Raw genomic sequence first — 57,671 nt, 5'->3', positions numbered from 1 at the left:
CATCAGATACTGACCGGCGCGGAATGAGAACGGAGAATCGGGAAGTAACCGTACCCGATAAACCGTATCAGTAATAGCCTCTACAGAGGTTACTTTGCAGCTCAGTGTTGTCATGCGTTCCCTCTTATGGTCCTAAAATATCTAATTCATCCCAGATTTTGTCGACGCGGGTACGCACTTCTTCACTCATCACAATAGGACGTCCCCATTCCCTCTGCGTCTCTCCCGGCCACTTATTCGTTGCATCCATTCCCATTTTCGAACCTAATCCTGAAACTGGCGATGCAAAATCGAGATAATCTATCGGAGTATTCTCCATTAATACTGTATCTCTTGCCGGGTCCATTCGCGTAGTGATTGCCCAAATGACATCGTTCCAGTCTCTGGCATTGATATCATCATCACAAACAATAACAAACTTTGTATACATAAATTGCCGTAGATATGACCAAACCCCCATCATGACTCGCTTGGCATGACCCGGATATTGTTTCTTCATAGTCAAGACGGCAAGACGATAGGAACAACCTTCAGGAGGCAGATAAAAATCGACAATTTCAGGAAACTGTTTTTGTAAAATCGGTACCAGCACCTCATTCAATGCAACCCCCAACACAGCAGGTTCATCTGGCGGGCGGCCAGTATAAGTCGAATGATAAATAGCATCATGACGCTGAGTAATATGTGTCACAGTGAACACCGGGAACATATCGACTTCATTATAATAGCCCGTATGATCACCATATGGCCCTTCTGGAGCTAACTCCCCAGGCTCAATATACCCCTCCAATACAATCTCAGCACTTGCTGGCACCTCCAAGTTACTTGAAAGACATTTCACAACTTCTGTTTTATATCCTCTTAATAATCCGGCAAATGCATATTCCGATAATGTGTCAGGAACCGGCGTCACAGCCCCCAATATTGTCGCAGGATCAGCCCCCAAGGCAACAGCCACCGGGAAACGCTCTCCTGGATGTGCCTGACACCACTCCTGAAAATCAAGCGCACCACCACGATGAGATAACCAGCGCATAATGAGTTTATTTTTACCTAATACTTGCTGGCGATAGATACCAAGATTCTGCCGCTCTTTATTCGGGCCACGAGTGACTGTCAGCCCCCAAGTAATCAATGGCGCAGCATCCTCTGGCCAACAGTGCATGATAGGAATACGAGTTAAATCTACATCGTCACCAACCGAAACATGTTCCTGACAAGGCGCAGTATTAAGCCGTTTAGTTGGCATATTAAGGACTTGCTTAAATTTCGGTAGCTTATCCAGTAAATCACGAAAACCTTTCGGAGGATCGGGTTCTTTCAAAAAAGCTAATAGCTTACCTACATCATGCAAAGCTTTAACATCTTTCTGCCCCATCCCCATAGCAACACGCTCAGCAGTACCGAACAAATTACACAATACAGGCATCGAATAACCTTTGGGATTTTCAAACAACAAGGCAGGCCCACCAGCGCGAAGGGTACGATCTGCAATCTCAGTCATCTCCAAATAAGGATCAACTGCAAAACTGATGCGTTTCAACTCACCTTTATGCTCCAATAAGGCTAGAAAATCTCTTAAATCACGGTATTTCATACTATTCATTTATGCCGGTTTTTAAGGGGGAAAACATTATAAGCCATCCCACTCAGCTTTTTTGTGTTTTTTTCAGAAGACTACAAAGTAAACCAATAAGTTACTAAAAAGCAACGGGGTTAATTCAACCTTGCGACCTTAAAGTCAAATACAAAGCAATGGAGCCTAATGAGTTAATATTTGAGCATCAAATTACTCAGTAAGATGCTTAGTTGGAACATCTTGCTCTGGTACATCTTGATACCTTCACTCTTACCACAGAAATAATGCTATAACTATCTCCTCTGGGTTCACAGCACAAAATATAGCCAGTCGTTCATCACAGATTTTCCATATGACGACTCAATGACTATCAAATTTTGCAATTACTCAACAGAAATACTGATATTTTTCTTTTATTAATATCTATTGAACAAATAACAATCGATTTTATATTAATTACTTTATCTGTCACTTATCAAAATATTACTTATCGCTTTTTTACTGAAAAACATAAGATCTACTCATAACAATAAATATGCATCATTAAACAATTATCACTAAGATAATGCCTGTAACGCCCTTTTCTATTTTGCTATGCTTAATAGTCATTGGATCAAGGTTAAATAAAGATGGAAAACTGGTACCTCATTTACTGTAAGCGTGGGCAAATTTCACGAGCAATAGAAAATCTGGAACGACAGGATGTTGCTTGCCTGACTCCTACCGCGAGAATTGAAAAAATAACCCGTGGTAAACGTACTGTGAATATAGAACCACTTTTTCCTAATTATCTGTTCGTTCAGTTTGACCCTGAAGTTATTCATACTACAACTATCAATTCAACACGCGGTGTTAGCCATTTTGTCCGTTTTGGCGTACACCCGGCTATCGTACCGGAAACGTTGATTAAAGAGATCGTATCAGCAACTGAACAAGAATATGTATCACCAGACACACCTGTGACGGGCGATACCGTATTAATCACCGAAGGAATTTTTGAAGGATTGCAAGCTATCTACAATGAGCCAGATGGGGAAACCCGTTCTATTCTGTTACTTAATATTCTGAATAAACAATTACCTAAGGCACTTGATAATAAGCAGTTTGTGAAAATTTAACCAAATAAAAAACGGGCGGAATTTACATTCGCCCGTTTTTTATCAAATATTAACGTTTCTGTTCATTTAACTGTTGAGCAACCTGTTTCGCAAAATAGGTTAGTACACCATCTGCTCCTGCGCGTTTGAAACATAGCAGAGACTCCACAATTACCTGTTCCTGTAACCAACCATTCTGAATAGCAGCCATGTGCATGGCATATTCGCCAGATACTTGATAAGCAAAGGTTGGTACACCGAATGTATCTTTTACCCTGCGAATAACATCCAGGTAGGGCATACCTGGTTTTACCATTACAGTGTCAGCGCCTTCCTGCAAATCCTGTGCAATCTCCTGCAATGCTTCATCACTATTCGCAGGGTCCATCTGATAGGTTTTTTTGTTACCCCCTTTCAGATTACGATTTGAACCGATTGCATCACGGAATGGACCGTAATAACCAGAAGCATACTTAGCGGAGTAAGCCATAATTTGAGTATTTACATATCCTTCCGCTTCAAACAATTCACGGATTGCACCAATACGCCCATCCATCATGTCGCTCGGCGCTACAATCTCAGCACCAGCTTCTGCATGTGACAATGCCTGTTTGACCAAGATCTCTTTGGTGACATCATTCATTACATAGCCATCCTGGTCGATGATCCCATCCTGACCATGTGTCGTGAATGGATCTAATGCCACATCAGTTAGCAACCCTAGTTCAGGAACAGCATCTTTCAACGCACGAACCGTACGTTGAATCAACCCATCAGGGCTATAAGCTTCTTCCGCACCCAGAGATTTTTTATCTGCTTCAATCACGGGGAACAGAGACAATACAGGAATCCCCAATCGGGCAATCTCTTCAGCTTCTTTCAGCAAAAGATCCATCGTCAGACGATACACCCCTGGCATAGAAGGCACTTCTTGACGACGATTAGTGCCTTCCATCACAAATACAGGATAGATTAAGTCATTAACAGTTAATTGGTTTTCAGCAACCAGACGGCGGGAAAAATCATGACAGCGCAACCGGCGCATACGTCGACCAGGGAAAGTTCCTGGAAATGCATAGCTCATATAGCTCTCCTAACTCAAACCCAGCGCACTCGCGCTGGGTTAATTAATATGCTATCGCTTCGTGTTAATTATCTTAGCACTACAAAACAACATGTTAAGATTACTATTATCACTTTTCCGTATTCACTTCTGGCGTTTCCTGTTCATCTTCCTCTGAACGATCTCCCAATTTCCGCTGTCCAGTATAAAAACGGGAGAGCAAAATCCCCAGTTCAAACAGCAGATACATAGGAATAGCCAACAAGGTTTGCGAGAAAACATCCGGCGGCGTTAACAACATGCCAACAACAAAAGCACCGACCAAAATATACGGACGCTTTTTCTTCAAGGACTCAGGAGTAACTACCCCACTCCAGCATAATAAAATAATGGCAACAGGTACTTCAAAAGAGACACCAAAGGCCATAAACAGTGCCATAACAAAGCTTAAGTAGTTGCTGATATCCGTTGCAATCAGCACCCCTTCTGGTGCCGTTTTAGCAAAGAATCCAAAAGCAATCGGAAATACAACAAAATAAGCAAATGCCATCCCTAAATAAAACAACAAGCTACTGGAAACAAGCAGAGGGATCATCAAGCGGCGTTCATGTTTATATAACGCAGGTGCAATAAATGCCCATACTTGATAGAGAACCATAGGCGCAGATACAAATATCGACACCATAATGGTCAGTTTTATTGGCGTAAAAAAGGGAGAAGCGACATCTGTCGCTATCATACTGGCACCTTGAGGCAATTGCTTAATCAAAGGCGCAGAAATCATTTGATAGATGTCGTTAGAAAAATAAACCAATGCTAAAAAAACCACTAATACAGTCAATAAACTGTTTAGAATTCGCTTACGCAGTTCAATAAGGTGACTGATAAGTGGTTGGGTATCATCAACAGCCATGTTTTAGTGTTCACCATTAACTTAATCAGAAGTTTTTTTCTTCGTTGCAGAAGCCGTTTGATCATCAACTGGAGCTGAAGGCTTAGATGAAACCGCAACCTGAGATGCTGCCGGCTTTTGTGCTGCCTCATTTATTCCTGATGCTTTCATATTCTCTGCGTCAGGTTCATTTTGGTATGCTTTTTTCAAAGACTCAGCAGCTTCTTTTAGCTCATCCATCGAAGCTTTTAGTTCCGGAGATAAATTCTGTAACCCCGCTTCTTCTTGAACTTTTTTCAGGCTTTCCTGGAGCTCCTGCAACTTCAACTCTTGTGCCAGCTCATTTTGGACGTTAGTAGCTAAAGAGCGCAGTGCCCTGATCCAACCAGCAACTGTTTTTACCGCCACCGGTAGCCGTTCTGGCCCCAAAACCACCAAGCCAATGACCATAACTAGCAGCAGCTCGCTAAAACCAATGTCAAACACGGTTTATACCTGCTCTTTGTTTTTGCTCTCAGATGTTTCAGACTGAGCTACAGATTGTTTTTCAGTAATGTTTTTCGTCTCAAAATCGGCATCATTACTGGTTTTTTGAGCCTGTTGAGGCTGATTATCATCCCCTATCGCCTTTTTAAAACCTTTAATAGATGCTCCAAGATCAGAACCCAAAGTACGGAGTTTATTCGTGCCGAACAACAGCACCACAATGACCGCAATAATGAGTAATTGCCAAATGCTTATACCGCCCATTCTGATTTACCTCTATTTAACAGGAATTATTTTAATAGCTCATTATACCCGTTATCTTTCAAGTTGCCTCTTTGTTGGCTGCACTCGCTCACCCCGGTCACATAGTTCGCTATGCTCCCGGGGATTCACTCCCTTGCCGTCGCGATGCATCTTGAAATCTTTAGGGTATATATACACGACGAACTATAACCGACCTTCAAAAAAATCTGTCATAAGACAAATTTTACTCAATTTTACTCAGACGACACCAGCCAAACAACCATGAAACGGTACCCGCGCCTATAAACAACCAAGGAATATTTGCCAAGCCAGACAACAAAAACAAGCTGCCACAGAGAAACAATGTCGCACCAACACCAAGCAAATACTGAGACTGTCGCTGTTTTATCTGTTGCCCTTTCAAATGACCTGATAACTTCTCAATGCTCACTTGCAAATGTTTATGCTGCTGAAGACTGTCATACACTAATTCAGGTAGTTCTGGCAACTTTTCTGCCCAATAAGGCGCCTTTTCTTTCAACGCCCGGATAACAGCAGGCAATCCAACCTGGCTATGTAACCACTCCTCCAGAAAGGGTTTTGCTGTTTTCCACAAATCAAGCTGTGGATAAAGCTGCCGTCCTAAACCTTCTACATACAAAAGCGTCTTTTGTAGCAGAACTAACTGCGGCTGCACTGCCATATTAAAACGACGCGCAGTATTAAATAGATTCAGAAGTACATGACCAAATGAAATTTCAGCCAGTGGCTTCTCAAATATTGGTTCACAAACTGTACGGATTGCAAATTCAAAATCTTCAACATTGGTATCACTAGGAACCCAACCTGAATCCACATGAAGTTCAGCAACTTTCCGGTAATCACGATTAAAGAAAGCAATAAAATTCTCAGCCAGATAACGTTTATCATCTTTATTAAGAGAACCAACAATACCGTAATCAATACCAATATAAAACGGATCCTCAGGACGTTCATAGCTGACAAAAATATTTCCCGGATGCATATCCGCATGGAAGAAACTATCGCGAAAAACCTGCGTAAAAAAGACCTGTACTCCCCGTTCGGCCAGCAATTTCATATTGGTATTCTGCGCTTCTAATGCTTCAATATCAGAGACAGGGATACCATAAACTCGCTCCATCACCAGAACATTTTCACGGCAATAATCAGAATAAATTTCCGGTACATACAGCGTTGAGCTATTTTCGAAATTACGGCGGAGTTGAATTGCATTAGCCGCTTCACGCAGCAAATTCAGTTCATCAATTAACGTCTTCTCGTATTCCCGCACAACTTCACGAGGACGTAAACGGCGTCCATCGGGCAATAACATTGGTACCCAATTAGCCAGACGGTACATTAACCGGATATCCGCTTTGATAATCGGCAGAATATCAGGACGAATGACTTTGATAACAATTTCCTGTCCATTCTCTTTTAACCGAGCTGTATGGACCTGAGCAATTGAAGCAGAGGCCAGAGCAATAGGTTCAAAATCATCAAACCAGGTTTCCAGTGGTCCCCCTAAAGCAGTTTCAATATATTGACGCGCCAGAGCACCATCAAAAGAGGCAACTCGGTCTTGCAACAATGCCAGTTGATCCGCTATCGCGGGAGGAAACAGATCACGCCGTGTTGAAAGCATCTGTCCAAATTTAATCCAAACAGGCCCTAATTCCTGTAAGGCAAGTCGCAGTCTCTCTCCAAGTGCTTTATCTTTATGTCTATTCGGTATCCAGAACAATAAATAACGACCAAAACGAAGAGGCCAGGTTAAGCGAATCCGAGGAATGAGTTCATCCAATCCGTAAGAAAGAAAAACCCGAATGATCAAATAAAGGCGCCTTAATTCACCTGGAGTCATATTTTTCCTCTAACACTACCAATCGTTGTTCTATTTTCTCGATATCTTTGGCCAACATGCTAACTTCTTCACTGAAATAAGCCACTTCAAGCTGATTTGGGGCCAGTTTCCATTCTTCTGTTAACGCTTCCGCCAGATAATTTTTCTGGCATTCCATTGAACCGGAAACAAACTGAAATCCTTTTTTAAGGACTTGATTAATACTTTCGGCAGCGATATCCCCGAAATAAGGAGAAAGATAATGGGCCAAATCCCATTCAACCATATCTAATAAAGCAGACCATTGCTGAACAACCTGCATATCCCCTTCAATAACCATTTCACCGCTATTGAGCAACTTGGAAATTTGTTGGCGATCCCGTAGCTTAAGCAAAGCAGAAAAGTGAGTTTTAACCGTACAATCGGCAGATTCGCCCCATTGGCTTAATACATCTACCTGTTTCTCACTAAACACCAATGTAAGTGGTGTATTCATTTCTTTTAATTCAATCGACAAAACTTTGTCTACCAGCCGCATACGGGCTGGCCTTAACACCGGTTCACGGTACAACAGGTAATTCAATGATGTTTCCATCACTGCGGTTAAAACCGGCGTAAGTGTGGAATTAATAGCTGTACTCAGTGATGGTCTTTCCATCTCAGAATTTAAAACCTCTGTGTAGTGCAACAATGCCGCCAGTCATATTGGTATAAGTCACCTGCTCAAAACCAGCCTCTTCCATCATCGTTTTAAGCGTTTCCTGATCAGGATGCATACGGATGGATTCCGCCAGATAACGATAACTATCAGCATCCTGCACAAAAACCTGACCAATTTTTGGCAGCACATGGAAAGAATAAGCATCATACGCTTTGCTCAACGGTGTGAACAAAGGTTTAGAAAACTCAAGTACCAATAAACGTCCACCCGGCTTCAACACCCGAAACATAGAACGCAGGGCTTTTTCTTTTTCGGTAACATTGCGCAGACCAAAAGAGATAGTGATGCAATTAAAATAGTTATCAGGGAAAGGCAACGCTTCCGCATTGGCTTGCACATAGCTGACATTACCAACAATACCAGCATCACGTAATTTCTCACGCCCAACCTTCAACATAGATTCATTGATATCAGCAAGAACAACTTCACCTTTCTCACCAACTATACGAGAAAATTTGGCGGTCAGATCTCCGGTACCACCAGCTAAATCAAGTATCCGCTGACCTCGACGCACACCACTGGCATCAATAGCCACACGCTTCCAAATACGATGGATGCCAAACGACATTAAATCATTCATTAAATCGTATTTTGTCGCAACAGAATGAAACACATCAGCCACCATGCCTGCTTTTTCATCCTTTGCTACAGTACGGAAACCAAAATGTGTGGTTTGTTTCGTTTGGTCTACCATGTTATTTGCCCATTTTTTATTCAAAGCGTTATAAAAGTGTATCAGCCTTTCAGGTAAAACCCTATCCTGGTATTAATCATTAGCACAGAATGGTTGGCTGGCCTTATCAACCAGTTCGGGATCAATCGGCCGTTTCACCTCAACACCTAAATTACGAAAACCCTCTGCCTGACTTATCAGGTTGCCACGCCCCTCAGTCAGTTTTTTCATTGCCTGTCGGTAATTAAGTTGAGCCTTATCCAAGCTTTGCCCCAAACCTTGCATATCCTCGACAAACAAACGCATTTTATCGTACATACGGGCGGCCTTATCGGCGATTAAACGCGCATTCTGGCTTTGATACTCATAGCGCCACAAGTTATTAATAGTACGTACAGCAACCAACAATGTTGATGGACTAACTAGCATAATATTGTGTTTAAGTGCTTCATCAAGCAGCTCAGGCGCCTTGTTAAGCGCAACCAGATAAGCGGGTTCAACCGGAATAAACATCAATACATAGTCCAACGATTTCAGCCCAGGCAATTGTTGGTAATCTTTGCGGCTCAAACCACGAATATGGCCTTTAATTGAGTCGATATGTTCTTGAAGGGCTAACTCCTGCTGATGCCGATCGCCACTGTTAAAATAACGCTCATAAGCAACCAGCGACATTTTGGCATCAATGACCACATCTTTCCCTTGCGGTAAATGAACAATTACATCAGGTTGGAAACGGCGGTTATCCTCTACCTTGATACTTACCTGAGTACAAAACTCATGCCCTTCTCGTAAACCAGAGGCTTCCAAAATACGGGATAACACAACTTCGCCCCAATCTCCCTGAATTTTATTATTACCTTTAAGGGCATTCGTCAGATTGATAGCTTCCTGCGCCATCTGGACATTCAGTTGCTGTAAATTTCGGATTTCATGTGCAAGCGTATGACGTTCACGGGCTTCCTGACCAAAACTCTCCTGTACCTGCCGATGAAGGCCATCAAGCTGTTCGCGAAATGGCGCTAAAAGCGTATTGAGACTCTGCCGATTTTGTTCATCAGTACGGCGACCCGTTTGTTCAAAAATACGGTTAGCCAAATTCTCAAATTGCGTATTCAAACGTAGTTCACTGTTGATCAGCAACCGCTGTTTCTCTTCAGCCGCAAAGCGACTCTCTTCCAGACGGGTCGTCACTTCCCGCAGTTCAGATTCTTGCACGCTATTGACTTCTCTCTGAGCCCGTAATTCCTGGTTCAATTGTTCGCATTCAACCCGCCAATAAGCGGATTGTTCAAGTTTCTCATTGGCAACGGCAAGCTGGCTGTCCAATTTCCGTAATTCCAACTCTTGCTGTTGAATACGTTGATGAACGGAGAACCAAACGAGAATACCACCGCCCAACAGGCCGCCAAGTGTACCTATCAACGTATATAACAACTGGATACCCACCGGTACTTCCTCTATCTAATGCTTAGACCAGATAAACTAAATTGTCACTGTATAGATGTCCAGAATGATTTATACAGATGGTTCAGTCTGCGAAGCCGCTCCCAATTAACTCACCCATTTCACTAACCATTGCAAACCAAACGCGCCTGGCGCTAATACGCCAAAAGACCAGATAAGTGCGGAACAGATATTCGCTATCTGGAAATAACGCAATGGCATGGCACAAATACCCGCGACTAATGGCACAATTGCACGGAAAGGCCCAAAGAATCGACCAAAGAAAATGCTCCAGATACCCCAACGTTCAAAGAAATGGTGTACTCGTGTCAGTAATTGCGGTTTACGGGAAATCGGCCAAATTTTACCAACATCACCTTTAAAATGGGCGCCTACAATATAAGATACCCAATCGCCCAAAAAAGCCCCCGCGGCGGCTGCCAACCAAATTGGCCAGAAATCAAGGCCGCTTTCACCTATTAATGCCCCCAATCCAAGCAATATTATCGTTGCAGGCAATAACAAAGAGAAAAAAGCCAGAGACTCACCAAAAGCGAGCAAGAAAACAATCGGCATGATCCAAGTATCATGAGCTTTAACAAAAGCGATTACCAGATCAACTATTTCATGAAGACTCAAATTCATATTCCTATATTGATTAATATACCCTATGGATTTCAAGATGCATCGCAACGGCAAGGGAGTGAATCCCCGGGAGCATGGCGAACTATGTGACTGGAGTAAGCGAGCGCAGCCAACAAAGAGGCAACTTGAAAGATAACGGGTAATACCACATTCAATTTAACCACCACTGCATTAACCAGAATTAAACCAACTTTTTATTCAAGGAAATAACCTTGTAATTTCTTACGAGCAGCAAAATCAAGGCCAAGATCTTTCTCCAGCCATATATCTACACTGCCATAATGCTGATTAATACTGTTTAATGCCGTCATTAAAAACTCTTCTCTCACGGAATAAACATAAGCGAATTTATCCACCAGATCATCACTCATGGTTTTCGCATGCTCATTTAACAAATATTCACGGTAAGGAGCCAAAGTAGAGTGAGTCACTAAATAATCTTCCATTACCGTATCCAAATCAGCCCCCAATGCAAATAATACCAGAGCAGAGCCTACACCGGTTCTGTCTTTACCTACCGCACAATGCTGGACGATTCCCCCTTTTTCCGGTTGTTGCAGTAACTTAACCAATGTCTTATAGGCTGAGTTTTTTAGAGGCAATAATTCATAAAGACGGAACATAAATGCCTGAGGATTAAATTGTTCCAACATCTCGGACGCTAATTTTTCCAAATTCGCATTCACTTCATCAGATAAGGGGTTGGCCGGGGCGTGATAATAATTAGCGCCATTCCATATCAAATCAGGCTTATCCTCTACTTCACTGATATCACGATAATCTATGATTTGAAAGAGATTTTTATTTGCCAGAAAAGATTGATCTTTTTCTGTTAAGCGATCCAGAGAACCAGAACGGAAAAGTAAACCTGATTTGATTTTTCCACCATTCGCGACTTTTTTACCGCCTAAATCACGAAAATTAATCCCTCCATTGAGTGGAAGCACTGATGGATGCAATAAAGATGTTGTGATCATGATGACTCTTAATTAATTGTTAGGTGTTAAGACATTAACAGATTTCTCTTTAAAATAAGAGTGAGCCGGAATACTCCGGCCCAAAAAGTATGATTTACAACAAACGGCGAGCAGCCTCTACTACAATTCCTAATGCGTTACTTTCTGTTTCCTCAAGTAATTCAACATTAGGAATCTCCTGCTGAGTACGGTTAACAATAACACCGGCAACCATCCCCGCACGCAGTCCTTGGCTTGCACACATTGTTAATAAAGTTGCCGATTCCATTTCATAATTCATGACCCCCATCGCCTGCCATTCAGCCATTGAACCTTTGAAACGGCTCACAACACGGCCAGAATAGGTATCGTAACGTTCCTGACCAGGATAAAAAGTATCGGAAGAGGCCGTTACCCCCACATGTACCGTTGCACCTAAATCTTTTGCTGCTTCGTACAAAGCAGTCGTACATTCAAAATCGGCAACCGCCGGGAATTCCATCGGAGCAAAATGCAGACTAGCGCCATCCAAACGAACAGCAGCGGTAGTCACCAACACATCACCAACATTGATATTTTCCTGAATTGCACCTGTTGTGCCGATACGCAAAAAAGTACGCACACCCAATTGCGCTAATTCTTCAACAGCGATAGAAGTTGATGGGCCACCGATACCCGTAGAGCACACAATGACAGCTTTACCATCAATTTCTGCCCGCCATGACGTAAATTCACGTAAAGAAGCAAGATGAACTGGGTTATCCATCAATCTTGCGATTTTTTCCACACGTTTCGGATCACCCGGAACAATAGCTAAAGTTGCGCCTTGTAGGTCGTTTTTGGTCAGACCTAAGTGAAATACATCAGACATATCAGACTCCTCAGCAAGAAGAATTTATAATGAAATTAGTTGGGATCTACTGTATTGAGCATTTAGACATCTTTTAGTGATAAATGTCACTTCAAAGTAATATAAAAAAGAAAAACATACATTATTTTGAGATATAAATCACAAAACAGACATAAAACGGGTAAAAAACAGGGTGTTTTCTTCCGTCCACAAACTAACTGGAATTAAGTTTGTATTATGGAAAAAGCAATCCATTGTTTAGTTATATTTATACTTCAAACATACCGAAAAAAATATATCTCAGATTATCTCATTGAAATATTTTCTCCCTAAGAGTTAATAGAGGCTAATATCCCTCCCCTCAAAAAGAAAAAATTATCGTTTCACACCCCTGTCATAAAAAAATACTTACAATAAACTATCAACTTAACCAAATATAAGTCACTGTCGTTATTGAAATATTCTCCTAAAATTTATAAATCAACAACGCAATAAGCTAGACTATTTTAAAAATAACTTTTTCTTATGATGAACATATTAAAAAATTAATTGTATTTTACTTCCATGACTAATAAACAATTTTCTTGCTTATTTACCAATATATTACAATTATATTTTCAACAAAAATAAAACAATTACCAAATATAAATATCACAGTTATCTTTTTATAGAATGCATATTGTTTATACCCTATGGATTTCAAGATGGATCGCGACGGCAAGGGAGCGAATCCCCGGGAGCATAGAGAACTATGTGACCGGGGTGAGTGAGTGCAGCCAACAAAGAAGCAGCTTGAAAGATGACGGGTATAGATATATTAGACTCTTTCTATCATAATTAAGGGCACTATCGATGACGACACAAAAAACAGTTTTAATTACAGGTTTCGAGCCTTTCGACAAAGAAACGATTAATCCATCCTGGGAAGCAGCCAAACAATTACAGGGGCGAGAATTATGTGGAGCCCGCGTTGAAGCGCGTCAGCTTCCATGTGTGTTCGACGTCTCCCTAGCTTGTCTGTATGCTGCTATTGATGATGTACAACCTGATCTGGTCATTGCCGTAGGACAGGCAGGCGGTAGACCAAATATTACCGTGGAACGCGTGGCAATTAATATCAATGACGCTAGTATTCCTGATAATCAAGGCAATCAACCTATCAATACCCCCATAGTCACAACAGGCCCTGCCGCCTACTTCGCCACGTTACCGATCAATGCAATAGTCAAGGGTTTGCGTGAAGCAGGAATCCCTGCCTCTATTTCACAAACCGCAGGCACTTTTGTTTGTAATCACGTCATGTATGGCTTGTTACATCATCTGGCGTGCTCCAATCCTGAAATACGCGGTGGATTTATCCATATTCCTTATCTGCCTGAACAAGCAGTTCGGTATTCAGGTGCTCCGAGCATGGCCCTAGAAACAGTTATAACCGCACTGGAAATTGCTATCGATGAAGCATTAAAAAACCGTGAAGATATCACCGTTAATGGAGGCGCAACTCATTAATTTGACATTTTGCTTGCGAGACTGAAAGTTTCCCTTTCAGAAAATGACAGGCACAGACAGTATGCTCTACTGATAATATCAATCAAACAGTAAAGATAATCCCTCTGTGCCTGCACAATATCCATATGTAAATATCAAGTACCTAATACTTTATTAAATTATTAATCAGCACACCATTTACATAGGTTACTTTATAATTTCAGCTGTTATTACATTGAAATTTAGTTTATTCAATAAAACCGGTCATACCGTATGGGAATATAAATCATCTTTAGTTATAAAATTAGACACATTGTCCAAGTCTATTGATAGAATTATTTCACCTAGTATCCCACGGTTAATATCAGATTCGTCTATCTTTGTTACTTTTATTTCTGAGAGATGACCATTCATATTTTTAAAATATGTATCCTCATTATTTTTAGTTCTGATTACCCTCCGTCTTGAATACAGTTCATATTTATAAACCTCTGAATTGATCTCTTCTGGAAAATACATTTGCCCCACGAAAGCAAAATGCTCTTTGTCAGTTATATTTGTGCTCAATTTTCTGATTGCAATATGAATATGAGTCGCTCTACCAGCATAAAAGCCGGGATAAATAGTCGTAAAATTAACTACCCCATTTTTATCCGATGGTTGAGCTCCTCTTAGAAAACTTTTATCATCAGTTCTATTGGAAGAAGCTATTCCCTCAACGTTAGGTACTACATCGGGACTGATATAAGTCCAACCGGAATATTTCCCCCGACTATTACAATGCCAGATATCAACAAATAAATTATCAACGGGTTTACATGTTTTTTCATCCATGACAGTAATTTTCAATAAAAAAGGTATTCCTAATTCTGAATCAGTAATATCCCTTCTTACAATTTTGTCATTTCGGAAATACGGCCCTGATATCTGCTCTGGCGCAAGCGTACATATGCCTATTCCATGTTGTGATGATAATTTTGCTTCCGCACGAGCTAAACTCATCGGAGCAAGCGCAGCAGTCGCCGTAATAGCAGCGCTACTTTTCAAAAAATTTCTTCGAGAGCTACTTTTCTTACCTTGCAAATTATTAACATCCATATAATCCTCTCTTTAATTATTAAGTTTCTATTACAATGCTTCCATCTTGTTAATACCCGAGTTATTTTGTTAATAAAATGTACTTTTACAAATACCAATATGGCATATATAAGTTACTAAAAGTTTGGTAATAGAAAAGATCCCGGCTAAGCTCGCATCACTATGCACTACTGCAAAAAGAAAGATTATTTTATGAAAAATGCCTGTCACCAATTAAAGGTGACAGGCAAATTGTTGGATGAGTTATTTCACTGATTCACGAAGACGTTTCGCCGCTTGTACCATGTTTGCCAGTGACTGGCGAGTTTCAGTCCAACCTCGGGTTTTCAAACCACAATCCGGGTTAACCCACAAGCGTTCGACTGGAATACGATCAGCCGCTTTACGTAGCAGTGCTTCAATCCATTCAACACTAGGTACGTTAGGTGAATGAATGTCATAAACACCCGGCCCGATCTCATTCGGATAAGAGAAGTTTTCGAATGAATCCAACAACTCCATATCTGAACGGGAAGTTTCAATGGTAATCACGTCCGCATCTAATGCTGCGATGGAAGGCATGATGTCATTGAACTCGCAATAACACATATGAGTGTGAATCTGTGTACCATCTTTAGCAATTGCAGCATTCAATTTAAATGCCTCTACTGCCCAATCAAGATAAGCCTGCCACTCTTCCCGGCGCAGTGGTAAACCTTCCCGCAATGCTGGCTCATCAATCTGGATGATACCAATACCCGCTTCTTGCAAATCGTCCACTTCATCACGCAGTGCCAATGCAATCTGCTTAGCAATCGTCTCACGGCTGACATCTTCCCTTGGGAATGACCAACAGAGAATCGTCACCGGACCGGTTAACATCCCTTTGACAGGTTTCTCCGTTAGTGATTGAGCATATTTAGCCCATTCTACCGTGATAGCTTCAGGACGGCTGACATCACCAATAATCACCGGTGGTTTAACGCAGCGGGAGCCATAGCTCTGAACCCAACCATTCTGCGTAAAGACAAAACCGTCGAGGTGTTCACCGAAGTACTCCACCATGTCGTTACGTTCAGCTTCGCCATGAACCAATACATCTAATCCTAAACGTTCCTGTTCGTTAATTGCCTGCTTAATATGTTCACAGATATTGGTGCGATAACTTGCGCCATCTACCCGGCCTTTTTTGAAATCCAAACGCAAACCACGAATTTCCGTCGTTTGTGGAAACGATCCAATGGTTGTTGTCGGCCACAATGGCAAGTTATAGCGCTGACGCTGTATTTCCGCACGCTGTGGGTATGGCTGATTACGCTCGCTGTCCTGTGGATTAATTGCCGCAAGGCGTTCAGTAACAGCCTGATTATTTACCCGTTTAGATTCACGACGGGCGCGGATTGGCGCACTGTAAGCATCCAATTCCGCTTGTTTACCGCCTTCTGGCTGATTCAATGCCGCAGCCAGCAGGGCTAACTCTTCACATTTCTGCAATGCGAATGCAAACCAGCTTTTCACCTCGGCATCAAGCGCAGTCTCATCATTCAGATCAATAGGACTGTGCAGAAGAGAACAGGAAGAACCGATCCACAATGTACGGCTATCTACTAATGGCTTAATCAACTGATGTTTTGCGGTTAAATCAGCACGCCATACATTACGACCATTAATCACACCAAGGGAAAGCACCCACTCTTTTGGCAATGACTCATTCAGTTGCGCGATATCATCTTGACCAGCAACCAGATCCACATGCAGCCCTTGTACCGGCAAGGATTTGATCGTTTCTAGATTGTGACCAACGCTATCGAAATAGGTAGTCAGCAATAATTTAACCTGTCCCTGAAGCGCCTGATAAGCAACCGGATAAGCGGCTAACCACTCTGCTGGCAGTTCCAGTACCAACGCAGGTTCATCGATCTGAACCCACTCGATACCCCGTCTAGCTAACTCAGCTAATACTTGCTGATAAACAGGAAGAATATCTTCCAATAAAGAGAGACGATCAAATACCTGACCTTTCACTTTACCCAGCCACAGATAAGTTACCGGCCCCAGTAAAACTGGTTTCACTTGATGACCCAGAGCCAACGCTTCATCTACTTCTTCCAGTAACTGAGTCCAACTCAGTTTAAATTCCTGCCCTTGCTGAAATTCCGGCACGATATAGTGGTAGTTAGTATTAAACCATTTAGTCATTTCTGCGGCGGCGGCAGGTTCACCCGTCGGTGCACGACCGCGAGCAATACGGAACAGTGTATCTAGATCAATCGTGCCATCTGGATTCTGGTGACGCGGCGGCACATTACCGAGCAGTAAACTAGTGGTTAGAACATGATCATACCAAGCGAAATCACCAACCGGCACTAAATCAACACCAGCCTGCTTCTGTTGTTCCCAGTGACGGGCACGTAACTCACGGCCAGTTTCCAATAATTCTTGCTGAGAAATTTTCCCTGCCCAATAGTTCTCCTGAGCCTTTTTGAGTTCTCTTTTCAAACCGATACGTGGAAAGCCAAGTGTGTGATTAATAATCGTCATTTCATTATCCCGTCATTTTTAGCCGTCTAGATGTTTACACATCCATAATCAACAGGTAAGGTATAAACCACAAGCGCAATTTATTCATTATCATCCTGAAGGTTTCTCATGATCGAAATAAAACATCTAAAAACACTACAATCATTGAGTCATTACGGTTCATTAGCGGCAGCAGCCAATCATCTGCATCAAACACAATCCGCTTTGTCTCATCAGTTCAGCGATCTTGAACATCGCCTTGGCTTCCGGTTGTTCATCCGTAAAAGTCAACCGCTTCGCTTCACGCCACAGGGTGAAATTTTATTACGACTAGCAGAACAAGTGCTTCCTCTGGTTCAAAACGCGCTCCGCGAATGTAAAGAGCCGGGCCAAGCAAATCTACGTATCGCCATTGAATGCCATAGTTGTATTCAATGGCTGACACCGGCACTCAAGCATTTCCGAGAAACCTGGCCCCAAGTCAATGTGGATTTCAAATCCGGCGTCACTTTTGATCCACAGCCAGCATTACTGCAACGAGAATTGGATGTCGTTTTAACATCAGATATTCTCCCGGAGAGTCATTTGCACTACACACCGCTATTTGATTATGAGGTCAAACTGGTTGTCGCTCCGGATCACCCTCTGGCAAATAAATTGCACATTCAGCCAAAAGATTTAATTGATGAAACCTTGATGATCTACCCCGTTCAGCGTCAGCGATTCGATATCTGGCGGCGTTTCTTACAGCCTGCGGGGGTTGCCCCTACGTTGAAAAATGTGGATAACACCCTGTTACTGATCCAAATGGTCGCTGCCCGCATGGGAATCGCAGCCCTGCCACATTGGGTTGTTGAGACATTTGAAAGGCAAGGGTTAGTGGTAACTAAGACACTGGGAGAAGGTTTATGGAGCAGACTGTACGCTGCCGTTCGTGAAGGCGAGCAGTATCAGCCTGAAACTGACGCATTTATCCATTCCGCTCGTCAACACGCGATGGATAATCTGCCATTCGTAAAAGGAATTGCAAAATTAAACGTCGATGACCCCAGAACAACGCAGCAACCAAACTCCCTCCAATGGTAAATTTTACCAACCATTCCACCGGAACCAACGTATTATTCATTATTGCCAGGGGGTTCCGGTATCCATGATGGAAAAACTCATGCCACCAGCCAGACACGAGAAACACTACAAATCAGCTATCAACCTGACAGGCGAGATACTCACCGATCAGGTTGAATAAAGCGACTCTCAAGATTGTCATGACAACCAAATATCAGTGCTCTTTCTGTACCAGTAGAGCTTCCAGTAAATCCAAATCATGCAGTAAGGTTTGCAATGTCTCATTACTGATTTTTCTGGTTGCACGCAGATGATACAACTCACCACGCTCTGCCCTCAATGCGGTCAGACGAAAACGACGTTCCAAATCTTCCACTAGCAAGTTATGTTCTATCTCATCCTGCCCCACAGTACGGCGACGCAAATAACCAATTACCCTGGAAGCAACTTCAGTAATAACCTCAGCATCCAATTGCTCTTCGGGACTAGCAGAAAGACGCTCTTCCATCTTATTCATACTAACAATCGCCACTTCCGCCATCGCTGCCCGCGCCATTCGTACCTCACTGACATCTGCCTCTTTATCAGAAGCTTGAATACCCCGTAACAGGAATGGCAAAGAGAGAACGCCAATTAACAACGAGAACAGAATGACTCCCGCGGCAATAAAGATAAGCTGATAACGGGCCGGGAATGGCGTACCATCCGCCAGAAACAGAGGTACAGACAGAGCACCGGCAAGAGTGATTGCTCCACGAACTCCGGCAAAAGATGCCAGCCATAATTCACGAGTGGTATAAGTCGCAAAATTCAGTGGATTTTTTTTCATAAAAACTTTGCTGATATTCTTCATCAGCCATAACCAGCAGAAACGCAGCAGTAGAAGGGCTCCATAAATCACTGCGACCGCGGCGAACAGCATCCAGGTTTCAACAGTTGGATCAATTTCTGCCTGTATAACGGAAGTTTGCCAGATCCCCGGCAGTTGCAGGCCCAACATGATAAATACCAAGCCGTTAAACACGAACGCCAGCATTGACCAGACACTATCAGCGCGTAAACGCATCGCTAATGGCGCATTACGGATGACCCCAGATTTACTGATCGTCATACCCGCGGCAACCGAAGCAAGGATACCGGAAACGCCAATATGTTCTGCAATCAGATAAGAAGCAAACGGCAACAGCAACATGAAAACAATTTGGGTTGCTGGATCGCCACCGCTCCAACGATTCATTAAGCGCAGGGATTTACTGTACAACCAAGTTACTGCAATACCGGATAACAAACCGCCAATAGCAACCTTGACGAATTCTATGGTCATGCCAGTAACAGAAAATGCCATCGTTCCCATTGCTATCGCTACAGCGAACTTTAAGGCTACCAGGCCGGAAGCATCGTTCATTAACGCTTCCCCTTCCATCACATTCATCATGCGCTTAGGCATGCGCCTTTTTCCGACAATGGATGATAAAGCCACCGCATCCGTTGGCGATAGCACAGCAGCAAGAGCAAAAGCAGCAATTAACGGAATGCCTGGCATCAGCCAATAAATCAGATAACCAATACCGACAACAGTAACCAGCACTAATACCAGCATCAGTATAAAAATTTCCCGTCCGTACTGGAAAAACTCTCTGGTTGGCATTTTCCAGCCATCAACGAATAACAAAGGAGGAATTAGCAGAACGAGGAATAGCTCAGGATTAAAAGTAACATGTAAGCCAAAGTGTGGCCAAGCCAGCAATGCTCCCATTGCAATCTGCATTAACGGCAGAGGTATGCGGAACGGAATCACTTTAGTCAGAACACCAGAAACTGAAACCACCAAAATCAAGATCAGAATAGTAAAGAATATTTCCATGTTGCCCTTACAATTTACCTAAGAACCGTTGGTATACAGATTGAAACTCTCTTTCTTCCCGTTAACACAAAAACAGTGAGAATAAATCTTAAGACTAAAATAACTGAATCAATCGAAAAAGGTAGATACATACGGAGCCGTATCCGAAAGAATTGCAGGAATATTGTAAACTAATCAGATAAATAGCGGGGGAAATAATTGAGAATTTAAAAGTAATCGCAAGAAATGGCAAAGTGCGCAGGGGTGAACACCGCTTACGCACTTTTTAATCAATCAAATAGCCCAATCACCAGCATAAAATGCTACTAAAGCGATCGTAATTACCACTGTACCGATATTCAATTTGCGCCATTCACCGGAACAGATACGACCAACAACTAGCGAACTGAAACCCAACATAATACCGGTTACAATATTGCAGGTCAGGACAATAAAGACCGCACAAAGCATACCGGACATTGCCCCAACAAAATCATCGAAATCCAGCTTTCTGACATTACTCAGCATCAGCAAACCAACATACATCAACGCCGGCGCCGTGGCATACGCCGGTACAAGATAGGAAAGTGGAGAAAAGAACAAAATTAACAGAAACAGGATACCGACAACTGTTGCAGTTAAACCTGTTTTACCGCCGGCTGCGGTACCCGCGGCTGATTCAATATATACCGCAGCCGGAGAAGCGCCGATAGCACCGGCAAAAATACTACTAACCGAATCGGCAGTTAGCGCTTTACTGCCATTAATAATCTGCCCGCCTTTATCCAACAGATTCCCTTGCCCTGCTACTGCACGGATGGTACCGGTGGCATCAAACACCGCAGTCATTACCAACGCCAACACACTAGGTAACACAATTGGCTGCAAAGCCCCGATAATATCCATACTAAAAATCAAGGACAGACCGTCATCTCCCAGACTTGGTACCTTAAAAAACCCTTGATATTTCACTGCCGGATCAAAAATCAGCCCAATAACAGAAATCACCACGATCACTAACAACACACCACCGGGAACTTTCAATTTTTCCAGGCCAAAAATAACAGCCAGCCCAAGCAGAGTCATCACAACCGGAAAAGAGGTGAACGATCCCAGAGCAACAGGCAGACCTTCCAGTGGATTCTTAATGACCAGACCAACACCATTTGACGCAATCAGTAACAAAAACAGCCCAATACCAATCCCTGCACCATGCGCAATACCCATTGGTATATTGCGTAAAATCCAAGAACGAACACCGGTAACAGAAATCACCGTAAACAAGCACCCCATCAGAAATACCGCACCGAGTGCAACCGGGATAGTGATTTGCTGCCCTAAAACCAAGCTAAAGGCAGTAAATGCAGTCAACGAAATTGCACAACCAATTGCCATTGGCAAGTTAACCCACAACCCCATTAACAAAGAACCAAAACCGGCAACCAGACAAGTCGCAATAAAGACAGCAGTATGGGGAAACCCTGCCTGCCCTAACATTCCCGGTACAACGATGACTGAATAAACCATCGCCAAGAAAGTTGTGATCCCTGCCAGAATTTCACCGCGTACCGTTGTGCCACGTTCGGTCAATTTAAAATACTTATCCAGTTTGCATTTAACTGGTGCCTGAATGCCTGACATGTCATTCCCCTGCATTATGTTCATAGTACTTCTTCTGCTTCCTAATCAAACGAAAACGATTACCTTGCTTAATAACGCAACACTTAATGAATATTGCACCAATCGGTTCAACAAAACATAAAAGCAATCGTTTGGCTTTCAGAATAGAAAACAGAGAGAGAATTTAAGGCGAAAGATTATCCAGTGATCATAGTGTCGAAATCAATAGCTAACAGTATTATTTCACCAAACATTAGAAGAACGACTTCTGGAGATTAAACTTTTTACGATAGTTAATTACAATGTTTCAGCCTTAGACGACAAGGAAGATCCAACAGTTTCACCATGAAATGAATTTCATTTGCAGTTATTGTGAGCCGGACGAAATGAAATGCGAGCCGTTACAAGTAACGAATGGTAACGCTGAACAAGCCGAAAAAACCGACATTCAGAACTACAATTCGTGTCCATATACGTGTAAACTACACGCACACTCAATACCGGAGATAAATCATGACAGCAAGACAACGCAACACACAGAGCGTCACAATGACTGTAGAACGAGGCTTACTGAACCGGGCACGTGAAGCAGGTATTAACTTTAGTGCCACACTGACCGCCGCCTTGGATGCCGAATTACGCCATCGCGAGGCGCTGAAATGGCAGGAAGATAATAGGGAAGCTCTGGAGGTATTAAACCGTTTCCATGACGAACATGGTTGTTTCAGTGATGAATACAGGACATTTTAGCGATGCAATTCACCGTTTATCGTAATACTGGGAAAACTGTTGTTTATCCCCTGTTGCTGGACGTCACGAGTGACATTATCGGGCAGTTAAACCGCCGAATTGTGATCCCACTGCTGCCAATTGAAAAATATCCTGACAGCAGTCGCCCTGTTCGAATGATCCCCCTTATCAGGCTGATAGACGATAAAGAATATGCTGTCATGACTCACGAACTAGCCAGTATATCTGTTCATGCTTTGGGTGCTGAATTTTGCGATGCATCGCAATACCGTAATCAGGTAAAAGCGGCACTCGATTTCCTCTTTGACGGTATTTAAGTTGGATTAGTGCTGACTGCCATTCACAGCCAGCTTTTACACCAGTACAGCTATCGACTGAACACTTCGCTTTTATTACTTTTATCACTTTGTGGATTAAACCGATCCATTGTTGAAATCAGAAAGAGCGTTGCAATGATGACAAGTAGAATAGGTAAACCTGATGGCGTCACTGAACTCGCTATACCGGCAAGCAGCGGCCCAAACAAACTGCCAATCCCCCACAACATAGCCGCTGCGGCATTAGCCACTATCAGATCATTTCCTGAGAAATACTGACCAATTTGGACCAATGCAATGGTGTAGATAGCCCCCGCAGTTGCCCCTAAAACAATCAACAGAGGCCAGATAAGATACTGATACATCATAACAAAAGGTAATAACACACTCGCTCCGAGTGTGACTACGCCACAAATCTGGTACAAACGCATACGATTCATATGATCCGCCAGCCAACCAAATGGGAACTGCATCAATGCATCGCCAGCAAGAACAACACTTATCATTAGTGCAGCTACCGCTTCGACATACCCACAACTCATTCCGTAAATGGGTAACATAGAAAGAATGGTCCCGTCGAAAAAGGAAAAAAACAGCACACCACCACAGATCGCCGGTGCAACCCTCACAAATTGAACAATAGAGAAATTGGATTGCTTACTGTGTTGCGGCAATTTATCGCCTTTCTTCTGATCTATCATGACAAAAAGCATCAGAGAGAAGATATGAATCAGAGTACAAATCAATATCGGCGTTTTATCTGCAATACCATAAAAAGCAATGATAGAAGGGCCAAGCAACTGGCTGATAGTAAAAACCGTCGTATAAACAGCCAATACCCGGCCTCGTTTACTCTCTTCAGAGAGTTCATTAATCCAAGTTTCACCTAGACAGATCATTAACCCGTTAGCAGCACCAGTAATGAGCCGCAGAGGAAAAAGCACCTCCATCGGCAACGAACCCAAAAGTGGGAGCAAACTGCCAGCAGAAACCCCTGTTGCAATCATCATGGCGTGTTTCTTACCTACCAGAGCTACAATTTTCTGGACTACCGGAGCACTCAAAAGAACCCCCAACGCCGGAGCCGCAGAAATTAAACCAATGTACAACTCATCGATACCTTGGCTATTCAAGCGTAACGCTATCATTGGGATCGTCAAACCAATGACAATGCCAATAACCGCGACACTCGTAGTAATAGTAAAAATGGCAAAAAAATTATTATTTCTATAGTCACGACTGTTCATTTTATTTATATCTATCCAGCAAAAATAAAAAGAATAAATATGAAATGAACTGAAAACAACAAATTAATAATATTATATTGAATATATTAATTCCGATTAGTTATTATTTTAAAGAGTAAATATATAACGATATATCAGCATTAAGCCCGAAGCCAGCACAATAATATTGATAAACTTCAAGAATGTTTCTCTGGAGATTTTCAATGTCACCTGGCGGCCAAAATAGATCCCCAACAACATGGCTGGAATAAATACCAGTATCAATAACAAAAATGAGGTGTCCAGATAGATACCCATGAAAACAAAAATAATCACTCTCGTCAGGGTACTGAAACCAATTAAAGTCGTCTGAGTAACCCTGAAAACCTCCTTATCAGATATCCGCCCAGTCAGATAAATTGCATAAAGGAACCCCCCACTACCAAATAGCGCACTGAAAATACCGCCACTCAGCCCAAATGGAATGGCGGCTTTAGCGGGGAATTGACGGTAGGTTTTACTGAAAAATAGCGAATAAATTGAATAGAAAACAACAAATAACCCTAACACCAGAACTAAAACATTAGGCCGGGCCATCAATAAGATAACAGCGCCAATCAAGCTACCGACAACCATTAATGGAATGATTAACTTGATCTCACTAAACTCTGATTTTTTACCCTCTCTGGTAATATTAATCACTGCGGCAGTCAAATCCACTAACGCAAGCATAGGAACAATTTTCGCTACAGGAATATAAAATGCCAGAATTGGGCTAGCAATAAGCGCAGAGCCAAACCCGGCCATACCAAAAACCAGATAAGCAAAGAAAACGACAAAAATGCAAATAAGCAGATCAGGCCATGCAATTACGTGTAACATTTCTATTTCCCTGAAAACGGTTTTCAAACTAAAGTGATCATTTTCCCAATACTAATAGTTTTTCCTGTCATTTGTCAGGCCAATCTACAAAAAATGGGACACGCCAGTTAAGAAGTACTAATGTACGCATGATGCTGGTATGATTCTAATGGAAAAATAAATAACTGAAATTATAAGTAATTGCGAATATTTACTAAGCAATAAATGATCTACCGTATGTCGGCAACATATAAGGATATCACCAGCAAACCAGAGGGCGATCTTAAAAAGAATGGTATTTCACTGGATTGGATTAATATTGTTATTAATACATTTCGCTTTATTTTCATGAGATGAACGTAATTTCTCCATAACATTACATTTATCCGCATGGAAAACATTAATAATTTCTTTATTATTAATTTTTTTTCTTTATATGTATTTCTCTAATTAACCTGTAGAGAAGAGTAGAACTTCATTTACAGTAATCGGCTGACTCTTCTTCAATGCTTCAATGCAATAAGTTAAAACAGAATATACCGGCAAGACGTGCATACTGCGACACTCTGGTTGAAAGAAACGCGGAATACATTTAGGTCAGTTCAAATACTCAAAGCCAAAAAATAATCACTTAAAAGAATTATTTCATCACCTTTTCCGGTACAATAGCCTCTAAATGAACCAATCTGCAATGAAAAATGGCTAAAGCACCAACTAAAAAAACCAAAGCAAAGAAAGGCTTTGAAGAAACATTATGGGACACCGCCAACCAACTACGGGGTAGTGTCGAATCTTCTGAGTACAAGCATGTAGTGCTTAGCCTCGTCTTCCTAAAATTTATCAGCGACAAGTTCGAACAACGTCGTCAGAAAATGCTCGACGAAGGGCAACAGACCTTTGTCGATATGGAGGAATTCTACCAACAAGACAACATCTTTTATCTGCCAGAAGAAGCGAGATGGTCATTTATCAAACAACACGCCAAACAAGATAATATAGCAATATATATTGATACTGCGCTGTCGACCGTAGAAAAGCGTAACCCTTCCTTAAAAGGTGCGCTACCGGATAACTACTTCAGCCGCCAGAATCTGGAAACCAAAAAACTGGCGTCGCTGATAGACACCATCGATAACATCGAAACCCTCGCCCATGACACCGACGTACAGGATCTCTCCAAAGAAGATCTGGTTGGGCGGGTATACGAATACTTCTTAGGAAAATTTGCTGCGACCGAAGGTAAAGGTGGTGGCGAGTTCTACACCCCAAAATGCGTGGTAACACTACTGACAGAAATGCTGGAACCGTTCCAAGGTAAAATTTATGACCCGTGCTGCGGTTCTGGCGGGATGTTTGTGCAGTCAGTGAAGTTTGTCGAAAGCCACAAAGGTAAAAGCCGTGACATAGCCATTTACGGGCAGGAACTGACCACCACCACCTACAAGCTGGCAAAAATGAACCTTGCCATTCGCGGCCTTTCCGGCAACTTGGGAGAACGCCCGGCAGACACTTTCTTTAATGATCAACATCCAGATCTGAAAGCCGATTATATTCTAGCCAATCCACCGTTTAACCTGAAAGAGTGGCGCAATGACGCCGAACTGACTGACGATCCGCGTTTCGCCGGTTACCGCACGCCGCCGACTGGCAACGCCAACTACGGCTGGATTTTGCATATGCTTTCCAAGCTGAGCGCCAGCGGCACCGCCGGTTTTGTGCTGGCGAACGGCTCTATGAGCTCCAACACCAGCGGCGAAGGCGAGATCCGCGCTCAGATGATCGAAAATGATCTGACGGAATGTATGATTGCCCTGCCCGGCCAACTGTTTTACACCACTCAGATACCGGTATGTCTGTGGTTTCTCACTAAAAACAAAGAAGTGGATGCAGCGAAAGGCTACCGCAACCGCCAGGGGGAAATGCTATTTATCGACTCCCGTAACCTCGGCACCATGATTAACCGCACCACTAAAGAGCTAACGGCAGACGATATCTCCACTATCGCGGATACTTATCACGCTTGGCGCAGTACTCCAGAAGAGCTAGCGGAACGTATCAAACGCGGCGACGGTAAGCTGGAGAAATACGAAGATATCGCCGGTTTCTGTAAAGTCGCAACCATTGCAGAAATTAAAGCTAATGACTATGTATTAACCCCAGGCCGCTATGTCGGTGCAGTAGAGCAGGAAGATGACGGCATCGCTTTTGAAACCAAAATGCGTGATCTATCGCAGACCCTGTTCCAGCAGATGAAGCAGGCAGAAGAGCTGGATAAAGCAATTCGCCAGAATCTGGAGGCATTGGGTTATGGGGAGTAAGTGGCCTTTAGTTCGCCTTGGAGACTTTTGTCTAAAAATTGGCAGTGGCGCTACCCCAAAGGGTGGAAGTAATGTATACGATACCACTGGTAGTACATATCTGATACGAAGCCAAAATATATACAACGATGGCTTTAATACTAATGGTCTTGTTTATATCAGTGATGAAGCAGCAACTAAGCTTAAAAATGTTATAGTACAGAAAAATGATGTTTTACTTAACATTACTGGAGATTCTGTTGCTCGCGTTTGTCTCGCACAAGAATGTTTTCTACCCGCGCGAGTGAACCAACATGTTTCAATTATTCGTCCAAACCCCAGGGACTTTGATCCCCGTTTTCTTCGGTATTACTTAGCTAGTCCATACCAACAACAAACTTTACTAAATCTCGCCAGTGCTGGAGCGACGAGAAATGCCCTTACAAAGGGGATGATAGAAAACCTTGAGGTACCAAAACCTCCATTAAATATACAATATGTTATTGCAAATAACTTAGAGTGTTTTGATAGTAAAATATCGAACAATATCCAAATCAATCAAACCCTAGAACAAATGGCACAAGCCCTGTTTAAATCCTGGTTTGTTGATTTCGATCCGGTGATTGATAATGCACTGGATGCGGGAAACCCAATCCCAAAAGCCCTTCAGGAACGAGCAGAATTGCGTCAAAAAGTACGTAAAAGCTCAGATTTCAAGCCGTTGCCAACTGAAATTCGTACATTATTTCCAGCCGAATTTGAAGAAACGGAATTGGGTTGGGTGCCAAAGGGGTGGGAATATGAACCAGTCTCTAAAGCTATAGAAATAAACCCTAGTGTGAAGCTATCTAAAGGCCAGAATGCAAAATATATTGATATGAAAGCACTACCGATAAGTGGATATTCTATTAGTGATGTAATAATGAAACCATTTTCTGGTGGTGTAAAATTTCAAAAAAACGATATCTTACTTGCAAGAATTACTCCTTGTTTAGAAAATGGAAAAACTGGATTCGTTGACTTTCTAAATGATAACGAAGTCGGTTTTGGCTCTACAGAGTTCATTGTTATGAAAGCCACATACAAGGTGCATTTTGGTTATGTTGCATGTCTGTCCAGAAACGAAAGATTCCGTTCTCATGCAATTCAAAGTATGGTCGGATCATCAGGTAGACAGCGGGTACAAAGTAGTTGTTTTGATAATTATTACGTTACAGTTCCCAATGCAACGGTAATGAACAATTTTGCAGAAAAAATAGAAAATCTGTTTTCAAAAATGAGCCTCAACAATGCGGAAATATCTTCACTAACCCAACTCCGCGACACCCTACTTCCTAAACTTATCTCCGGCGAACTATCACTGGACGATCTACCGGAAGCAATAAACGAAGCAAAAGCAGCATAACCATTTTAGCCCCTTGATAAAGGGGTTTTGCCTTAAGGCTTTTAGCAATTAAAAAGCCCTAAGGCAAATCAAGGAACCGAACAGCGCGACAAGCAAACGCCACACCTAGAACGGAGAATAATGAGTTTGAAATTTAGTGAAGCCAAATTAGAACACGCCATTATTGAACTGTTAGGAGAACAGGGTTATCCCCACACGCTGGGTGAAAAACTCGTCAGAACCAGCAAAGATCAGGTAATTATCGACGACGATCTACGTTACTATCTGGCAACTCGCTATCAACCGGAAGGTCTAACTGACAACGAAATCAATCGGATTATTCGCCAACTCTCCACTCTTTCCGCCACCGATCTATACGACAGCAACAAAACCTTCTGTTCCTGGCTTGCTAATGGCTTTCTTTTTAAACGTGACGATCGTAGTGAGAAAGATCTTTATATCGAACTGATCAACACCCGCCATCTACCCGCCGCGCTGAATGAATTATTCAACACTGACGAGATGCCCTTACAACAAGCGGCGGAGCCTCCTACTTCTTATAATGTCTCCCGCTCGGTCAATCGCTTTAAGATCGTTAATCAACTGGAGATTGCCGGTAAAGAGGAACAGATCCGTATCCCGGACGCCATTCTCTACATCAACGGCTTGCCGCTGGTAGTATTTGAATTTAAAAGCGCAATCCGCGAACAAGAAGCCAGTCTGGGCGATGCCTGGAAGCAATTATGCATTCGCTACCGCCGGGATATTCCCCAGCTATTTATCTACAACGCACTGTGCATTATCAGCGACGGTGTTAACAACCGCATGGGCAACCTGTTTGCACCGTATGAATATTTTTATTCATGGCGCAAAGTCACCGGGGATGAAAGCCGTGAGCAGAACGGTATCGCTTCCCTACACACTATGATTAACGGCCTTTTCCACCCGGTACGCCTGCTGGATGTGATTAAAAACTTTATTCATTTCCCAGATAAAGCGAAAGAAGAGATTAAAATCTGCTGCCGCTACCCTCAGTATTACGCTGCGCGCAAACTCTATTACAGCATCAAACGGGCACGTAAACCACAAGGAAACGGTAAAGGTGGTACCTACTTTGGCGCCACGGGTTGTGGCAAAAGCTACACCATGCAATTTTTGACTCGCTTGCTAATGAAGAGCGTAGATTTCTCCAGCCCGACGATCGTGTTGATCACCGATCGTACCGATCTAGATGACCAGTTATCCCGCCAGTTCTGCGATGCCACAGAGTATATTGGCGACGCCACCATTGTACCTGTCAAAAGCCGGGCAGATTTGCGCGCGCAACTGGCCGGGCGCAACAGCGGCGGCATATTCCTGACCACTATTCATAAGTTCACCGAAGATACAGAGTTGCTCTCGCGGCGCAACAACATTATCTGTATTTCCGACGAAGCGCACCGCAGCCAGGTAAACCTCGACCAGAAACTGATAATTGATGAAAAAAGCGGTACAGTTCGCAAAACGTACGGTTTCGCCAAATACCTGCATGACTCGCTGCCGGAAGCGACCTATGCCGGCTTTACTGGCACACCGATTGACGCCACGCTGGATGTATTCGGTGAAGTGGTCGACAGCTACACTATGACTGAATCAGTAAAAGATAGCATCACGGTACGTATTGTCTATGAAGGCCGGGCGGCGAAAGTTATTCTCGATAACGGCAAACTCGAAGAGATCGAAAAATATTATGAAGAGTGTGCGGCAGCCGGTGCCAGTGAATATCAAATCGATGAAAGTAAGAAAGCCTCAGCCAATATGAATGCTATTTTAGGTGATCCCGACCGCCTGAAGGCGCTGGCCGACGATTTCGCGAAACATTACGAAAAACGTGTCTCGGAGGGTTCAACGGTAAAAGGTAAAGCGATGTTTGTCTGCGCCAGCCGCGAGATTGCTTGGGAGTTTTACAAACAACTCAAAGAAATACGCCCTACCTGGTTTAAGGCCAAACAGGCTCCTGATGGCGTCGAACTTACCGAAGCCGAGCAAAAAGAGTTGCCTCCGTCTGAAATGGTAAAGATGGTGATGACACGCGGTAAAGATGACGAGGCAACACTCTACAATCTGCTTGGCAGTAAGGACTACCGTAAAGAATTAGATAAGCAGTTCAAAAATCCAAAATCAAATTTCAAAATTGCCATTGTGGTGGACATGTGGCTGACTGGGTTTGATGTTCCCGAACTGGATACGATCTATATCGATAAACCGCTGCAAAAACATAACCTAATTCAGACTATCTCCCGCGTAAACCGCAACCTTGAGGGTAAAAGCAAAGGACTGGTAGTCGACTATATTGGCATCAAGCGACAAATGAACCAAGCGCTGGCGATGTATTCCAAAACCGACTCCACCAATTTTGAAGATATTTATCAATCCGTTATTGAAGTGAAAAACCACCTCGATTTACTGGCACAGATATTCCATCACTTTGACCCTAGCGATTATTTTAGCGGTGAAGCGCGGGCGCAACTCGCGTGCCTGAATCGCGCCGCTGAGTTCGTACTGCAAACCAAAAAAGTCGAAAACCGTTTTATGGCGCTGGTTAAACGCCTGAAAGCAGCTTATGACGTGTGTTGTGGCAGCGAACAGTTAACCCAGGATGAACGTGATCGCATTCACTTCTTCCTCGCCATCCGTTCCATCGTATTCAAACTTACCAAAGGCGACGCTCCTGATGTGACACAGATGAACACCCAAGTTCGTGACATGATCGCCGCAGCACTGAAAGCCGATGGAGTTGAGGAACTTTACACGCTAGGTGAAGACAAGGCTGAATCCATTGACATCTTTGATGACGACTACCTGGATCGCATCAATAAAATCAAACTGCCCAACACTAAAATCCAGCTATTACAAAAACTACTGGAAAAGGCGATTGGCGAATTTAAGAAGGTAAACCAGCTACAGAGCATTAACTTTTCCCGTCGTTTTCAAGCGCTGATGGATCGCTACAACGAGCGCCGGGAAGATGATGTCTTAAACGGCGAAGAGTTTGAGACCTTCAGCCAAGAGATGGCCGATATCATCTACGATATTAAAACCGAAATGGGCACCTATGCCGAGATGGGCATCGATATTGAGGAAAAAGCGTTTTTTGACATCTTAGTTCATATGCGCGAAAAGTATCAATTCACCTATGACGATGACAAAATGCTAGCTCTAGCCAAAGAGATGAAACAGATTGTTGATAACACCGCCCAATACCCGGACTGGAGCAAGCGTGACGATATCAAGGCAAAACTCAAAGTGGATTTGATTCTACTGCTGCATAAACATCGCTTCCCGCCAGTAGCTAATGATGATGTGTATCAGGGCGTACTGGCACAAGCGGAAAACTTTAAGATGAACCGGATAAACCAAGTTTAATCTGGCATGTTGTAGATCTTTTTGCAGATATATTTAGCTGGCATTTCGTGAATAATGGCGTGTTTTTCAGTATGACAAAGGAACGGAACTCCCGTATTTTGATAAATCTATCATCGAGCGTGAAACCTTGCCTGCTGAACAAAATACAAATCCAAGCATTTTATTGCTCCCGGCTCACGAAATGTCTTTTCGTATAACTGAGCGCAAAAAATAGGTTTTAAAAACAACAACATGAAATTATTTTAGCATGTTAAAAGCATAAAAAGAGGAATGATTTAAATCAAATCATAGCAAAGAAATACTATTCACAACGGATTAAAGCAGGGTAAAGCAAGTCTAAACTGACGCATTTACAGGGTCCCAATTTGTATTCTGTTAAATCATTTATCTGGGGATTTTGTTATGCCTATTTTTCATCATCGATTATTTAATTGGTTTATGAAAAATTTTATTCTCCGATTGAAAACGTTATTAAAACGCTTCATCTTTAAAAATAGATTAACGGATTCATATTTTCATTTATCCTTTTCCACCGATAGTTTTATAACTCGCAGGTTTTAAACTATTATTAAAAGTCATTTTTTCAATCAATTACTTTAATTAGCATAAAGATTTAACTGTTATTCTTACCACTTTTGACACCTACTTTTTATCTTTATTGGCACTATCTTATCGGGAATTTTAAGCAATTTTTATAGGTCATTACTCTTTATATTCTACATAAATTAGCCAATAAATAGTTTGATAATATAAAAATCCTCCTTTGTGTTTTTTCGGATAATCACTTTTTTTCAAAGTTTAAATTCTGCCAAATTAACTATTTTCCCTGGTTTTTTCTCTCTCAATGTCAGTATAGCATTGGATTTTTTCCGCTTTAAAAACCTTAATCACTTCCTTTTTACTTTGATAATCAGAGTCTTTACCTATTTACTCATGATACGCTCACCCTTTTTCCAGATTTTAAAACCACGCTGATTGATAAAAACAGCTTTTCTTAATACCTATTTTATCACATCCAAATAAGACATATCTAATCTTATTTAAATGAGTAAAAATCTCTATAACCTCTCTTACTTCCAGATGGTACAAAAAATGACAATTCACATGATTTAACCGGAGCAGGTAGGGAGCTGTATAGTAAATAAAAAGCATTAAACAAGAAGGTTAAAGGCAGTAAAAACAGCGTTAAAGTCGTCTTGGTTCGTTGATAAATTTGATTCAATATAGGTAGAAGAGATCATTTAAATAATCTCTTCCCCAAGAATTATGAAAAGCACATCAAACTATATGTTCTTAACTTTCAATTCTAATCTCACTTTTTCGGCTTGGGAAAAGAAAAATTTGATAAGATAAAAAGTTACATACGTAGCAACGAAAAACAAAATAATAGACTTCATACTACCACTGCCATTAACAAAAGCGGCAAAGAATACAATCAATAAAATTGTAAAAAGTGCACTACAACAGTAAAAAGTAAACATGAATAAATAATCGAACACCCTTTTAACCCTTGGGTATTTAATGGGCAGACTAGCCTGTTCCATCAAGTATAAATTCACTTTATTAATCCACTTGCAGAGATAACGCACTCCCTGAAAAATCTGTATCATTAACTCTTTACTACTCCCTTGCATTAGCATCTTCGCTACAAAACTAAACAGAGCAACAACAATCAAACCTTGTACAACAAAAATACGAACGAATTCAGGTAAATAACTCAGTAAATTAATCATCCCATTAAATTCATCCATCACTGAAAATCCTCAAATCATTTTTTCGTTCAAAATCTCATATAAATAACCATATAAATCAATAAATAACAACATACAACAACTGTAAATAAGAATGAATTAATGTAACTGGAATCAGTGATCAAATTGGGCGGAATACGCATATCGAAATCTGGTAAGACAACGATTACACTCCAACATCTTCTTAAAGAAACAGAGATAAGTCTCCCGGCTATACCGACTTAAGTCACATTAACATGAAATAAAAAACCTTCGTAACGATTGTAATGATAACTATTCTCACATTAAGATGATACCGTGATTATTGACTTTTGATGTTATAGGGTATGTCTGACCGCATTGTTGTTTCTGCTGAGCTAACGTTTGAATCGCTTTACGGCGAGCATCATGGCTGGCTGAAAAACTGGCTCACGCGCAAACTGCAATCGTCCTTCGACGCCGATGACGTAGCGCAGGATACCTTCCTGCGTGTGATGACCGGCGACTCGCTACAAGCCATTCGCGACCAAAAATCCTTCCTCTGTACGATCGCCAAAAGGATAATGATCGATCTATTTCGCCGCAACGCGCTGGAAAAAGCCTATCTGGAACTACTGGCGCAGCGGCCCGAGGCGCTTATGCCCTCGCCGGAAATCCGTCAGTGTCAACTTGAAACACTCCAGCAAATCGACCAGATGATCGATGGTCTGAGCAACAAAACACGCCAAGCGTTTTTATTGTCTCAGCTTGAAAATTTGACCTACAGCGACATTGCTTCACGCCTCAATGTCTCCGTCAGTTCCGTGAAAAAATATATGGCCAAAGCCACCGAGCACTGCCTGCTGTTTCGCCTGGAGCATGGACTCTGATATGGATACCATGTTAACCCATTCTCGCCGCCAGGCATTAAAATCAGCATCACACTGGTATGCGATACTGAGTAGCGATCAGGTAAGTCCGCTGCAAACTGAAAAATGGCAACGCTGGTACGAACAGCATCCAGATCATCAATGGGCGTGGCAGCAAGTGGAAAATCTGCGCAACCAGATGCTTGTTGTGCCAGGTAATGTGGCAAGCCACACACTTCAGGAAACTTACCTGTCACGACGCAGGGTGATGAAAGGCATACTGTTACTACTAGGGGCTGGCGGTGGCTGGCAACTGTGGTGTTCGGAAGTGGGAGAAGGTCTGCGGGCCGATTACCATACTGCTAAAGGAGATATTCAGCATCATCGACTGAGCGATGGCACACTGCTTACACTCAATACCGACAGTGCCGCAGATGTCCATTTTACTCCTCAACAACGTCTGGTACATCTCCGGTACGGCGAAATTTCCATCACTACCGGGCATGATACCGAAGCAAAGCTGTTTCGTGTACAAACCCGTCATGCACAACTGACTGCGCTAGGTACCAAATTTACGGTTCGCCAGGAAGCCAACGCCACACTACTTAGCGTTCAGCAACATGCCGTAGAGGTAATACTAACCAGTGCCGACCATAAATGTATTGTGCGTCAGGGCGAAAGCCTAAGATTCAGCGCCACCGATTTCGGTGAACTAACCGCGGCAACCGCCGAAGACAACGCATGGACTCAGGGTGTACTAAGTTTCAGCGATAAGCCACTGAATGAAGTAATAGCAACCCTCTCCCGTTATCGAAGCGGCATATTACGCTGCGACCCGGCCGTCGCCTCGCTACGGTTAAGCGGCACTTTCCCGATAAAAAATACCGATACGATATTGAGCGTCATAGAGAAAACACTTCCCGTTAAGATTCAATACATTACCCGTTATTGGGTGAATGTTCTACCCGTAGAAAAATCGTTAACGTAAAAAATAATCATTTTCAATTGTCCTTTTTGTTTCCTCGTTCGACTTCATAAGTGAATACAGCAACAAAATGATTATGGAGACGTTATGATGCCTTTACGTGCACAGCCACTGCGCGCGCTTCACAAAGCAACACCGCTGGTAATGGCGATTCGTTTGAGCCTGTTACCGGTGGCTTGCCTAACCTCAGGGATAACGTATGCTGCGGTAGAGCCAGCTAGCGTACACTATGACATTAATGCGGGCGAACTGGATAAAGTTCTTAATCAGTACTCCACCCACGCCGGTATTACCCTTTCAGTAGATGCCAGCTTAACCCGCAGCAAACAGAGTAGCGGTCTACACGGCAATTACTCCATCACCGATGGACTGAACACCTTGCTGGTCGGCACTGATTTACAGGTGAAAACACTGGGTGATAACACGTTCACACTCGAACCCGCCCCTGCTGCGCAGAAAGACGTGCTGACCGTGGTAGGCGACTGGCTAGGTAGCGCCCGTGAAGCTGACGTGTTTGAACATGCAGGCGCACGTGATGTCATCCGCCGGGAAGATTTTGCTAAAACAGGCGCAACCACAATGCGTGAAGTGTTGAACCGCATTCCCGGCGTCAATGCACCGGAAAACAACGGTACCGGCAGCCACGATCTGGCGATGAACTTTGGCATTCGTGGCCTGAACCCACGTCTCGCTAGCCGCTCTACGGTTCTGATGGACGGCGTTCCGGTACCCTTCGCGCCTTACGGCCAGCCACAACTATCGTTAGCGCCCGTATCTCTCGGCAACATGGACGCAATAGATGTGGTACGCGGCGGCGGTGCCGTGCGTTACGGGCCGCAAAGCGTCGGTGGTGTGGTGAATTTCGTGACCCGCGCTATCCCGCAGGATTTTGGTATTGACGCAAGCGTAGAAGGCCAGCTTAGCCCCACATCCTCACAAAATAATCCCAAAGAAACCCATAATCTGATGATTGGCGGTACGGCAGATAACGGTTTCGGCACAGCGCTTCTCTACTCCGGCACACGCGGCAGCGACTGGCGCGAACACAGCGCCACGCACATTGACGATGTGATGCTCAAAAGCCGCTATGCACCCAATGAAGTGCACACTTTCAACAGCCTACTGCAATATTATGATGGCCGCGCGGATATGCCCGGGGGCCTTTCACGCGCCGATTACGATGCCAATCGCTGGCAATCCACTCGCCCATATGACCGCTTCTGGGGCCGCCGTCAGCTTGCAAGTCTCAGCTATCAGTATCAACCTGACCAACAGCATAAATTCAATATTCAGGGCTTATATACTCATACCTTGCGCAGCGGCTATCTTGAACAGGGCAAGCGCATTACCCTTTCCCCACGCGAATACTGGGTGCGCAGCATCGAACCACGTTATAGTCAGCTCTTCAATTTAGGTCCTTCGGCCCACGAAGTAGGGATTGGCTACCGTTATGTGAATGAATCCAGTCACGAAATGCGTTACTACACCGCCACCAGCAGCGGCGAATTACCTAGCACGTCAAGCCCTTATGACCGTAATACCCGCTCCGGCACTGAGGCACACGCTTGGTACATTGACGACCGCATTGACATCGGCAACTGGACCATCACGCCGGGGATACGATTCGAACATATCAAATCCTTCCAAAACAACAATGTGAAAGGCACCCGTCAAGAAGTCAGTTACGATGCGCCGTTGCCAGCACTCAATGTTCTTTATCATATTACTGATAGTTGGAATCTTTACGCCAATACGGAAGGTTCATTCGGCACCGTACAGTACAGCCAAATTGGCAAGGCGGTGAAAAGCGGTAATGTAGAACCGGAAAAGGCGCGAACTTGGGAAGTCGGAACTCGCTACGACGACGGCGCATTGGCTGCGGAAATGGGGCTGTTCCTGATTAACTTCAACAATCAGTACGACTCCAACCAGACTAACGATACTGTCACGGCACGTGGAAAAACCCGACACACCGGGCTGGAAACTCAGGCACGTTACGATCTTTCCGAACTTACGCCCAAATTGGAGAACGTTTCGGTTTACGCCAGCTACACATATGTGAGCGCGGAAATTCGTGAAGAGGGCAACACCTACGGGAATCAAGTGCCGTTCTCACCGAAACACAAAGGTGCATTTGGCATAGATTACAAACCGGGTAACTGGACCTTCAACCTCAACAGTACATCCCAATCCAGCCAATTTGCTGATAACGCTAATACCGTGCAGGAAAGCGCCAATGGCAGCACCGGTCGCATTCCGGGCTTTATGCTGTGGGATACGCGCGTGGCGTATGACTTCGGTCCACAAATGGCTAATCTGAGTCTGGCCTTTGGGGTGAAAAACATTTTCGACCACGAGTATTACACCCGTTCCTATGATGATAATAACAAAGGCATCTACGCCGGGCAGCCACGTACGTTCTATATGCAGGGTTCTGTAAAATTCTAACGTTACATTAATCCATTCGCCGGGCTACTGCCCGGCTTTGCTATTTCTGGAGCTAAGTTATGCTTACACCGATTCACGTTATGTTTATCGTTTTGCTCTTCTTCACCAGTCTGCCCCACGCCATTGCGGTCACGGTACAGGATGAGCAGGGCAGTTTTACCATCAATACCGTTCCCCAACGCGTGGTCGTGCTGGAATTGTCGTTTGCTGATGCGTTGGCCACCATCAATATCAGTCCGGTAGGTATTGCCGATGATAATGATCCGCAGCGCATCCTCACCGATGTTCGCCAGCGTATTAAACCCTGGCAATCAACGGGCACTCGCGCTCAACCAAGCCTTGAAGCCATCAGCGCGCTAAAACCAGATCTCATCATTGCAGACAGTCAACGCCACGCGGGGATTTATCGGTCACTCAAGGGCATCGCTCCCGTTCTGCTACTCAAGTCCCGTAACGAAACTTACGAAGAAAACCTGCAATCTGCCGCGATCATCGGCAAAGTCATGGGGAAAGATAGTGAGATGCAGAAACGGCTGGCAGAGCACCGTGAACGCATGAAAGGCTATGCCAGTCAGTTGCCACAAGGCGTCAGTGTGGTTTTTGGCACCTCGCGCGAACAGCAATTTAACCTGCACTCCAGCGATACCTATACCGGCAGCGTCTTAACGGCATTAGGGCTAAAAGTTCCCACGCCAGTTAATCATGCGGCAATGGCTTCTCTCAGCCTGGAACAGTTACTGGCACTCAATCCTGACTGGCTTATCGTGGCCCACTATCGCCAGGAGAGCATTGTGAAGCGCTGGCAGCAAGATACTCTGTGGCAGATGATGACAGCACAGCACAAACATCAGATAGCGGCAGTAGACAGCAACACTTGGGCTCGTATGCGCGGGATATTTGCCGCAGAACGCATTGGCAGTGATGCAGTAAAAATCTTCCATCATCAGCCAGTTAATGAAACACCATGAGGTGCCGCCATCATCCAGTCTGGCTTTGGGGATTGCCGCTGGTAGCACTGTTTAGTGCATTCTGGCTCAGCCTGTTTTGTTATTCTGCGATTCCCATTCCCGCCATCAGCGCACTCAAGGCACTGGTGCCAGGCCATACACCGACGCTACCTGAAGCGCTGGTTATCAATCTGCGGCTACCACGCAGTCTGGTTGCTATTCTGCTCGGCGCAGCTCTGGCATTGTCCGGCGCACTACTCCAGACGCTCACTCATAATCCGCTGGCCTCCCCCTCCTTACTGGGCATTAACAGTGGCGCCGCACTGGCTATGGCACTGGTCAGCGCTTTCAGCCCGGCACCGCTGGCCGGATATTCCATTTCCTTGGTGGCGGCCTGCGGCGGTGGAATTAGCTGGATGATGGTGATGGCCGCAAGTGGTAGCTGGCAGCAAAAATACGATCGCAACCAGCTAATTCTGGCAGGCATTGCCTTATCTGCCTTATGTATGGCACTAACACGTATTACGCTACTGCTTGCCGAAGAGCATGCTTACGGCATTTTTTACTGGCTAGCGGGTGGAGTCTCCCATGTCCGCTGGCCTGAATTCTGGCAACTATTCCCTTTCGTGGTGGTTACTGTACCTGCGGTTTTGTTATGGGCGAAATCGCTTAATCTGCTCAACGCTGGCGATGTCAGTGCCCATACACTTGGCGTGAATCTAACTCGCCTGCGTATCTTCGTCAGTTTGGCGGTACTGACTCTGGTGGGGGCTTGCGTCAGTGTGGCGGGGCCGATCGTGTTTATTGGCCTGCTCATGCCGCATCTGGCACGTTTCTGGGTCGGCTATGATCTGCGCCGCACACTGCCAATGTGCATGTTGCTGGGAGCGGTGTTTATGCTACTTGCGGATTTACTGGCCCGTGCGCTGGCCTGGCCAGGAGAACTCCCGGCAGGCGCAGTTCTGGCGCTGATTGGCGCACCCTGCTTTGTCTGGCTGGCAAGGAAGCGAACATGAATCGTCAGGTTATCTCGCTGTTAGTAATATTGCTGGCAGTTACGCTGGTGCTAGCACTACACATGGGCGCACAACCACTTCCCTGGAGCGCATTAATAAGCGGCTGGCAACCCAGTGACAAACACCACTTTGTGCTAACACAGTACCGCTTGCCGCGTATTTTACTCGCCATCACTATAGGCGCTGCACTGGCGCTTTCCGGCGTTCTGGTTCAGGGCATTGTTCGTAATCCACTGGCCTCCCCCGATGTACTTGGGGTAAACCATGCAGCAAGCCTGGCGTCGGTAAGTGCACTGATCCTTTTCCCTTCTCTGCCGGTGCAGTGGCTTCCGCTACTCGCTTTTTGCGGTGGAATGGCCGCGCTAATCCTACTGCGGGCGATTGCCGGCCCCTCTTCGCCACTGCGCCTTGCACTGGTTGGCGTCGCACTTTCAGCTACCTGGACAAGTATCACCGACTACCTAATGCTCTCACGCCCACAAGATATCAATAACGCGCTTTTGTGGCTGACCGGCAGTCTGTGGGGACGCGACTGGCAGTTTGTGGCTATAGCCTTGCCAGTATTGATGATACTGATACCGCTCAGCCTGCGTTTTTGTCGCGATTTAGATTTGCTGGCACTTGGTGATGACAGCGCCAGCACACTGGGTGTCTCGCTCCTACAGGTACAATCCTGGGGATTAATGCTGGCAGTAGCGCTCGCCTCAACAGGCGTTGCCGTTTGCGGGCCGATTGGTTTTATCAGCCTCGTGGTCCCCCATCTCGTTCGCAGACTTGTGGGAGGACGGCATCGCTGGCTTATACCAACATCCATGCTTATGGGTGCGCTGGTTTTACTACTAGCCGATTTGCTGGCAAGGACCATAGCCCCACCAATGGAATTGCCTGCTGGCGTGCTGACCGCCATCATTGGCGCTCCTTATTTCTTCTGGCTTTTAGTGAGGACACGTTAAATGCAACTGGCTACGGAAAAGTTATCTGCGGGCTACGGGGAGAAACGTATTCTAAATGACCTGTCGCTCACCCTCCCGACCGGGAAAATCACGGCGTTACTCGGCCCCAATGGCTGTGGTAAATCGACATTACTGAAATGCTTTTCACGGCTATTAACGCCATTATCTGGAAAGATAACAATAGATAGTGAACCTTTAGCGCACTTTTCCTCACGCAAGCTCGCCAGACATCTGGCGCTTTTACCGCAACATCCTCTCACACCAGAAGGGATCGCCGTCCATGAACTGGTTGCATACGGACGCAGCCCTTGGCTGACGTTCTGGGGGCGTTTAGCATCTCATGATCGTCACCTTGTAAAACAAGCAATGGAAAAAACGCAGATTAGCCATCTTGCCGATAAACATATTGCCGACCTTTCGGGCGGGCAACGGCAGCGCGCTTTTCTGGCGATGGTTCTGGCCCAAGATACGCCGGTGGTGCTGCTCGACGAACCCACGACATACCTGGACATCAACCATCAGGTGGAATTGATGAAGCTGCTGCGTGAACTGAACAATGAAGGAAAAACGGTCGTGACCGTACTTCATGACCTCAATCAGGCTAGCCGGTACTGTGACCACCTGGTACTGCTTTCGCAGGGGCAGGTTGTCGCCCAAGGCTCCCCCGAGGAGGTTATGACCCCGAAATTATTACAGCGGGTATTCGGCATTAAAGCGGAAATTCACCCCGAACCCGTTTCAGGTAAACCAATGTGTGTGGTGTGTTAAGCAGGAATCTAATGTAACGTGTTGGTTCTCTTTTCCAGTATGGCTACTTCACCGGTCTCCAACCATAGGCCAAGTGTGTCTACGAACGTAGGCAATCCAAGTATAGCCGAACTGTGAATACATCGGCTACGAGATGTACAATCTGCTTTTCTGTCAAAAGGACACACCCACTCACAAAAACTTTTCTGAATGTGCTGATACGGGGCAAACCATCTAACGCACCCGTTGCTTTATCGGGTTAAAGAATATATCCCAGAGATGTTCTGTCATACCTTCGTTCGTCAGGAGTGTCCCTCATGAAGCGGAAATGAGTGGCGTTCCCCCTACAGGGGTCGGCCTGACGACGGAGCAACATGAAATACAGTTACTCAGGGTACAGGTAAAACGTCTAGAAATGACAAAAGAAAACTAAAGCAAACTTCCGTGTTGATGAACGATATTCCAGTCAGCTTTGTGCATTAACAACACGACTTAAAGAATGATGGACTGTGGTGGAACTGTATCGTCTTCTAAAGATATCCCACTTTATTACGCCGTACTCCGGATGCAAAGCGTCTGCATCTTCGCGGTCAGACGGGAAAACACCGTTACCGGAAAGAAGCACCCACTTCCCCGAATCTGATGAAACTCTGGTTCTGTCGGAGTTGCCAAAGCGGGTTGGTATAGATATATCAATTATATCCATATTCATGGTGGCTGGTGTTGTCTCACTCCGGTAGTTGACCTTTTTTCGCGTCAGGTTATGGCTCAGTCACGCCGCTTTCACTAGATTCAGGGCTAGTCACTACTGGAACATGATGATGAAAGTAGTGTGTTTACGACTCCCGAGCAATGCCTATTATGTTGAAAACAAAAAATCCTCAAATTATTAAAATATTGGATGTCTTTATATAAATTTACATTAAACATGAATGGAACAATAACTGGTTCGTTGCTTCGGTACGATTCCTTGGAACTATGAGTGTAATAGCGAAAACTGAGAACTATCTTCATGTTTAGGCTAGAAAAAATGATTTTTATAATCTTATTTGATATAACACTATGAATATATCTAACGTACAGGGAAAAAAGATCAATGCGTTTTATCCCTGAGACTGATGTTTAGTACTAACTTGAGGTGCTTTTTCATGGACAAAGTCACCAACTCATTGCCGCCCACTTCCAGCCCGTTAAGCCGGATATTGTTCCAAATCAGCAGTCGACAGCCTACTCTACATTTGACAACGAATGAGTTTAGCTATTTGGCTGCTATGACAACGTGGGATCTGGTGACAGATGAGCAAGATAGTGAATATCATTTTATACAGTCTGGTTTTGATGAGACGACATGCCATAGCATTATTCGTTATGTTGACGAACGTATAAATGAAGATCTTGCGACGACTGATGTACGAGTTAATAATTTCTTGAAACGTGCCCTTGAGCAGGGTTTACTTTCCCTTGCTGGAACATCTGTTGCCGATGTAGGGGGGACATACAGATTAACACAACTTGCACACGACTTGCTTAAGCCCTTTCATCAACCAGACGAGTCAGCAGATACAGAAACATTAAGTCAACGCTACCTACGCATAGACCATGAACTGTCTAACTTAAATGCTCTCAGTGATACGGAAAATATCACTACTGAAGAATGGTTGGAGAAGGTACAGTGCTTTTTACCTAGTCTAAAAGATCTACTTGAAGGTGTTTTCAGAAATCAAGAGCTATTGATTTCCAGGTTCCATTCCATGCGTTCAGCTCTGCAAAATGGTATGGATACCTCTCTGGAAACAGAAATGCAGCAGTTATTGGAAGCCGTACAGACGTTAGCTGAACAAATTAATGATTTAAGAATGTTAGTTATGAATCGGGCTGATGCGGTCTTGATGCAGCTAGAACTTTTACAAAGTTCAGTAGTACAGAAAGCAGGTTCTCGTCCATTACAAAACGCACTTTCTGCTTTGTTTGATTCACTAATGGAGGTTCGGGAATTTGCTAATCATTCGTTGAAAGATTTAACCTGGTTCTTTGACACAGTTCTGGATCGTGTGCGTATACGTATCGCATTAGATCCTAATGCTAATTTGGGCTATTTAATCGATCGAACGATCAGGTTATTTGATGGATCTTCATGGTCGCTGGCATTGCCTTCTTCCATAAGGCTGATGCAATTACGCGAATGGGATGCTCCTCCCCCTCCATCAGATAATACATTATTTCTGGATGATGAGGATGAAGAACAAATTCGAGAAACACCTACTTTCCAGCTAGAAATATTGGCCAAAGATATTGTTAGTAAGATGCTGAACAAGAATAAACCAGTAAGTAACGTTCTCGTTGTCAGGAATGTGTTGAATAATTCATCATTGAATAAGACCGATCGCCATCGTTTAATGCACTGCACGATTAAAGAGTTGATGAGACAGGGAATCAATTACCAAGAACAGAATCTTCCTGAATGGGTTTCTATAGATGAGTCAGATCTCTTTGAAATAGAAGAACAATGGGTTATTTCACAGGATCGATTCTATGAATGAAAATGAAATTTTAAATAGCAAACTGTTTAAGACATTTCTTGATGTTTTACAATCGCCAGTATTTCCACTCGTGGATTATAAATTACGTAAGGGTATAAATGTCCTGCCTGTTGATTATACTTTACATTCATTTATTTCTCAGGCTTTTGTCCCTCTGAGAGAATATTATTCATGCCTGTATTTATCTTTATGCCTCTCAAATGAGTCAGTTTATTATTTACTTCCTCAGCGTCGTGGACAAATTTCGGTAGAGCGTTTTAATGAATTGCAGATGGTAACTGGTTTGACAATTGTTGCAATGGACCTGGAAAAGCAAATTGGCCAGGACAATTGGTTCATGATCAGCCAATTGCTTGAGCGTATGAGCCATCAATTATCGGAAAGTAGACTTATGGAGTTATTCCGTCGTCGTCCGGGACAACAAACGCAATATGATTTAACTAAGATTCAGGATGAAATCAGGAAAGCGTTGGTGATATTTGATCGCTATGCATTTATCCAGCTCGCCAAAGATAAACTATCATTTCAGGTGACACCTGCTATCTATCGCTTTATTGAACCACTTAGAGGTTTACAGCAAGAGTCTGAAATCCCTCAACGCTTGGCAGAACTGATTCAGGAGGGGTATCTGGTTAATATTGATGACTCTTCACAAGATGAGTCAGAGGGGGAGTCTATTATAAATAATATCTTTTCTGCGGTTGCTGAAATCGATACCACGGGAGACTTGTTCACTCATGAGATAAATGAAAAAGGGGTGTCATGAGTCATTATCCATTAATACGTAGCCTTAGTATTGTCAATATCAATGGCATCATGGCGCGAACATTAAGTCTGGTAAATCCTCACTCATTGCGCCCATCTCGCCAGTATGGTGGTACCGTTTCGCTGTTAGGTAATAATGGTGCAGGAAAAACATCTCTACTTGGCGCATTTATGTTTAGCCAGATACCTGATATTCGTTATATTAGTTTAGGAACTAGAGATGATTTTAAAGTTTCTCAGTCAATAAAAGACAGTGAAATGTTCCCTCGTTTAGGGCAACCCTGTCTGGTTGCTCTGGAAGTTGAAGCGCGCGGTACAGGTCATCGGCATTTGTATATCGTACGCGCTGAAAAAACGACTGGAACGACATTAAGCACCCAGCTCTATTGCCTGAAACTTCCCGATAATATTAAGCCACTGGATTGTTTACTTGATCGTGATGGACTTCGTGGTCAACCTGTAACGCCTGATAGTTTACGCGATAAAGCTGCGATGCTGGGTTGTGATATACGAGCATTTAAAGACTCAAACGCCTATATGCTGGCGTTATTTCAGGACGGTATTTTGCCACGTTCCTGTCAAACACCGGATGATAAATACAAACTGGCTCAGATCCTTCATTCTGCTATGGCCGGACGGCTGGATAAATCGATTGAAAGACATTTAAGCGCTTATTTAATGGCCCATACTCGTGGAAATGTCTCCTCTGTCGTAAATATGGTCCATGAATCAATGATGAAGGTCAGACATACGCAAAGGGATTTAGAAAATTATAAAAAAGATTATCAATTTTTTAATTCATTGTTAGAACTTAGCCTTCAGTTTTCGGCCAACGCATGGGTTATAATCGAATTGCAATTGGCTATGGTGGATGAAGAACGCGTTGCGGTTTACAAAAATAAAAATTGTATTGAGAGCGAAATTGATAAAATTAAGGAGAGACTAAAATCTCTTAAACAAAAACTACGTAAAATCAAGGATGAACAAGCAGAAACCCAGCAACAGATTGAGAACATCAAGCCACAGCGTTTATCTGCCCAAGAGGGCAAGATTCATTATGATAATAAACAAAAGGCGATTAAAGACCTTAGTACACTTGAACCACTGCTTGCTATTGCTAAGGAAGCTTATATTCAGCAACAGGATAAAGTTAAGGAACTTGAAAGAAAAAGGAACGATAATGAAAATAGCCAACGCATTATCACGCAACAGCTGGCGCATGCCGGGACACGTTATTTACACTCCCAGAAAATGGCGGCGCAGTATGAACATGCCAGTCAACTCTATCAGGATATCAGTCATTGGCACCCTGACTTAGATCTTTCCAAACTGGATGCTTTAATTGAACAATTAAAGCAGCAGGAGCTGGAATATGGTGAAGCACTCAGCCGCTCCAAACATCAGCTACAGCATCATGAAAACATTGTCACTGCTTATATAACTGCCTCGGAAAAGGCACAAAAAATTGGAGAAAATATTTCCCCACTGGATGCACGTTCCTGGTTTATAGAAAAACAAGCCATGCTGAAAGTCTGGAATACAGAAGCCGGTAAACTGGACTTTTTGCAACAGAATAAACAACGTTTGCAACGCGATCGGCAAAAGCAGCGACACCTGCAACAATATCTGAATGACGCAGGCATCTTCCCATTACCAGAAAACCTCGATAATTTCGAACAGTTGCTGACTGTACAACAAGAGAATGAATATAATTTTAATGAACAGAAGGAGCAATTAGAGCAACGTCGGTGTGAAGTACAAGCACAAATTAATAATCTCGACATTGTTATTGAACGTTATGTGCAACAAAGTCAGCAGTGGCATCGCCTACAACCTTCAGTGGATTACTTACGTAATATACTTCCTGATACGGATTTCACAACGCAATATTGCAATAAACTTACCTTGGAGTATTCTTCACAAATTAACCTAATTCGCCAGACCATTATTACCCATGAAGCGAAAATAACGCAGAACCGGGAGCAGCGTAATAAACTAAGTGAAATAGAGACAGGAAGCCTTGATTATTTACGCACTCTCGCTGCCGAGGTGTCAGGAATTCCGGTAGTTGAACTTTATGCGGATGTTAGCGTACAAGATGCTGAATACTTTGAGGCGGCTCTTGGACCTTTAATGCACGCTATTCTAATCAATGGCGCCATTGATGACGCAGTCAGGTTATTACTTTCACGCTATGGTGAACAATGGCCTCTCCCCGATGTCTTATTAATTAGTATTACACAACCTATTGAGTCTTTACGGACCGGGCAGTTCGAATCGAGCTTGTTGTTTAAAGACATTACTGATGAATATATAACAATAGAAGACAACGCTGCGCCTTGGTGTGTTATTGATGAGCAACCGCATCGACGTATTAGCCAGCTGCGTGCCAATCCGGTTCTAGGCGAAAAAGCGCGCGAGGCGCTTATTGTCCAGTTAGGTCAACAAATTCAGCAGGTGGAAGCACATATTGAAGAGCTAGAGATTGAAGTCAATAAATTGGAAAGGAATAATCAGCACCTTCGACTTGTTATCGAAGCGCCTGCGTTCATCTGGGGAGAGGAGCCCCCATTAGAAGATACTCGCTTGCAACGTATTACCTGCCAGAATGCGTTAAATGAACTTGACCATGAATATCAACGTATAAGCAGGCAATGGGAAAAAAGTCAGATTATTTTACATGCGCTTCAATATTGTGAGTCGGATAGTGAAATATTATTTCAAAATTTCACTCATGAATTGAACAAAATTAACTATCAGATAGAGCAATCTGAACAAGCCAAGCGCTCTGTGCAACGGCATCAGCCGTTGCTTCAGCAGATAGAGAAAAATTTACCATTACTGCGGGAAAATTATCCTGAAGATATAGCCAAATTACAGTTGCAAGTTGAGTGTAATGAAAAGGAGCATCATAACTGTTTTATACGCGGCAGACAGGTGAAAAATTTAGACCAGGTACGCGCTCATTTAAACCCTGAATATGCCAGTGCAAAGGAGTTATTGGAGAATGAAGAAAAGGAACAGACAATTTTATTAACCCATCAGAAGCGACTGGAACAGGAAAGAGAGGTAATTAAGAGTGAGTTTGAGTCTGCTAATAATTTACTAGGAGAGAAACAAAAACATTTTTCTGAGATTTCATCCAATATTTACCATTATCAGCGGAATCGCGATGACGCCAATAACAAGCTGGATACGCTGAAATATACTTATTTTCCCGGGTTGGAAACTCAGCTTGCCAACCAACTGACCCATTTTGAACAGCAAGCCAAAGCGCAGGGGCAAGCCGCAGATGAATGCAATGACAAAATTAATGATGCTCATCGTCAGCGTTCAGAGGCAGACGTTCAATGGAAAGCGTTAAATGAACAACTTAACAAGCTAATAAGCCGTTGTAAAAAGTTGAGCGAACAACGCAACCGTATTATTCATGCTGTGAAGATCGATGGCTCATATGGTGAACTGGAGCCAACTATGCAGGAGCAGTTGCTACTTCGGAAAGCGCAATATTCGGGGCAACATTCAATTATTGAACAATCTGTTCTGGCAAGCCTGACGCAGCTCACGGTTGAATACCCCGTTTCTCAGGCTGAACCTTTTATGCTGCATTTAACATCTTGTCATCAGGAAACGGCTGATATTGCTGTATCTTGCACGACGTTATATCACCAGGCCGTGACATTTTTCCGCCGCCGAGCCCGTCAGGATATTCAGCGTGCGACCCAACCCCGGGAAATGCTGCAAGAACTGTCAAGAGCGGCGGAGAAAGCCCAGGCGATGCTAGCAGATACAGAAGCCTCGTTCCAGATGCGTCGGGAAGAGCTTGCAGATGCATTACTCAGGAGGATCAACGATGAAAAACGGGCGATCAATAAATTAAGCGCTGAGCTCACGGGGATTGGCTTTGGGCAGGTAAGCTGCGTACGTTTAGAGGTAAGAGCGGTTAAACATTTTCAGGAAACCCTAAGCGCATTGAAATCTGGCAGCTACGGGATGGACGATCTATTCTCCTCAGCAGGATCTGTTACAGATGCGCTGGCGGGACTATATAGAAAAATCACCCAACATGAAATTGATGGTGAGCGTTTGCTGGATCACCGCAATTATCTGGATGTGAAAACACTGATCCGCCGCCACGGCGCAGAGCAGTTTGAAATGCTGGACGGCTCCAATCTTTCAACAGGGGAACGAATAGGCTCAGGACTGGCCGTATTGATTGCTGTGTTGAAACACTGGGGACGTAGTTCACATGGAGGAAAAGAACCCTTCGCTATACCTCTGGTCATGGACGAAGTTTCCCGCCTTGATGCCGCATCACAGGCAACTGTTCATGAACTGGCTGTCAGAACCGGATGCCAGATGTTAGTAGCTGCACCAGAATCGCTAGGACAAATAACAGGTATAGGATATCAACTGGTGCGTACAATAATTAGTGACAATACAAAGGGGGATGGCCGGAGCGTTCCACGTCATCAGGTAAAAATTACCGGGATCCGCGATGCCCAACAATTGCCTTTCAATGTTGATGACTATCTGGCGACGGAAGAACAATCATGAGAATAGTGAATAATAGAAGAAAAACGGTGCCTGATGGGCTATTTCAGTCAGGACTTCCTGCACGCCAGCTTGGATATATTCTTCAACGACTAAAAAAGCAGCGAGTGATGCCTGAACGTAATAAAGAAACCTTACTAAGAAATTACCTTAGTGAACTTGGAGTTATTCTTCCATCAGGTAATCATCAGTGGCAGTTGGTTGATGCTTCACGACTTGAATTATTGCTCAACATTGTACAACAACAGCTACAGCAACAGGTGACAGGGAGTAAAAATCCTGCCATCTTGCGGCGTTTGGAACATGTTCACCATAAATCAGCATCGGCATGGCGTGGAAATAGTAAATCAGGTCAGGAGCAACCGTTATCAAAGGGACAGATAATAACCCATGATGAAGTATTGCGTATCCGTAGCCAAGGAACAGGTATGGAGCTGATATTTATCCAGAACGGTCGAGAGAATTACCTGTATCCTGATGAAGATAGCATACTGAGATCGGAATGCTGCCTACCAGAACGCTTATTGCTTAATGTAAAATCGGTGAATTTATCTTCCGTGCGATTAATTATGACAGTAGAGAATTTAGGTGCCTATGTTGATATGCCACTCGTTGATGGCCTGATTCTGGTTTTTTCCCCCGGTCAGAATTTTTCACAAGCCTGTAAGTGGATTAGGCGATTTGGCCAGAATATTACATGGATTCACTTCCCGGATCTTGACCCTAATGGATTGAAAATAGCCCAACAAATTGCACAAGCTTTATCTCGTCCCTGCCACATTTGGTTGCCGCAGTTCTGGCCTACTGCACATCAGGTCAATGACCTTGTTGGAGCAAGTAAACTGGAGTGGATTCAGGCACCTGATTGCCCTCAGTTAGCTGCATTAGTTCAGGAGCAACGCTGGATTGAACAGGAAACGCTGGTACTGGATTATCGTTTTTGTGCTGCGATACAACGGCTGGTTGAATATCCTGAGCTTGAAACTACAAAGTTATAATTTGCTCAATGATTGCCTGACTGCTCCTGCAACCACTAATGAACGTGTTCAACATCAAAGGCGCGTAAACCGTAATCTTGCGTAAGCAACCTATCTGACAAATATTGGTAATCCTCCCTAAAAGCCGGAGTGTTCAGCTCGATTCACTATCACTGCTCAAGGGTGTTTTGGACGAGTAGCCGTTATGAGTATTAGTATCGGTTTCGCGGCGTTTTTTTCATATCTGAGATGGTCGGCCAGTTCCACATTGGGGCGGCTTACGCGGCAAGCTTAGTCAGCATATGGGAAAACTAGTTGAGGTCGGTTTCAGTTTTGAGGCCCGTAGCCAATTCAGCAAGTACCTTAAGTTTTTTCGTCCATAATTTTACTGTCTCCATCGTTGGAGTAAACATATCGAAAACAGGCAATTACACATTTCAAATTACAAGTCCAAAAAATGTAATTTTGTACATATCAATCAATCGGTTGGAAACATTTATTACAAAGCAGAAAACTTCCAACTTTCTTTTGCTTGCTTATATTCCCGCATCGGATGCACCGGATCGCATCACCAAATGATTTGCTTTTCACATGAGTAGACGTAGCCCCAATAGTTCTGTGTCTCTTATCGCGGTAACCAGATGAACTACTAGCAGAATGTTTATAGCGCTTTTCAAAATGTCCTTGTTCTTCTTGCTTTCTTATTACTCTCTCTGCTGCTTCTCTTTGTTCTCGTTCCGTTTTGGTTCGCTCCAACCTTTGCTTCTCATTGACTATTTCTTCTAAAACCTGTTGTTTCAAATCAGTGGTGTCTGCACAGTAGACTTTCTTGTTCACTTTATCGAATAATATATCGTTAAAATCTACAAGCACAGAAGTCCATTTATAGTCTACTGTTAGGTTTTCAGTCATGTATGGTTTGCGGTAATGGCACTTCAAAATAAGTTTTTCAGCTTGTTCAGATTCACTTTGTGCTTCACGATCAAAAACGAATATGTTTGCATGATTAGCATAAGCGATATCAAGAGTGGTGAATTTTTCACAATCAAAGCTCAAGAACACCCACACAATGTAAGTATCGTTTTCTTGATAAAATTTTTCTCGGTTTATTATTACGTCAAGGAATGTGGTTGATACTTGCAGTTCAAAGACAATTTCGTAATTACCATCACTGAAAACTGCGCTGATATCAGGTCTACGCCAGCGTTTTGCTATACCTACGTTATTCTTTTCTCGAAAGGTTGGTTGAACCTGAACCTTATCAGAGAAAAGTTTATCTAATGTGAGAAGTTCCGCGATTTTCAGTTTATTATCTCTGTGTGCCCTACCTTCCTTTTGACCGTTATACTTCATGGCAAGAATTTCTTCCGGCGTCAAATACGTTGTGGTCTTTATAGGGCAATCTTCAGAGTTTTTTGTATGAGCAAAAAACTTGGTTCTGTGGGTGTTACCTCTCAGAACGACTGGCTGGAAACAAACACTGCACAAAGCGATAGGATTAGTTTTACGAGCTTCTTCTAACTTCCTGCGATAAGTAAAAAATCGTTCATCATCGCAATTGTCCAGAAATTCATTTGCGTCAATATTTCTATCTTCCTCGGTTAGAAAAACCGATGCCATGTTTCGGGTAACTAAACTCAAAATACCTCCAATACATGTTTAAGTAAATGGAATGGTAACTCAGATTTACTGATAGTGATGGATATTCAAATGCCAGCCCATGGTCTTGTCATACATCTCCTTTGATTTCGAAAAGCAGAGAGTTTTCCGTGCTAGCCGTTTAATGTGGGTGCACAAATTCAGGTTATGTTTCTCAATACGTTGCGTGTATTTCTTGCTAATAACATGACTACTTGCTTTCAGCTGCATTCTGTATACCGGCCAAGCATCGGTCAAAATGAGTTAAGGCTAGCTATAACATAAGAGATAGTCCACATCGATGTTTCAAAGTCAATTTCTGACCAATGGGCAAAGCGCAGTTCTCTGGAGCGAATGAAAATCAGTAACGTAAATTCTACCGCTAGCCAAGTTAATGGTCTGCCGTTATAACCATCAATTCAATAAAGCAGTTCTGAAATACGCTTCAACTCCAATGCAGAGCAATGTTGTCTGTTGCTGGAAGCAACATGGATGATGCCACGCTCAAATACCTCCATTTTGCTTTGATGTAACTGTTCAAAGGTACTGAGAAGCACCGTAACGTGGCGTCATCTTGAACTAACGACCACCTTATCAATCAACAAATCCGTGATAGCTACCGACTGCTACAACCGCATCTACAAATCTCTTTGCTGTTGTTCGATCCATGATCACAGTCTTACCATCTACTATCAGATAGATGCTGTCCTCGGTGTAATAAGAAGACCGACCAATTTCAATCTCCATCGAAGTTTTGTCACCTTGATCACGAATAGTCTCGTCGAAGTACATTGTTGTTGCCATTGCTAATCTCCATTATGCATGCAGGTATGTAGGTAATAAACTTTCTTCGGTGTTACTCGTGCCGTAGGAAAATTGAGAGTCTAATCATATTTTACACATCTATTTCTCTCAACTATAACCATGTGGTAGCTGAGTGACCACCATAAAACTTACTATTTATTTAACTAGAAGGATATGCAAGATGGACAACAACGACATAGGTAATGAAGTAATAGATTTAGTCAAACGAGTTATTAGACCTACAGCCATCATGGAGTTCATGGGGTTCATGGGGTTCATTGCGTTGTTTGTTATTTGGTTTTATCTTAACCGGTTAGGCCGATTAGATATATTTATTAGCTCCGTAACATTTAAAGATCTTTTCATCGTCATTGCATCAACTTTTTTATTCAGCATAGTACTTACTTTGATTTTTATGTTTATACCATCAATTTTACTCATCTCTATTATTAAGAAAGAAAGTAATCAATTTCATAACTATAAAAAAATAAGAGGAAATTTCGTTACAATTGCATTTATCATATCTTTACTTGCGGTTGGTATTTTCCTTTTCTCAGCATGGCTGGCCGATAAATTTGAATACATAGAAACAACTATTATTATAATTTCAGTATTCTTTGTTTTGAGTTCCAGCATGCTAGTTTCTTATTTAATTAATAGAAACCTAATTTCAGACGTACTGCAATATAAAAACAAACGCACAAGAATTAAACTTTCATGTTTATTTCACATTATTATACCTGCTTCCATTTTTCTTATGACCCTCTTCTACTCATATCCATTATCTCTTATTATAAATAAAATACCTAATAAAGGAGAAGTAAGCGATAATGTGCTGATGTTATACGTTGTAGCAACATCTCTAATCACTGTTATTTTTTCTCTTATACCTGGTTCCGTTTATCTAAGTCGCGATAAATCCGAAGGAATTGTAAAAAATGTATACATAACAGGATATGCAGTTATTTTTTCTTTATTTTCATTGTCATGGATAATAACCTCCATTCCCGTTTTCATTGTAAATGCAACCATGAAAATTTCTGGCATTAGTGATTATAACGAACATTCATACCTCATTAATGAAGACGACTATCCATTAGAAGTTTTTAATAATAAACAATGGAACATAAGGGCCCTAAAAAATGGTTTCTTCCTGATTGATGGAGTAACTTTGTACGCATTCGGTGATATAAAATTAGTATGCCCAGCTGATGTATTGGAAGCTTATAAAAATAGTCTGCGATTCATCCCTGCTGATAGAAGTTATGATGAGAAACTAAATTCAGAGTTGAGAAAAAAAGCAAAAATTTGTCATCCGTTCCTAAAAGAAGAGTTGAAAGAATTTAATATCATACCGTCTAAAATATCTTAATGTAATTATTTGCGAGGATTTTAAATCCTCGCCATTGACAAAAAATACAATTTAAATCAGCTCGTCAAGCGAGAGCGTTTCTAGTGGGAAAGTTTGGGGAGGCGATGTTCTTAACATGGCGGCAAGCTCTGTTTGGTGAACGGAACTTAATTAAAACAAAGTGCCGGATAAAAAATCAGCACTTTGTCAATAATCTGTAACGGGTATACCCATTTTCATACATATTTTTTGTTGTATTGCCAAGCATGTTTCAAAGCAGTACTGAACTCTTCTCCTTCGATATTCTCTAATTCCATATCGAGCATTTTGGTCCAATCATCCTCGCTGAGTTCATCATATGCTTCATAAAGCGCCTCAACTTCTAATATGACATTTTTCAATGCTGTCTTTCTGCTACCGACCAATCTTGAGTCACCGTTCAAATTAAAAACACGAATGGTTTCTTCAGCCTTTTTCAGTTCTGAACCGGTGAGTCCGTCAGCGGGAACGACCCTGCCTGAGGTCAGGAATCGCAAAAAGTGGTCAGGGTTATCTTCATCAGGTTTGATAAGATCATTCGCATTATACGACCCTGCACCATTATCTTTGTATATCCCACACCGTTTCCAACCACCTGACTTTGAGCTGTCGCCACAGGAACCAAACAGGTTATGCCAATCAAAAGCCTGGGCTGGAAACTTATCCCGAGGTCTGAAATGTTCGATATGCTTACGAATCAACCGACACTCACAGTATGCACAAAATCCACCTTGCATTTCCTCCAATCGAGGCCAAATCGCCCCTTGATCTACATCCATCCAAGCATCTTGGCCCGCAATGTAATGTTGCAAAATTTCCGGCCTTTCCGGACGAGTTAATTCTTTCATCCTTGTTTGCCCTTCTCCGATTTTATCTTATTGATTCTATTCTTCATTTTGTGAATACGGATGAGACTGTCAGCTTTCTTTAATTCCGGGCTGCTTGGACCAAAATGCCCTTTGATTTTTTCGTATAGATCATGAGATTGCTCACTGAGCTCCTCACCCTTGCCAACCAGTGATCTTTCGAAGTCACTCACCCAATGAGACTCTCTAATATTTGGCGGCGTTGAAAAGACTTTCATCACTTGTTCAAGAATTTCAGCATTTTCACTGCCTTTAGTTTGCATCAGCGGGGGCTGTAAGAATTGCACACTACTATCATCATTATTCTCTGCAAATTCACGAATGCATCGCTTTTCAGTAGTCGAGAGCACGATAGGACTATGCGTGGTAATGATAAATTGGATGTTCGGGAACACGTTACGCAAGTTTGTTATTACATCTTGCTGCCACTTTGGATGAAGATGGAGTTCAATTTTATCAATTAATACAATGCCCCGTCCTTCAAGCGGATTTCTCAAAAGAGGGTTGAGCATCACCATGCGCCGCGCAAGGTCAGCAACTAACCCTAAAAACACACGTTGCCCGTCTGAAAGTTGCTCAATTGTCACATCCAGGCTGTCATTAGTGACCTTTATAACATCAACGCCGGTTGCCGTTTCAACCCAAATCCGACTGATACTGGGAACTACAGTGGTAATCGCTTGCTCGACAATTTTCCTTTGAGCTGATTCTGGCAGCATCTGATTTTCTATGGATGCATTATGCTTTGATATCGTCGCGACAAGTTTATCCTTCATATCCTCAAGCAGCGGTTTTACCGAAACCATCCCATTATCAACGGACTTCTGTAGATCACGCACTTGTTGTTCCAGCATTTCAATAGACGATGAAACCTCTGAAACCGTTCTTTTATGCAGATAGACAAACCATTCGATAAAATGGTCGAAACGGCCTGCGCCTGTGAGAGCATGATTATACGCATCAAACCGCTCTTCCCTTCTTTCCCCACTGTCTTTTTGAGATTTATTAAAGGGGTGCGACCTCTCTACAGAGTAAAACGCGAATGCAGGTAAATTTATCGTCTTATTCTCATTAATCACACGCCATACATCAGATAGCTCTTTAGCAGTCTTGATAATGCTATCCCTTCGCTCCGCAGTGCCAGAGGCTGATCTGGATAGCCTAAGTGATAAACTTTTAAGGCCCCTTCCAAAGTAAAAATTACTACTGACATCGGCATATTTATTCTCAGAATCATTCTTGATATCAGTCAGTTCACTCAACCTCTGGCCACTGCCATCTTCTTTGAGAATATTTGCACTAAACCAACTTAACGTTTTGGCAATAGCAGAAAGAATGCTGGTTTTTCCCTTGCCATTGTTTCCTATGATAATCGTGAGGTCTTCTTCGAAGTTCACTTCCAGATGTGAAAATCGACGAAAATCTCTTAATGACAAGCTGCGAAGATATAATGCGTTATCAGGATGAAATCTATCTGATTCATCGGTGTAACCATTTTGAAGATACTTCCAGCAAAGCTCAAACCATTCGTCTGTATTTTTATTATCCTCGGGGAGATCGCTGCTTACGTTGCGCTGATAAATTTCGAATGCTGACAGTAAACTCCCACCTTTTGCTTTTCGTTCTAGTTGTTTGGTCATCTCTGTCTCCTAATACGTTCAATTAATTCATTAGAATACTTTTCGTTCATTCGGGTAATGAACTCAGGCTCAATATGACTCGCAAATGCCAATAATCCGATCAGGTAAGCCTTATCTTCGTCATCTAGTAATCCATACTTATACTGATTAATCAGGTGCTTAATAAATCTTTTCCTCTCACGTCCTAAAGAGAGTTTCCCTTCGTTGTTGAGCGTGATACCCGTCACATGACGGTTATGAGCCTTTGAAGAAAAAACTGTTTTACCGTGGTTCATCCTCAACGCATTTTTAAATAATTTATTTAACAACGCTTCAATAATTGCCGGAACCGTTTTCAATAAATCTTGTGTGTTGCATGAAAATGTCAGTCGAGTCGCCCCGGGGAACCTCCCCCCAAGGCGCTCACGGAACCGGACGTGAACGTCTCCGCTCATCCGGCTCTTCCCATTGAAGCC

Annotated in this window: 44 protein-coding genes and 3 pseudogenes (1 of these 47 running past the window's edge); 20 read left to right on the top strand and 27 right to left on the bottom strand. The window is 43.1% G+C overall.

Features of this window, described 5'->3' with window-relative positions; translation table 11 throughout:
• Positions 1–114, bottom strand: the start of a protein-coding gene (fre, locus tag BA1DRAFT_RS09525) for an NAD(P)H-flavin reductase (RefSeq protein WP_036778280.1). Its footprint begins 588 nt before the window's first position; 114 of the gene's 702 nt are visible here — the first part of the coding sequence; it begins with the start codon at positions 112–114; its stop codon lies off the left edge, out of view.
• A 10-nt stretch (positions 115–124) separates the two neighbouring features.
• Positions 125–1,597, bottom strand: a complete 1,473-nt coding sequence (gene ubiD / locus BA1DRAFT_RS09520) for a 4-hydroxy-3-polyprenylbenzoate decarboxylase (RefSeq protein WP_036778278.1) — start codon at positions 1,595–1,597, stop codon at positions 125–127.
• A 611-nt stretch (positions 1,598–2,208) separates the two neighbouring features.
• Here ubiD and rfaH point away from each other — a divergent pair.
• Positions 2,209–2,697, top strand: coding sequence for a transcription/translation regulatory transformer protein RfaH (rfaH, locus tag BA1DRAFT_RS09515; protein ID WP_036778277.1), 489 nt, complete (start codon positions 2,209–2,211; stop codon positions 2,695–2,697).
• Between the two features lie 49 nt (positions 2,698–2,746).
• On the opposite strand, the gene hemB is transcribed toward rfaH, so the two are convergent.
• From hemB to udp, 11 genes are all read right to left on the bottom strand, one after another.
• Positions 2,747–3,760, bottom strand: coding sequence for a porphobilinogen synthase (gene hemB, locus BA1DRAFT_RS09510; protein WP_036778275.1), 1,014 nt, complete (start codon positions 3,758–3,760; stop codon positions 2,747–2,749).
• 109 nt (positions 3,761–3,869) lie between these two features.
• The gene (gene tatC, locus BA1DRAFT_RS09505) at positions 3,870–4,652 is read right to left on the bottom strand and encodes a Sec-independent protein translocase subunit TatC (RefSeq protein ID WP_036778273.1); all 783 of its coding nucleotides are present in this window, start codon (positions 4,650–4,652) and stop codon (positions 3,870–3,872) included.
• A gap of 21 nt (positions 4,653–4,673) precedes the next feature.
• Positions 4,674–5,117: a Sec-independent protein translocase protein TatB gene (tatB, locus tag BA1DRAFT_RS09500; protein WP_036778272.1), complete on the bottom strand. Its 444-nt coding sequence runs from the start codon at positions 5,115–5,117 to the stop codon at positions 4,674–4,676.
• A gap of 3 nt (positions 5,118–5,120) precedes the next feature.
• On the bottom strand, positions 5,121–5,381 hold the full coding sequence (gene tatA / locus BA1DRAFT_RS09495) for a Sec-independent protein translocase subunit TatA (protein ID WP_036778270.1): 261 nt from the start codon (positions 5,379–5,381) through the stop codon (positions 5,121–5,123).
• 223 nt (positions 5,382–5,604) lie between these two features.
• Entirely contained in the window at positions 5,605–7,245 is a 1,641-nt protein-coding gene (gene ubiB, locus BA1DRAFT_RS09490) for a ubiquinone biosynthesis regulatory protein kinase UbiB (protein WP_036778268.1), read from the bottom strand.
• Entirely contained in the window at positions 7,232–7,882 is a 651-nt protein-coding gene (gene ubiJ / locus BA1DRAFT_RS09485; RefSeq protein WP_036778266.1) for a ubiquinone biosynthesis protein UbiJ, read from the bottom strand. The genes ubiB and ubiJ overlap by 14 nt, the downstream gene beginning before the upstream one ends.
• Before the next feature lies 1 nt (position 7,883).
• Positions 7,884–8,639, bottom strand: coding sequence for a bifunctional demethylmenaquinone methyltransferase/2-methoxy-6-polyprenyl-1,4-benzoquinol methylase UbiE (gene ubiE / locus BA1DRAFT_RS09480; RefSeq protein WP_036778265.1), 756 nt, complete (start codon positions 8,637–8,639; stop codon positions 7,884–7,886).
• A 72-nt stretch (positions 8,640–8,711) separates the two neighbouring features.
• A complete protein-coding gene (rmuC, locus tag BA1DRAFT_RS09475) occupies positions 8,712–10,007 on the bottom strand; it encodes a DNA recombination protein RmuC (RefSeq protein ID WP_420865127.1) in 1,296 nt (431 codons plus the stop codon).
• 165 nt (positions 10,008–10,172) lie between these two features.
• Entirely contained in the window at positions 10,173–10,709 is a 537-nt protein-coding gene (locus tag BA1DRAFT_RS09470; RefSeq protein ID WP_420865126.1) for a DedA family protein, read from the bottom strand.
• Positions 10,710–10,903: 194 nt separating this feature from the next.
• Complete coding sequence (locus BA1DRAFT_RS09465) at positions 10,904–11,686, bottom strand: tyrosine-protein phosphatase (protein WP_036778263.1); 783 nt, start codon at positions 11,684–11,686, stop codon at positions 10,904–10,906.
• A 94-nt stretch (positions 11,687–11,780) separates the two neighbouring features.
• The gene (gene udp, locus BA1DRAFT_RS09460; RefSeq protein ID WP_036778262.1) at positions 11,781–12,536 is read right to left on the bottom strand and encodes a uridine phosphorylase; all 756 of its coding nucleotides are present in this window, start codon (positions 12,534–12,536) and stop codon (positions 11,781–11,783) included.
• A gap of 831 nt (positions 12,537–13,367) precedes the next feature.
• Here udp and pcp point away from each other — a divergent pair.
• Positions 13,368–14,024, top strand: coding sequence for a pyroglutamyl-peptidase I (gene pcp, locus BA1DRAFT_RS09455; protein ID WP_036778260.1), 657 nt, complete (start codon positions 13,368–13,370; stop codon positions 14,022–14,024).
• Between the two features lie 243 nt (positions 14,025–14,267).
• Here pcp and BA1DRAFT_RS09450 read toward each other — a convergent pair whose 3' ends face one another.
• Both BA1DRAFT_RS09450 and metE read right to left on the bottom strand, forming a co-directional pair.
• Complete coding sequence (locus BA1DRAFT_RS09450; RefSeq protein ID WP_036778259.1) at positions 14,268–15,101, bottom strand: intradiol ring-cleavage dioxygenase; 834 nt, start codon at positions 15,099–15,101, stop codon at positions 14,268–14,270.
• A 243-nt stretch (positions 15,102–15,344) separates the two neighbouring features.
• Entirely contained in the window at positions 15,345–17,621 is a 2,277-nt protein-coding gene (metE, locus tag BA1DRAFT_RS09445; protein ID WP_036778257.1) for a 5-methyltetrahydropteroyltriglutamate--homocysteine S-methyltransferase, read from the bottom strand.
• A 108-nt stretch (positions 17,622–17,729) separates the two neighbouring features.
• Between metE and metR the strand changes: the two genes are divergently transcribed.
• Positions 17,730–18,686, top strand: coding sequence for an HTH-type transcriptional regulator MetR (gene metR, locus BA1DRAFT_RS09440; RefSeq protein ID WP_036778256.1), 957 nt, complete (start codon positions 17,730–17,732; stop codon positions 18,684–18,686).
• Positions 18,687–18,879: 193 nt separating this feature from the next.
• Here metR and BA1DRAFT_RS09435 read toward each other — a convergent pair whose 3' ends face one another.
• Complete coding sequence (locus tag BA1DRAFT_RS09435) at positions 18,880–20,529, bottom strand: Na+/H+ antiporter (protein ID WP_036778254.1); 1,650 nt, start codon at positions 20,527–20,529, stop codon at positions 18,880–18,882.
• Positions 20,530–20,802: 273 nt separating this feature from the next.
• On the bottom strand, positions 20,803–22,149 hold the full coding sequence (locus BA1DRAFT_RS09430) for an NCS2 family permease (protein WP_036778252.1): 1,347 nt from the start codon (positions 22,147–22,149) through the stop codon (positions 20,803–20,805).
• Between the two features lie 492 nt (positions 22,150–22,641).
• Between BA1DRAFT_RS09430 and BA1DRAFT_RS09425 the strand changes: the two genes are divergently transcribed.
• Together BA1DRAFT_RS09425 and BA1DRAFT_RS09420 are read left to right on the top strand one after the other, a co-directional pair.
• Complete coding sequence (locus BA1DRAFT_RS09425; protein ID WP_036778251.1) at positions 22,642–22,878, top strand: type II toxin-antitoxin system CcdA family antitoxin; 237 nt, start codon at positions 22,642–22,644, stop codon at positions 22,876–22,878.
• Positions 22,879–22,880: 2 nt separating this feature from the next.
• Positions 22,881–23,195 carry a CcdB family protein gene (locus tag BA1DRAFT_RS09420; RefSeq protein WP_036778250.1) on the top strand — a complete coding sequence of 105 codons (315 nt, stop codon included), beginning with the start codon at positions 22,881–22,883 and terminating at the stop codon, positions 23,193–23,195.
• 50 nt (positions 23,196–23,245) lie between these two features.
• Here BA1DRAFT_RS09420 and BA1DRAFT_RS09415 read toward each other — a convergent pair whose 3' ends face one another.
• Together BA1DRAFT_RS09415 and BA1DRAFT_RS09410 are read right to left on the bottom strand one after the other, a co-directional pair.
• Positions 23,246–24,442 carry an MFS transporter gene (locus BA1DRAFT_RS09415; protein WP_036778248.1) on the bottom strand — a complete coding sequence of 399 codons (1,197 nt, stop codon included), beginning with the start codon at positions 24,440–24,442 and terminating at the stop codon, positions 23,246–23,248.
• A gap of 108 nt (positions 24,443–24,550) precedes the next feature.
• Complete coding sequence (locus tag BA1DRAFT_RS09410; protein ID WP_036778246.1) at positions 24,551–25,303, bottom strand: sulfite exporter TauE/SafE family protein; 753 nt, start codon at positions 25,301–25,303, stop codon at positions 24,551–24,553.
• Positions 25,304–25,980: 677 nt separating this feature from the next.
• On the opposite strand from BA1DRAFT_RS09410, the gene BA1DRAFT_RS09405 reads away from it, so the two are divergent.
• The 3 genes from BA1DRAFT_RS09405 to BA1DRAFT_RS09395 all read left to right on the top strand — a co-directional run bounded on the left by BA1DRAFT_RS09405 (position 25,981) and on the right by BA1DRAFT_RS09395 (position 32,368).
• Positions 25,981–27,600 (top strand): type I restriction-modification system subunit M, encoded by a 1,620-nt coding sequence (locus tag BA1DRAFT_RS09405; protein ID WP_036778245.1) that lies wholly within the window; start codon positions 25,981–25,983, stop codon positions 27,598–27,600.
• The gene (locus BA1DRAFT_RS09400) at positions 27,590–28,984 is read left to right on the top strand and encodes a restriction endonuclease subunit S (RefSeq protein ID WP_036778243.1); all 1,395 of its coding nucleotides are present in this window, start codon (positions 27,590–27,592) and stop codon (positions 28,982–28,984) included. The genes BA1DRAFT_RS09405 and BA1DRAFT_RS09400 overlap by 11 nt, the downstream gene beginning before the upstream one ends.
• A gap of 120 nt (positions 28,985–29,104) precedes the next feature.
• On the top strand, positions 29,105–32,368 hold the full coding sequence (locus tag BA1DRAFT_RS09395; protein WP_036778242.1) for a type I restriction endonuclease subunit R: 3,264 nt from the start codon (positions 29,105–29,107) through the stop codon (positions 32,366–32,368).
• 1,283 nt (positions 32,369–33,651) lie between these two features.
• Here the strand turns inward: BA1DRAFT_RS09395 and BA1DRAFT_RS09390 are convergent.
• Positions 33,652–34,122, bottom strand: coding sequence for a hypothetical protein (locus BA1DRAFT_RS09390; RefSeq protein WP_152544299.1), 471 nt, complete (start codon positions 34,120–34,122; stop codon positions 33,652–33,654).
• 323 nt (positions 34,123–34,445) lie between these two features.
• On the opposite strand from BA1DRAFT_RS09390, the gene fecI reads away from it, so the two are divergent.
• The 11 genes from fecI (at position 34,446) to BA1DRAFT_RS09335 (ending at position 50,899) form a co-directional block, all read left to right on the top strand.
• A complete protein-coding gene (gene fecI, locus BA1DRAFT_RS09385; RefSeq protein ID WP_036778240.1) occupies positions 34,446–34,967 on the top strand; it encodes a ferric citrate uptake sigma factor FecI in 522 nt (173 codons plus the stop codon).
• Between the two features lies 1 nt (position 34,968).
• Positions 34,969–35,934, top strand: coding sequence for a ferric citrate uptake sigma factor regulator FecR (fecR, locus tag BA1DRAFT_RS09380; protein WP_036778238.1), 966 nt, complete (start codon positions 34,969–34,971; stop codon positions 35,932–35,934).
• 84 nt (positions 35,935–36,018) lie between these two features.
• Positions 36,019–38,379 (top strand): TonB-dependent Fe(3+) dicitrate receptor FecA, encoded by a 2,361-nt coding sequence (fecA, locus tag BA1DRAFT_RS09375; RefSeq protein WP_036778236.1) that lies wholly within the window; start codon positions 36,019–36,021, stop codon positions 38,377–38,379.
• A gap of 59 nt (positions 38,380–38,438) precedes the next feature.
• The gene (locus tag BA1DRAFT_RS09370; protein WP_072164787.1) at positions 38,439–39,347 is read left to right on the top strand and encodes a Fe(3+) dicitrate ABC transporter substrate-binding protein FecB; all 909 of its coding nucleotides are present in this window, start codon (positions 38,439–38,441) and stop codon (positions 39,345–39,347) included.
• Positions 39,344–40,342, top strand: a complete 999-nt coding sequence (gene fecC / locus BA1DRAFT_RS09365) for an iron-dicitrate ABC transporter permease FecC (RefSeq protein ID WP_036778234.1) — start codon at positions 39,344–39,346, stop codon at positions 40,340–40,342. Before BA1DRAFT_RS09370 ends, fecC begins: the two co-directional genes overlap by 4 nt.
• Positions 40,339–41,295: a Fe(3+) dicitrate ABC transporter permease subunit FecD gene (fecD, locus tag BA1DRAFT_RS09360; protein ID WP_036778232.1), complete on the top strand. Its 957-nt coding sequence runs from the start codon at positions 40,339–40,341 to the stop codon at positions 41,293–41,295. The genes fecC and fecD overlap by 4 nt, the downstream gene beginning before the upstream one ends.
• Positions 41,296–42,063 (top strand): Fe(3+) dicitrate ABC transporter ATP-binding protein FecE, encoded by a 768-nt coding sequence (gene fecE / locus BA1DRAFT_RS09355; RefSeq protein WP_036778231.1) that lies wholly within the window; start codon positions 41,296–41,298, stop codon positions 42,061–42,063.
• Between the two features lie 1,127 nt (positions 42,064–43,190).
• The gene (locus tag BA1DRAFT_RS09350) at positions 43,191–44,582 is read left to right on the top strand and encodes a hypothetical protein (protein WP_036778229.1); all 1,392 of its coding nucleotides are present in this window, start codon (positions 43,191–43,193) and stop codon (positions 44,580–44,582) included.
• Positions 44,575–45,348, top strand: a complete 774-nt coding sequence (locus tag BA1DRAFT_RS09345; protein ID WP_036778228.1) for a chromosome partition protein MukE — start codon at positions 44,575–44,577, stop codon at positions 45,346–45,348. The genes BA1DRAFT_RS09350 and BA1DRAFT_RS09345 overlap by 8 nt, the downstream gene beginning before the upstream one ends.
• The gene (gene mukB, locus BA1DRAFT_RS09340) at positions 45,345–49,904 is read left to right on the top strand and encodes a chromosome partition protein MukB (protein ID WP_036778226.1); all 4,560 of its coding nucleotides are present in this window, start codon (positions 45,345–45,347) and stop codon (positions 49,902–49,904) included. The genes BA1DRAFT_RS09345 and mukB overlap by 4 nt, the downstream gene beginning before the upstream one ends.
• Positions 49,901–50,899, top strand: coding sequence for a Wadjet anti-phage system protein JetD domain-containing protein (locus BA1DRAFT_RS09335; RefSeq protein WP_235201008.1), 999 nt, complete (start codon positions 49,901–49,903; stop codon positions 50,897–50,899). The genes mukB and BA1DRAFT_RS09335 overlap by 4 nt, the downstream gene beginning before the upstream one ends.
• 453 nt (positions 50,900–51,352) lie before the next feature.
• On the opposite strand, the gene BA1DRAFT_RS09330 is transcribed toward BA1DRAFT_RS09335, so the two are convergent.
• From BA1DRAFT_RS09330 to BA1DRAFT_RS09325, 4 genes and pseudogenes are all read right to left on the bottom strand, one after another.
• Positions 51,353–52,519 carry a DUF6035 family protein gene (locus BA1DRAFT_RS09330; protein WP_152544298.1) on the bottom strand — a complete coding sequence of 389 codons (1,167 nt, stop codon included), beginning with the start codon at positions 52,517–52,519 and terminating at the stop codon, positions 51,353–51,355.
• 45 nt (positions 52,520–52,564) lie between these two features.
• Positions 52,565–52,774, bottom strand: a pseudogene (locus tag BA1DRAFT_RS22590) (IS1 family transposase); the annotation flags it as partial.
• 29 nt (positions 52,775–52,803) lie between these two features.
• Positions 52,804–53,004 (bottom strand): annotated as a pseudogene (locus BA1DRAFT_RS22585) (integrase); the annotation flags it as partial.
• Between the two features lie 106 nt (positions 53,005–53,110).
• The gene (locus tag BA1DRAFT_RS09325; RefSeq protein ID WP_200868780.1) at positions 53,111–53,308 is read right to left on the bottom strand and encodes a hypothetical protein; all 198 of its coding nucleotides are present in this window, start codon (positions 53,306–53,308) and stop codon (positions 53,111–53,113) included.
• A gap of 193 nt (positions 53,309–53,501) precedes the next feature.
• Between BA1DRAFT_RS09325 and BA1DRAFT_RS09320 the strand changes: the two genes are divergently transcribed.
• Positions 53,502–54,692, top strand: a complete 1,191-nt coding sequence (locus BA1DRAFT_RS09320) for a hypothetical protein (protein ID WP_036778223.1) — start codon at positions 53,502–53,504, stop codon at positions 54,690–54,692.
• 215 nt (positions 54,693–54,907) lie between these two features.
• On the opposite strand, the gene ptuB is transcribed toward BA1DRAFT_RS09320, so the two are convergent.
• The 3 genes and pseudogenes from ptuB to BA1DRAFT_RS09305 all read right to left on the bottom strand — a co-directional run.
• Entirely contained in the window at positions 54,908–55,558 is a 651-nt protein-coding gene (ptuB, locus tag BA1DRAFT_RS09315; protein WP_036778221.1) for a retron Ec78 anti-phage system effector HNH endonuclease PtuB, read from the bottom strand.
• Complete coding sequence (ptuA, locus tag BA1DRAFT_RS09310) at positions 55,555–57,216, bottom strand: retron Ec78 anti-phage system effector ATPase PtuA (RefSeq protein WP_036778219.1); 1,662 nt, start codon at positions 57,214–57,216, stop codon at positions 55,555–55,557. Before ptuA ends, ptuB begins: the two co-directional genes overlap by 4 nt.
• Positions 57,213–57,671: pseudogene (locus BA1DRAFT_RS09305) on the bottom strand (hypothetical protein); the annotation flags it as partial. The gene ptuA and the pseudogene BA1DRAFT_RS09305, both read right to left, overlap by 4 nt.

The sequence above is a fragment of the Photorhabdus aegyptia genome (assembly GCF_000612035.1).
Lineage (GTDB): Bacteria > Pseudomonadota > Gammaproteobacteria > Enterobacterales > Enterobacteriaceae > Photorhabdus > Photorhabdus akhurstii.
The sequence above is the reverse complement of the archived record's forward strand: the minus strand, read 5'-3'. Positions and strand labels throughout refer to the sequence as shown.

Bases quoted from the DNA above. Each gene is read 5' to 3' on its own strand.
- ubiD (WP_036778278.1), bottom strand. From the start codon at position 1,597: ATGAAATACCGTGATTTAAGAGATTTTCTAGCCTTATTGGAGCATAAA.
- rfaH (WP_036778277.1), top strand. From the start codon at position 2,209: ATGGAAAACTGGTACCTCATTTACTGTAAGCGTGGGCAAATTTCACGA.
- hemB (WP_036778275.1), bottom strand. From the start codon at position 3,760: ATGAGCTATGCATTTCCAGGAACTTTCCCTGGTCGACGTATGCGCCGG.
- tatC (WP_036778273.1), bottom strand. From the start codon at position 4,652: ATGGCTGTTGATGATACCCAACCACTTATCAGTCACCTTATTGAACTG.
- tatA (WP_036778270.1), bottom strand. From the start codon at position 5,381: ATGGGCGGTATAAGCATTTGGCAATTACTCATTATTGCGGTCATTGTG.
- ubiB (WP_036778268.1), bottom strand. From the start codon at position 7,245: ATGACTCCAGGTGAATTAAGGCGCCTTTATTTGATCATTCGGGTTTTT.
- ubiJ (WP_036778266.1), bottom strand. From the start codon at position 7,882: ATGGAAAGACCATCACTGAGTACAGCTATTAATTCCACACTTACGCCG.
- ubiE (WP_036778265.1), bottom strand. From the start codon at position 8,639: ATGGTAGACCAAACGAAACAAACCACACATTTTGGTTTCCGTACTGTA.
- BA1DRAFT_RS09470 (WP_420865126.1), bottom strand. From the start codon at position 10,709: ATGAATTTGAGTCTTCATGAAATAGTTGATCTGGTAATCGCTTTTGTT.
- BA1DRAFT_RS09465 (WP_036778263.1), bottom strand. From the start codon at position 11,686: ATGATCACAACATCTTTATTGCATCCATCAGTGCTTCCACTCAATGGA.
- udp (WP_036778262.1), bottom strand. From the start codon at position 12,536: ATGTCTGATGTATTTCACTTAGGTCTGACCAAAAACGACCTACAAGGC.
- pcp (WP_036778260.1), top strand. From the start codon at position 13,368: ATGACGACACAAAAAACAGTTTTAATTACAGGTTTCGAGCCTTTCGAC.
- BA1DRAFT_RS09450 (WP_036778259.1), bottom strand. From the start codon at position 15,101: ATGGATGTTAATAATTTGCAAGGTAAGAAAAGTAGCTCTCGAAGAAAT.
- metE (WP_036778257.1), bottom strand. From the start codon at position 17,621: ATGACGATTATTAATCACACACTTGGCTTTCCACGTATCGGTTTGAAA.
- metR (WP_036778256.1), top strand. From the start codon at position 17,730: ATGATCGAAATAAAACATCTAAAAACACTACAATCATTGAGTCATTAC.
- BA1DRAFT_RS09435 (WP_036778254.1), bottom strand. From the start codon at position 20,529: ATGGAAATATTCTTTACTATTCTGATCTTGATTTTGGTGGTTTCAGTT.
- BA1DRAFT_RS09430 (WP_036778252.1), bottom strand. From the start codon at position 22,149: ATGTCAGGCATTCAGGCACCAGTTAAATGCAAACTGGATAAGTATTTT.
- BA1DRAFT_RS09425 (WP_036778251.1), top strand. From the start codon at position 22,642: ATGACAGCAAGACAACGCAACACACAGAGCGTCACAATGACTGTAGAA.
- BA1DRAFT_RS09420 (WP_036778250.1), top strand. From the start codon at position 22,881: ATGCAATTCACCGTTTATCGTAATACTGGGAAAACTGTTGTTTATCCC.
- BA1DRAFT_RS09415 (WP_036778248.1), bottom strand. From the start codon at position 24,442: ATGAACAGTCGTGACTATAGAAATAATAATTTTTTTGCCATTTTTACT.
- BA1DRAFT_RS09410 (WP_036778246.1), bottom strand. From the start codon at position 25,303: ATGTTACACGTAATTGCATGGCCTGATCTGCTTATTTGCATTTTTGTC.
- BA1DRAFT_RS09405 (WP_036778245.1), top strand. From the start codon at position 25,981: ATGGCTAAAGCACCAACTAAAAAAACCAAAGCAAAGAAAGGCTTTGAA.
- BA1DRAFT_RS09400 (WP_036778243.1), top strand. From the start codon at position 27,590: ATGGGGAGTAAGTGGCCTTTAGTTCGCCTTGGAGACTTTTGTCTAAAA.
- BA1DRAFT_RS09395 (WP_036778242.1), top strand. From the start codon at position 29,105: ATGAGTTTGAAATTTAGTGAAGCCAAATTAGAACACGCCATTATTGAA.
- fecI (WP_036778240.1), top strand. From the start codon at position 34,446: ATGTCTGACCGCATTGTTGTTTCTGCTGAGCTAACGTTTGAATCGCTT.
- fecR (WP_036778238.1), top strand. From the start codon at position 34,969: ATGGATACCATGTTAACCCATTCTCGCCGCCAGGCATTAAAATCAGCA.
- fecA (WP_036778236.1), top strand. From the start codon at position 36,019: ATGATGCCTTTACGTGCACAGCCACTGCGCGCGCTTCACAAAGCAACA.
- BA1DRAFT_RS09370 (WP_072164787.1), top strand. From the start codon at position 38,439: ATGCTTACACCGATTCACGTTATGTTTATCGTTTTGCTCTTCTTCACC.
- fecC (WP_036778234.1), top strand. From the start codon at position 39,344: ATGAGGTGCCGCCATCATCCAGTCTGGCTTTGGGGATTGCCGCTGGTA.
- fecD (WP_036778232.1), top strand. From the start codon at position 40,339: ATGAATCGTCAGGTTATCTCGCTGTTAGTAATATTGCTGGCAGTTACG.
- fecE (WP_036778231.1), top strand. From the start codon at position 41,296: ATGCAACTGGCTACGGAAAAGTTATCTGCGGGCTACGGGGAGAAACGT.
- BA1DRAFT_RS09350 (WP_036778229.1), top strand. From the start codon at position 43,191: ATGGACAAAGTCACCAACTCATTGCCGCCCACTTCCAGCCCGTTAAGC.
- BA1DRAFT_RS09345 (WP_036778228.1), top strand. From the start codon at position 44,575: ATGAATGAAAATGAAATTTTAAATAGCAAACTGTTTAAGACATTTCTT.
- mukB (WP_036778226.1), top strand. From the start codon at position 45,345: ATGAGTCATTATCCATTAATACGTAGCCTTAGTATTGTCAATATCAAT.
- BA1DRAFT_RS09335 (WP_235201008.1), top strand. From the start codon at position 49,901: ATGAGAATAGTGAATAATAGAAGAAAAACGGTGCCTGATGGGCTATTT.
- BA1DRAFT_RS09325 (WP_200868780.1), bottom strand. From the start codon at position 53,308: ATGTACTTCGACGAGACTATTCGTGATCAAGGTGACAAAACTTCGATG.
- BA1DRAFT_RS09320 (WP_036778223.1), top strand. From the start codon at position 53,502: ATGGACAACAACGACATAGGTAATGAAGTAATAGATTTAGTCAAACGA.
- ptuB (WP_036778221.1), bottom strand. From the start codon at position 55,558: ATGAAAGAATTAACTCGTCCGGAAAGGCCGGAAATTTTGCAACATTAC.
- ptuA (WP_036778219.1), bottom strand. From the start codon at position 57,216: ATGACCAAACAACTAGAACGAAAAGCAAAAGGTGGGAGTTTACTGTCA.